Below are 57,671 nucleotides of genomic sequence, written 5' to 3'. Positions count from 1 at the left end.
GAACGAACTGCCAGAAGACCTGCAAACCCTGTTCCGGGTCTGCTGTGATCAATCGCATTACTATCGCCAGTGGTGGTACTGGGGCGGCGAGGCAAACCTGCGCGTCAATGGCACCAAGATGCAGCTGACCTCGATCCCCGACGAAGAATGGGCCCAGGTCGAAAATGCCGCGGTCGCTTTCTGGGACGAGATCGCCGCCGAGGGAGAGGTTCAGGCCAAGGTGGTCGAGATCTTCCGCAAGTATAACGCTGACATGGCCAAGGCCGGCCGGCCCTATCGCTACGGCTAAAGGACATGCAAACTGCGCGGGTGGGGAGACTCACCCGTGCAAACAAAGATCGGGATTGCCATGACATTCGAAGAGCTCAAGACACAAATCGCGGCAGGTGAAATTGATACCGTTCTGACCTGCATCATCGACATGCAGGGCCGTCTGATGGGCAAACGGTTCCATGCCGAGGCGTTCCTGGATATGGCCGAGGATGAAACGCATTGCTGCAATTACCTGCTGGCGACCGATCTGGAAATGGCGACACCCGATGGCTATGCCTCGACCAGTTGGTCGGCGGGCTATGGCGATTACGTGATGAAACCCGATCTCGGTACGATCCGCCCCGTTCCATGGCTGGAATGCACCGCTCTGGTCCTCTGTGACGTGCTTGACCACCAAAGTCATGCTCCGGTTGCCTTTTCCCCGCGCGAGGTGTTGAAACGTCAGATTGCCCGGGCCGAAACGCTGGGCCTGACCCCGATCATGGCGACGGAACTGGAGTTCTTCCTATTCCAGGGCACGCATGACGAGATTGCTGCGAACGGTTTCCGCGACATGCGTCCGATCTCGAATTACAACGAGGATTACCACATTCTCCAGACCTCGAAGGAAGAACCGGTCATGCGCCCGATCCGCAATCACCTGCGGGCGATGGGGATTCCGGTGGAAGGCTCCAAAGGCGAGGCAGAGGCCGGTCAGGAGGAGCTGAACGTCAAATATGCCGATGCGCTGGCCACCGCCGATCACCACACACTGGCCAAGCATGGGATCAAGGAGATTGCCCACCTGCAGGGCTATGCCGCGACCTTCCTGCCGAAATGGCATCACGACCGGGTTGGGTCTGCTGCTCATGTGCATCAATCGTTGTGGAAGGCCGGCGAAAACGCGTTTCACGATGCCGACGCGCCCTTGGGCAAGTCGGCGCTGATGGATCACTACATGGCGGGGCTACTGAAATACGCGGCGGACATCACCGTGTTCCTGGCCCCCTATATCAACAGCTATAAACGATTTGCCAAAGGCAGTTTTGCGCCCACCCAGGCCGTCTGGTCGGTGGACAACCGCACCGCCGCGTTTCGCCTCTGTGGTGATGGCACCAAAGCGGTGCGTATCGAATGTCGCACGCCCGGCTCGGACATGAACCCCTACCTCGCACAAGCCGCGATGCTCGCCGCGGGCCTGAAAGGGATCGAGGAAAAACTGGACCTGCCCCCGCCCTATACCGGCGACGCCTATGCGGATAATGAGAACAACCACATCCCCCGCACCCTACGTGACGCGCGCGAGGCATTGCTGTCCTCGGGCATGCTGAAAGAGGCCTTCGGCGAGGAAACCGTCACGCACTATGCCCGCGCGGCCGAGTGGGAAATCGAAGAATTCAACCGCGTCGTGACCGACTATGAAATCGCAAGGGGCTTTGAAAAGGCATGACCATGTTGACCTGTATCTCGCCGATCGACGGATCGGTTTTCGCCGAGCGCGAGGCGCTGACCATCGGAGATGCGCGCGCCACGGTGGACCGGTCGCGCGATGCTCAATCCGGCTGGGCCGGGCGCCCGCTGCAGGAACGGATTGATCTGGTAATGGCAGGCGTCGGCGCCGTGGGTGCGATGAACGACGAGATTGTACCGGAACTAGCCCGGATGATGGGCCGCCCGGTACGCTATGGCGGCGAGTTTGGCGGCTTCAATGAGCGCGCCAGCCACATGGCCGAGATCGCCCAAACCTCGCTTGCACCAATCAAGGTGGGCGAAGACGCCACTTTCAAACGGTACATCAAACGGGTGCCGCATGGGGTCGTCTTCGTGGTTGCGCCGTGGAATTACCCCTACATGACCGCCATCAACACCGTGGCCCCGGCCCTGATCGCGGGCAATACGGTGATCCTGAAACACGCCACCCAAACGCTTCTGGTGGGTGAGCGCTTGGCACAGGCTTTCCACAAGGCCGGCGTGCCCGAAGACGTGTTCCAGAACGTCTTTCTCGATCACGCGATTACTTCGGCCCTGATTGCCGAAAACGCGTTTGACTTCATCAACTTTACCGGCTCGGTCGGCGGCGGGGCCGAAATGGAGCGCGCCGCCGCAGGCACCTTCACCGGGGTTGGCACCGAACTGGGTGGAAAGGATCCGGGCTATGTCATGGAAGATGCCAACCTGGATGCGGCGGTCGAGACCCTGATCGACGGAGCGATGTTCAATTCCGGGCAATGCTGTTGCGGGATCGAGCGGATTTATGTCCATGAAAGCTTGTTTGATGACTTCCTGTCCAAGGCCATCGAGATTGTAAACGGCTACAGGTTGGGCAACCCACTGGCCCCCGAGACCACCCTCGGCCCGATGGCCAATAAACGCTTTGCAGACGAGGTCCGCGCCCAGATCAGCGAGGCCGTGGCGGCAGGCGCCTCCGCCCATATCCCGACCTTCGCCGAGGATGACGGCGGCACCTATTTGACCCCGCAGATTCTGACCGATGTCACCCACGACATGCGCGTCATGCGTGATGAAAGCTTTGGCCCTGTCGTTGGCATCATGCCGGTCAGCGGAGATGACGAGGCCATCGCCCTGATGAATGACAGCGAATTCGGCCTCACCGCCAGCCTCTGGACCCGCGATGTGGATCGCGCCGAACAGGTGGGCGACCGGATCGAAACCGGCACCGTATTCCTCAACCGCGCCGATTACCTTGACCCCAGCCTGTGCTGGACCGGCTGCAAAAACACCGGGCGGGGCGGAGGCCTGTCGGTGATCGGCTATCACAACCTGACCCGTCCCAAATCCTTCCACCTTAAGAAAGTCACGTCATGAACCTTGTTGGAAACTGGTCCTACCCCACGGCGATCAAATTCGGCGCAGGCCGGATCAAGGAACTGGCCGAAGCCTGCGCAAGCGCCGGTGTCACCAAGCCGCTGCTTGTGACCGACAGGGGGCTTGCCGAGCTGCCCGTGACAACCACGACGCTCGACACTATGGAGGCCGCCGGTCTTGGCCGGGCGATGTTCTCGGACGTTGATCCGAACCCGAACGAAAAGAACCTCTCCGCCGGGGTCGCCGCCTACAACGCTGGTGGGCATGACGGCGTGATCGCCTTTGGCGGTGGTTCCGGTCTCGACCTGGGTAAGATGGTCGCCTTTATGGCCGGTCAAACCCGCCCGGTCTGGGATTTCGAAGACATAGGCGATTGGTGGACCCGTGCGGATGCCGATGCCATCGCTCCGATCGTGGCGGTGCCGACCACCGCAGGCACCGGATCGGAGGTGGGCCGTGCCAGCGTGATTACCAATTCCACCACGCAAGAGAAAAAGATTATCTTCCACCCCAAGGTCCTGCCTTCGGTGGTGATCTGCGACCCGGAACTGACCGTGGGCATGCCGCCCGCTATCACCGCAGGTACAGGCCTCGATGCCTTTGCCCATTGCGTCGAGGCGTTTTCCAGCCCGCATTACCACCCGATGAGCCAGGGCATCGCCATAGAAGGCATGCGGCTGGTGATCGACAATCTGCCGCGTGCATATGCCGATGGGGCGGATATCGAGGCCCGCGCCAACATGATGTCGGCTGCTGCGATGGGGGCCACAGCATTCCAGAAAGGTCTTGGCGCCATTCATGCGCTCAGCCATCCGCTGGGCGCGATGTACCACACCCACCACGGCACGACGAACGCGGTCTGCATGCCCGCGGTGCTGCAACTCAACCGCCCCAAGATCGAAACGCGTTTTGACGAAGTTGTTGGCTATCTGGGCATCACCGGTGGGTTCGACGGTTTCTGTGCTTTTGTCGATGACTTCAACGCATCTCTGGGCATCCCGGGGCGCATGTCTGATCTGGGTGTGACGAACCCGGATATCGACCGCCTTGTCGCCGGGGCGTTGATCGACCCAAGCTGCGGCGGCAACCCGGTCGAGCTGAATGACGCGAACGTCCGGGCTCTGTTCAACGAGGTTCTGTAACAGGCGGGCCATCCGGGTGTCACCCGGTTGTTACGCGGCGGGTTTATGCCCGCGGAAGTGTTGAAAATTTGACCAGTTGGCAAAAACCAATCAAGCTGCTGCCAGTTGGCCTCACGTAAGACGGTTAACATCAGAGAGGGGTAAACCGATGAAGTACCAAACTGTGAAACTTGCCGCGATGGGCCTGGCCATGGCCGGGTTCTCGCATACGGCAAACGCCGATACACTGCGCCTGCTGACCTGGGGTGGCTATGCACCCGAGGATGTCATCGCGCTGTTCGAGGCTGAAACCGGCCACACGGTCGAGGTGACCAAGTCCAACAACGAGGAAATGATCGCCAAGCTGCGCGCCACCGGCGGCGGCGGATTCGACCTTGCCCAGCCCAGCCAGGACCGGATCACCGGCCCGCAACTGGAATTCGGCATCTACAAGCCGATCGACATGTCCAAGATCGACAAGGGACAATTCATCCAGTCGATGCTTGAGGCGACGATGGGCAACACCACCGTCGAAGGCGAAGTTTACGGCGTTCCGCATGTCTGGGGCACATCTGGCCTGGTGATGAACACCAAGATGGCCGGCGACACGGTTAAGGATTACACCGACCTGTGTGATCCGGCGGTTGCGGGCAAGGTCTCGTATCGCCTGAAACGTCCGACCCTGATCGGCTTTGCGTTCGCGATGGGGCTGGACCCCTTCGCCGCCTATAACGATGCCGATGCCTATGGCGAGGTCATGTCCAAGGTCGAGGCCAAGCTGATCGACTGCAAGGCCAACGTCAAAACCTACTGGGGCGGCGGTGACGAGTTGATGGGCCTTGTGCGCTCGGGCGAAGTTGTCGCTTCGATGGCCTGGGACACCGGCGGCTGGAAGCTCAATGCTGACAACCCGGATATCACCTTCGTGGCACCCGCCTCCGGCGCTCTGGGCTGGATCGACACCTTCGTGCTGCCCGCCAAAGGCCAGGCGGATGACGCAGCCTATGCCTGGATCAATTTCGTGATGAAGCCGGAAATCGCGGCAATGATCACCGCGGCCGCGGGCAACTTCACCGCTTCGCAAGGCGCTGATGCCCATGCCGAGGACGCGCTCAAGGCCCGTTACCAGGCGAGCTTCCCGCCCGAAGCCGTTGACAACATCAAGTGGTATCCGCCGGTTCCCGCCGGTCTGGAAGCCATCGAAGGCGGTGTTCTGGATCGTGTCAAGGCGGCCCAGTAAGCGACACCATCAACCAATGTCGGCACCCGCAACCCGCGGGTGCCACACCCATTTGAAGAACCGGAAATCCAATGACGCCCGATCTTGAATGCATCGACCTGACCAAGCGGTTCGGCGATTTCACCGCCGTGGACGATGTGTCCTTCTCGGTGCCTGCCGGGTCGTTCTTTTCGATCCTCGGCCCGTCGGGATGTGGCAAGACCACGATCATGCGGATGGTCGCCGGGTTTCTTGAACCGAGTTCGGGAGACATTGAAATCAAGGGCAAATCCGTCCTGGACGTGCCCCCGAACAAGCGCCCGGTGAACATGGTGTTCCAGCATCTGGCGCTATTCCCGATGATGAACATCGCCGACAATATCGGCTATGGCCTGCGCCGTCAGAAACTGCCGAAAGCGCAGATCGCCCGCAAGGTTGACGAGGCGCTGGACCGGATCGGCCTGCCAGGCATCGGCAATCGCAAGGTGGACGAACTTTCAGGCGGCCAGAAACAGCGTGTCGCCATTGCCCGCTGCATGGTGATGGAACCAGATGTGTTGTTGCTGGATGAACCGCTGGGCGCGCTGGATTTGAAACTGCGTGAACATATGAAGATCGAGCTGAAATCGCTTCAGGCGGCCTTTGATACCACTTTCATTTACATCACCCATGACCAGTCCGAAGCCCTCGTCATGTCCGATCAGATCGCGGTGATGAACGAAGGCCGATTTGAACAAACCGGCACCGGGCAGGACCTGTACTACCGCCCCGATACTGCCTTCGTGGCCGGGTTCATCGGGGAATCCAACCGTTGGCGGGGCAGGATCGAACGGGTACAGGGTGACGAAATGGAGATGCGCACCGACACCGGCATGCTGATGCGCGGGGCCACCCATGGTCGCGACCTGAACGCCGGTGACAGTGCCGACATTTTCGTCCGACCCGAGGCGATCCGCGTGGCCCGCGAAGCCAGTGAGCTGGACCAATTCGACAACCGTATCACCGGCACCGTGACCAGCCTGCTCTTCAATGGTGCGGCCAGCCGCATTCTTGTGCGCGACGCCGCTGCCGAGGAAGAGATCGAGGTCAACCTGCCGCAATCGGGCGAGTACGCCACTCTGGCGCGTGGCGACGAAGTGCATATCGGCTGGTCCGGAGCGCAGGGCAATTGCTTCCCCTCGGAGGCGGGCTGATGCGGTCGGGTGCGCGCCTTGGGTTCTTCCTTTTGCTGACACCGTTGGTGCTTTGGCTGGCGCTGCTCATTGTTATCCCGCATATCGACATGTTTCTGGTTTCGATGCGTGAGCGGGTTGGCGTGCGCCAATATGAAACCAGCTTTGCCAACTACCTGACCTTCTTTACCGAGCCGCTTTATATCTGGACCTTCGTGCGCACCGCGGTGATGTCAGTGCTGGCCACAATCATCACCCTGCTGATCGCCTTTCCGGTGTCGCTGTTCATAGCCAAGATCGCCCGGGGACGGTTGCAACAGGTGCTGTTCGTGCTCTGCCTCATTCCGTTCTATGTCTCGGAACTGGTGCGCACCTTCGGCTGGATGATCCTGTTGCGCGAAACCGGGTTGGTGTCGAACCTGCTACAATGGGTTGGGCTGGCCGACCAACCCGTCGAGATGCTCTATAACGACGCCGCCATCATGATCGGGCTGGTCTATACCTCGATGCTGTTCATGGTGGTGCCCCTGGTCACAACGCTGGAAAGTCTGGACGATAGCGTGATCGAGGCGGGCTATGACCTTGGCGGCAACGGTTTCTCCGTTCTTCGTGAAATCATCATACCCCACGCTGCCCCGGGCATCGTTTCGGGCTCGATCGTGGTCTTCATGCTGAGCCTTGGCAACTACCTGACCCCCACCATGCTGGGCGGCAAGGACAGCCTGTGGTTCACCGAGATGATCTATAATCAGTTCATCGTGCGGTTTAACTGGGAGTTGGGCGCCGCCTTTGGCTTCATGCTCCTGATCCTGTCGTCGGTGATTGTCTGGGGCATGCTGAAACTGACCCGGCAATCTCTTGAAGAGACGATGGGTTAGAGGGAGGCACCGCGATGATTCCAACCATCCCCCAGCCCCGCGCGCTTCGCATTGTCTATGGCACCTATATTGCGCTGTTCTTCCTCTACCTCGCGCTACCGCTCACGGTGGTGGCGGTGTTTGCCTTCAATGACAGCCAATTTCCCTCGCTGCCGTGGGAAGGGTTCACCTGGAACTGGTTCTTTGGCGATAGCCGTCCGATGATCGGCGTCTTCCACGAACGGCCCATCATCCGCGCCGTTGGTACATCGGCCTTCGTCGCCCTGTTCGTTTCGCTTTTGTCGGTGGCGGTAGGCACCTCGAATGCCTTCCTGTTCAACCGCTACAATTTCCGGGGCAAGGGGTTGCTTTACGTCCTGATGCTGTTGCCGCTGGTGATCCCGGGCATCGTTCTGGGCATTTCGATCCTGGTGTTTTCCTCGACCGTCGCCAACGGCATGTGGGACCTCGCCAAGATGGATATCCAAGCCCTGCGTCCGGGTCTGCTTCTGGTCATTCTCGGGCAGTTTTCCTTCATTGCCACCATCGCCACGCTGGTCATCTCGGCCCGGTTGCAGAAATTTGACCGCTCATTGGAAGAGGCGGCGCTGAACCTCGGGGCCAACAGGTTGACGGCAGTGCGCACCATCACCATCCCGTTTCTGATGCCTGCCATGATTGGTGCACTGGTGGTGGCCTTCCTCATGAGTTTCGAAAATTTCAACACCACCTTGATGCTGGTTGGCTCGGACGCGCCCTTAACCATCGCCATGTTCGATCGCCTCAAGGAAGGCTCGACGCCGCTTCTCAACGCGGTGTCGCTTCTTTTGATGCTGGGCTCATCGCTTCTGGCCCTGCTGCTGATCATGTTCCAGCGGCGCAGCTGAGCCAAAGCCAGGGTTCGCGCGCGGCATCGGCTTTGTCCAATGGCTGGTGTGACGGGCCACATTGCAACATTCAGATCAGGCATTGGACGGCGGCATTAGGCTACAATCAACGGCCGCTGGTTGTTCCCAAACAAGAGCTTCATTGCATTGTCACGTGACGGTTCCCTGCCCTAACCGCTCCAGTTTTACTGTTTCTCAATGCTGAAAAAAGAGAGATGTGTTTTTTCCAATTTCATGCTAAAGTTGTTTCCATAATACCTCATTTATTAAAACAACCTGCATATTCTTTGCACGCAAGTAATTGAAAGGAAGCATATATGCTTCGTCTTATTATTGTTCTCTCTGTCGCCTCATTTTTCACAATATCCGCACATGCCGAACCGCGGTACACGGATCAAGGCGAACTGATATTGCCCAGTGACTATGAGCACTGGGTTTTTGTCGGCTCGAATCTCGGGCTGGTCTATTCCGGTGAAGCCCAGGGGACCACGAAGCGCGAAACCGAACGCGCAGCCCACGAAAAATTCCACAATGTCTATATGGAGACCGAAGCCTACCTTTATTTCATGGAACATGGCGAATTCAGGAATCCGACAGAATTTCTGTTCGAGATCTGGGACGCGGGGGAAAAAATTCCCGATCCGATCCTGACGGAAGGCAAATTCAATCAAGCACCGATGACGGCCGTCGAGATGGCGGTCAAGGACTCGAAACGGCCTGATCTGGGCGGGTCGCGTGAAATCTGGGCGTATTACGCTTTCGACGGAATTCCCACCCCGAAGTCCACTCCGCCTATGCCGGACAATGTGTGCTGGGAGTGCCATTCCGTGCATCCCGATTTCGACAATGTCTGGGTCCAGTTCTACCCGCGCCTCAAGGCGCGTCTGACCCAGAACTAAAGCAATTTCAAACCAAGGAGCATTATCATGACACTTAATCTCACCCCAACCCGCCGGGGCGTGCTGAAAGGCGCCGCCGCCAGTGCTGCCATCCTCGCGACCCCCGGCCTATTGACCGCGCAGGGCAACGCAAAATTCCTGCGCAAGAGCATGACCGATCCGAACGCGGCCTCTGACATGGACAGTTACCGCAGGGCGGTTGCCGTGATGTGGACCCTGCCACCGGATCATCCGCATAACTGGTTCCGCATGGCCATGACCCATCTGCTGGACTGCCCGCACGGCAATTGGTGGTTCTTTGTCTGGCACCGCGGATACCTGGGCTATTTCGAACAGGTCATCCGCCTCTACAGCAAGGACGACGGTTTCGCCCTGCCCTATTGGGACTGGAGCGCTGACTCCTTCGTCGCGAACAGCATGTTCAGCGGTGGTCAGTTCCCCGACAACGCACTGGACCCGACCAGCCAGCATTTCCCGGCCGACTGGGCCACGTTCGATGCGGCCTATCAAAATGCGGTCTCCGACTATTGGAACACACTGAATGCGGCTCAACTGCATCAGGAGCAACTGCGCGGAAACCCGAATTTCAACGCATTCTACAGCGATCTGCAGAGCAACTTCACCACTCCCCGACAGGCCGGCCGGTCCAAGACGCCCACCGCACCAAACCTGACCGGAAACGCCGAACAAGCCGTGCAACCGCAAGTGATTATGGCCGGGCTGCAACCTGTGCCCTTCACCACGGTCAGTGGCAGCAACCCACAGACCGGGTTCAACAGCCCCGAAAGCGCCAATCACCACATGGGCGTCGGTTCGGCGATCATTGAAGGTTTCCCCCACAATCAGGTTCACAACAACCTTGGCGGACCTCAGGGCGGTTGGATGCCGTCGCTGCTGTCCTCGGTCGACCCGATCTTCTTCCTGCATCATTGCAACGTGGACCGGCTGTGGGATGTCTGGACCCGCAAGCAGATCGCCAATGGCGATTCCGCCGAACCCACACCCCAGGAACAGGTCAAATTCTACCCCGAAGAGTTCCTGTTCTTCCATGACGCGGATGGGAACCCGGTCCTGAGCACCACCACCGCCAAGGACTATATGGGCATGGCGCGCTGGGACTACGCCTATACCGACGGAGCCGGCTCGGGCATCGTTCCGAAATCTGCGGGCAACATGCTTGTGGCCTCGGCCAAGGCGGCAGGCGATGGTGTCTTTTCCGAAAACGCGGTCGCCAAGGCCGGGCTCGACGTGTCACCGGAATTCGTAAAGACCATCGAAGGGGATCGCGGCGCCGAACGGCATATCGCCCATATCTCGTTCCAACCGCCCGAGGACCTGACCAACGCCCGCTTTAACTTCTACCTGTCGCCCAAGGGCAAGGCGCCTGATACCTCGCCGCGCAGCCCGGAATTTGCAGGGTCGTTCGAGTTCTTCGGAATGGGCAAGGGTCACCCCCATCCGCATACGATCACGCTGGATATTTCCGACGTTTTGGACCGGATGGAGGCAGCGGACCTGCTGACTGCAGGGGCCGCCGTTGACGTCAGCGTTGTTGCGGTTCAGGGCGATGGCGTTCCCCGCAACAAGAGCGCGGCGGGAATTCAGGGCACCTTGAACTCCGTCTCGATCGAAACCATCTGATCTTGTGTGACACAGATTGGACTCAAACTTCTTGTCGCGGCCCTTTTGGGGGCCGCGCTTTCGGGGGCGAACCACGCCTCCGATCTTGCCGGAGGGCAAGATATGCCTGCCTATGTGTTGAATTTCCCCGATGCGTCCGGGGTCATGGTCGTACAGGTCACACTTGGCCGATTGCCCGATCGCGCAGAGTTGCATTTCGAACTGAAAGACGGAACCTTCGTCGGCGCCATCGCCCCGTTCGGGCAGACAGAGGCCGCGTCGGACGAACAATATCATTTAATGGCAATTCAACTGGATGCGCTGCCCTCGGGCCCGCAGGAGATTATTGCCCGGCTTGTGCATCCAGATGGTTCCAAGGTTTCGTTGACGGATGAGTTGCGCGGTTTGGAAATCATTGAAATCCAAGACTAATCCGGCATCTCTTTCCGAAGAAAGACCGGGCCATGCTGCCGTCGATGTCCGCGCCCCTAGCCCAGTTCCTCGCCGCTCGTTTGACACGAATCGGGCGAGGTGAAATCCTTTGTACCGTCCAAGGTTGATTTATTACGGGCCACTGGACGCATTTTTGGAGACAGTTATCATGAATGAAGAAGATATTAGGAAACGCTATTTCGACGACAAATCCTTAACCGACGGACAAGAGCCGCTGGTCAAAGCCGGGGACAAGGTCATAGCCGGTGAGGATGACCGCAAGGATGTGTATGAACTGGTGGGCGGCAACGCAGAGCAACAGCTGCATCTGGAACTCGTGCAATCGACGGTCATCCTGACGGACAAATCCGATCTGACGGACAATGGCAACGGCACTCTGACAATGGCCGTTGCCCCGTTTCGTCAGCGCAACCTGCCCCCCTGCAGCGACGAACGCTTTGCCAACCAGTTTGTCGGCGGCTGGTGTTCCGGTTTCCTGGTCGGGGATGACCTGATTGCCACGGCGGGTCATTGCGGGCGCTCGGAAAACGATATTCAGAACACTGCCTATGTCTTTGGGTTCTTTGCCTCGTCTCCCACCGATCCGGGGCGGATGGTCTTCAACGAAGATCAGGTCTATTTCGGCAGGGAATTGGTGGCATTCGACGAATCCGGCACCGGGGACTATGCGATAGTCCGGTTGGACCGGAAAGTCGACGCACCGGGAGCCAAACCCCTGAAGGTGCGCACGTCCGGCGAACCCAGCGATGGCGTCAATCTGGGTGTGATCGGGTATCCCAGCGGTCTGCCGGTCAAGGTTGCTTTCGGCGACGAGACCCGTCTGATGCGCAAGCAGGACCCTTGGCTGATCGCCAATCTGGACACCTATGGCGGCAATTCCGGATCGGCGGTTTTCAATAGCGATGGCGAAGTCGAAGGCATCCTTGTCAGGGGCGCGGTGGATTACCGGTTTACCGGTTTCTGCTTCCGCTCGAACCGGATCGAAAACTCGGACGGCAGCGAAGCCGTGACCAAGGCCGGGGTGTTCCAGGACAAGATCCCGACCTGATCCATGGCCGCCAAGAAGACGAGCAAACGAAGCAAGAGAGGTCCTGCCGCCAACCGTTTCGTTCTGAACTGCGTCAAATCGAAGGAGGCGGAGGACGACTGGACCTTTGGCGATGCCGTCACCGCCGAATTTCTGGAATGTACCCACGCACCGCCGGACAGCGTCGATTTACGCGAGGACTGGTGGCTCGTGCGCGACCAGAAATCCAGCGGCGCCTGCGTCGGCTTTGCCACTGCAGACGGGGTCTTGCGCTGGCACTATACGAAGGAACGCATGATCAACGAGGGCGAAGAGGTGTCCCCCCGCTTTATCTGGATGGCCAACAAGGAAACCGATGATTTCACGCGCTATCCCACCTCGTTTCTGGATTCCGCTGGGACGTCAACGAAACTGGCGCTGAAAGTCGCCAAGAAATACGGCTGCGTTCTGGAATCGATGCTGCCGATGGAAGGGCGGCTTTCGCGGATGCCGCCCCGTGCCTTCTTCTCGGTCGCCTCGCAATACCGGATCAACGCCTATTACAACCTGCTCAACGAACCGGGATGCCCGATTTTGCGTTTGAAGCACTGGATTGCGCATCACGGGCCCGTCCTGACGCGACTGGATGTGGACGAGGCCTTTCGATATGCGCAGCGCACCGATGGCCATTTGGAACACTATAACGCAAAAGAGGGCGCGCAGCTGGGCGGGCACGCAGTTTGCCTTGTCGGCTACACACCGGACTACCTGATCCTGCGCAATTCATGGGGGGATCGCTGGGGGGACAACGGGTTTGCCTACGTTCACTACGCCTATTTTGAGGCGGCCTTCGACGAAGCCTATGGCGCGATTTTGAACCGCCGAGACCTGATTGTTCCCGATCACTGAAACGAGCAAAGGCACCAGAGCGGTTCACGACATTAAACAGCTCCGTCCAGAGTTGACAGATGCTCATAGCGATGTGGGCAGCGGTCGCGGAATATGCCCCAATAGGCGCGGTTCTTGCGGATCTGATCCAAGTCGAATTCATGGAGCAGAATCGTTTCGCTGCTTCGGTCGGCCTCGGCCACTTTCTCGCCGAATTCATCGGCGATGAAAGACGAACCGTAGAAGGTCATTTCGGTGCCGCGCTGCCCGGCTTCGGTGCCGATGCGATTGGCCGCGATCAGGGGCACCAGATTGGCCCCGGCGTGACCCTGCTGAACACGTTGCCAATGCGGGGCGGAATCCCAATTGTCATTGCCGACCTCGGAGCCGATGGCCGTCGGGAAGAACAAAAGCTCAGCACCCATCAGCGCCATCGATCGGGCGGTTTCGGGAAACCATTGATCCCAGCAAATGCCGACGCCGATGCGACCGAAGGCCGTACCCCAGACGCGAAATCCGGTGTCGCCCGGTGAAAAATAGAATTTCTCCTGATAGCCTGAACCATGCGGGATGTGGGTCTTGCGATAAAGCCCCAGGTTCGTGCCATCGGCATCAAGGATGGCAATCGAATTGAACCGGGCCTGCCCGGCCAGCTCATAAAAGGAAATTGGCAGAACCACGCCCAGTTCGCGCGCCAACGCCGAAAAATGCGCAAGGCTCTCATGGCCTTCGGCCGGCTGGGCCAGATCCAGGAATTCAGGCAGTTCGTCCTGACAGAAATAGAGGTTTTCGAACAGTTCCTGCAACAGAATGATGTTGGCGCCCTGTCCCGCCGCCGCCCGCACCAGACGGGTCGCTTTGGCGATGTTGGCGGCCACGTCGGCGTCACAGGACATTTGTACAGAAGCGACGGTTACGTTTCTCATTGCGGTTTCCTTGAGATTAGACCTGATCCGGGGCAAGCGAGGCAAGTTTGGCCAACGTGCGGATTTCGAGACGGATTTCGAGACGGATTTCGTCCTTGCAAGACTCGATCGCCTCGCGGTGACGCGGCTTCTGCCTGCTTCGCAGGCCGGGAACTGTGTTTTCCAAAACTGCCATGAAACGACGATAGGAAAATCTGTTCGGATTGAAAAGTTTTATCGCGATAAAAAATTTCGGCGCACAGGTTTGAACGAATAGGCTGAACCAAAGACGACTCTCCCCCGGGCGCGTCAAAATGGAAGGCTGTGCCTGATCGAAATCGAAGGGGTCTCCATGGTTTTCGGGACAGGTTCACTCGCCTTTGCCGAACTGGATGATGTCAGTTTCATGATAGCCGAGAACGTGTGCTTCACCCTGCGCGGGCCATCAGCCTGTGGCAAGACCCCCCTGTTGCGCACCATTGCCGAATTCATCACGCCAACGACGGGCGCGGTGCAGCGGGACGAGCAGAACATCGTTCCCCTGCCACCGCAAATTCGCCCCAAGTCCGAAATCGCGGCTACTGTCGAAGAGATGTTGGAACCGGTGCAGATGACCGCAATAGCAGATCGACGCGCATCCGAGATTTCCGGCGGATAGAAGCAGCCTGTGGCACTGGCCCGGGCGCATGCTCCGCGCCCCAAAGCCCTTCTTCTGGACGAGCAGGACGACAAACTGCGCAATGGTATGCGGATTAAGCTCCGACCGCGCGAGATGCAATTTACGCGATGCTGCGGATTGAAGATATCCGGTTTTTCGGATCAGGTGAGTACATCTGCACGATTGTCCTGCAGCAAACCCGCTGGTGAAATGAAATGACGGAAACGAACGGTTCGACCTCCGAGGCTTTGCTGCGCGAAGGGAACGCGCTTTGGCATGATCGTAAACCCCAGCAAGCACTTGAGCGATACGCCAAGGCGATCGAAGCGCTGGCGCCGGATGCCCCGATCCCGCATCGCCTTGACGTCCAGAGCGCCCATGCTCTGTGCCTGTGCGAAGTCGGGCGAGTTGCCTCGGCACTTGCGATCTACCCGAGGCTCCATCGCATGTGTGTGGACAACGGCCTGGACGACGCGGTGGTCCTGCGTCAATGGGCCAAGGCCCATGAGCAGGCGGGAGATTTCGTCACCGCGCGCAAAACCTACGTGATGGCCACGCCAAACGACAAAAACGCAACCGATTGATAGGCTGAAATGGAACCACGCATTCGGGCTGCTGAACTGGCGTGACGGACGATTGACCGAGGCACGCGAAAACCTGACCACGGCGACCGGGCTGATGCCGGAAGATCGGGGGGAGGCCGCGAAACTGCTGGCGGTGCTCGGCAATGATGCATTGTTGTCACTGGAACTGGGCGATGACGCGCGCGCCATGCGGCTTGCGGATCAGATGCTGAACATACGCGAGGCGGCGGGCGCCACTACCCTTTCGAATGAGATCAATCTTGTCCGGGTGCGCGCCGCCCTCGAGAGACGGCGCGGAGATCGCACGCGTGAGGCCGCCATTTTTAAAACCGGTGTCACGCTTTTGGAAGAACAGGTGCCGGAAGACTGGATGCGCCGCCTTGATCTGGTGAGCGACTATGTCGACGCGTCGCTGGGAAACGCGCCGCAGGACTCGGCAATCGGGTATCTGTCGCGGTTGTGCGAGGCCGCGCCAGAAGACATGGCCTGGATCGGTCGTTTTATGCTTGCGCGGCTGCAGATTGGCGCTGGCAAGATCGACGCTGCACAGGACAACCTGACCCGTGTGATTGCTGCGTTTGTCGGTGGCGGTTCTCCTGCAGGCGAGGTCGAGATCATCCAGGAACTTGCCAGTCTCTGCGAACACAGTGGAAACCGCGCGGCTTCGGTTTTTCTTGGCAAACTGACACTGAAATACCTGTCCGAGATCGCCCACGCCTTCGAAGGTTCGACCCAGCGCAGAATTGTTGAAGCCGGTGGGCAGATCGCACGGCAGACCGCCGCCCACCTGCGCGCATCGGGTCGTTTCGAAGAAGCCCTCGCCTTGGAAGCATTGGTCGAGCGCATCCAGAGGCACGCCTATTTGCTGCGTGAAAAACCGATGGCGGCGTCACCCCCCGCTCCGGTACCACTTGATCAGGCGGAACGCCGCGCCGAAGCCAACTGGTTGAATGCCAGAGAGGCGCTTGGAAAAATGCGCAACGATGGCGACCGCGAGGGCGCGAAACAACTCGCCGAAGGCATGGTCGATGATCTGGTCGGGTTCGAGAACACTTCCGGTTTGAACCGCCAACCGGTCAATGCCGCACATCCCTCTGGGCGAAACCTGCGGTTAAGCCTGGTGCCTTCGGGGGATACATGCGTTGTGCATTACCGGTGGTCGGCAAGATCGAAAACCGTAAAGACCGACATTTCAGCGCAGGATCTGTTCAACCTTGTAGCGGATCTGAGAGATGCGGTCGCAGACCGTTCAGCGTGGCAACATCCGGCAGCTTTGCTGTATCGACATCTGATTGCTCCGATCCGGGACGAGCTGTCACAGATTGATTGCCTCGAAATCGATGCAGTCGGCATTCTGGGGCGCATCCCCTTTGGCCTGCTGAGTGAAGGCGGCCAGTGTCTCGTCCAGCAGGTGCCGATCAAGTACGTGATTGACGCCGCGCCGCCGACCACGGCGCCTCCGCCGCGGCTTGGGCTACTGCATTGTGCCGCTTTCGAGTCTGGACCTCTTGCGACTGCGCCTGATTTCATCACCACAGCACCGCCATCGCTACAGCCGTTGGCCGTCCTCGATGCTCATGCATTTACGCGCGAGGGTTTCCTGGAAGGACTACGGGCGCGACCGGCTTACCTCTCCGTCGCAACCCACCTCGAAAGCGAACCCACGCGCCCGAACCATTCAGCGCTTTGGCTGGGCTCCGAGGCACCTTTGTACCTGTCAGACTTCGGCGGTGAGCATTTTGACCTGCACGGTATCCGCGTCGCTTTGCTGGCAACCTGTTCTTCCGGTTTGGACGATGCAACCGAGCTCAGGAAAACATCTCTCGCGGCACTGTCCCTTGAAAAGGGCGTCTCCAGCTTTGTCGGTACGCTGTGGGACATTTCCGAATCCGCCGCGGCCCGTTTCGTCGACGAGTTCTGGGGCGCTTTCAACGCAAATTCTCTGCAAGACCCCGCAATCCTCCTTGCCAAGCTGCAATCTCGCTATGCGAAACGCGCGCAAACGGCCGAGGTTTCCTCTACGGCCTCCGGTGGAATCGGGGAGCGTTCGCACGACATAGCGCCGACAGATTGGGCCGCATTCGCCGTGTATGGAAATAGCAACGCAGTGCAACACGCCGGTGATCGCGGCACCGGACAGTTTGATAGGAACAAAGAACATCAACAGGAGGCTGACTGAATTGAGCAACGATTTTGAAAAGCGTTTTATAGCGGACCTTGGCCAGAAACTGGCGCATCTTGAAGGCGTTCTCGGTGCCTATCTGCCACGACGCGTCTTTGACAGCGAGGTGCAGCAGAAATCCATCGAGTGCAACAAGTTCTCCTTTTCACGCCTTCGCTCCGGTTTGCGCAAGGCGGCAAACTGGGAACTTACCCGGTTCATCGAGCTGTTCGATCTCGCCAAATTCGGGTTCGACTATCGCCTGTTCTTTGCGCCGCTCGATGACTTCACATCGACATTGGAACAGGCCGGCGTGGGCAGCTATGGCGCGACGGCAGGTCATCGCCTGCGCGAAGTCCTGCGTAAAGAAGTTGCACCGAGGGCCGAAATAAAAGTGCTTCGCGACCGACGAGACTGCCCTCCTCAGTTGTTCATTCTCCTTCTGGAGCCGCTTCAGTTCCTTCAATTGATCTACGCCCATTCCACCATATTGCTTGCGCCAGCGGTAATAGGTTTGTTCAACAACTCCGATCTGTCTGATCGCATCCAGACGGGACATACCTTGCCCCATCAACACCTCAACTTGCCGTAACTTCGATACTATCTCTTCCGGCTTCGGTCGCTTGTTCGCCATTCTCGGTCCTCCGTTTCCTAAACATAGCGGTGGACCAGTTCAGATGGGGAGGCTCAATTCAGAGTGTCAGGCTCTCCGGACCCGACAGCGGGCGAACATCTCCGCCAAATGCCGATTCCGTACTCTCTCCCAGTGGATCGAAGCTCCGCAGGTCTCCCCAGTTGAACCCGGACAACTCTTCCAGGCGGCGAATGCTGACCTGGTAGGTCTTGTATTTGCCCAGGACAAAGGCCGCCTCGGTTATGTCCCGGATCATCTCGCCCTGGGTCAGCAGATACCCTGTCGCGCTCAGTTTTCCGGTGCCGTCGTTGATCATGACCGCGATCTTCCAGAAGCTTTTCGGAATGGGCACATCGTCGCCCCCGGGCTGCGAGATCAGCGTTCGGTCGTTTTCATCGAACACTGGACCGGTCATCACCGACACTTTGAAGTCCCGGGTTTCCGCCGCTTCCAGAATGTAGTCTTCCAGCCCAACCCAGTCTCTCTGATTGAGGTCTTTGTGCTGCGGCGCGCAGTTGGTGTAGTGGAACGTGTCAACCTCGGCCTTCTGGGCCTCCTCTTTGCTGTTCCCCCAGCCCGGATCCTTGCGCCGCACCATGTGACCACGATCCAGCGGATTGTGGCGATAAAGCTCATTGCCGATCTGGTGCTCACCTTGCAGCCGACCGTCCAACCGCCAGCTCCCTCGCCGCTTCAAACGAAAGGCTTTTGCGCCGTCGATATTCACCGCCGTCAACATCGGCAGGCGACGCGACTTCGATTGCAGCACCGAGAAATGCGTATAGCGCAGGATCCCGGCCGGATTGTCGATGACCGGAGCAAGATCATCCGCGCGCTCGCCCAGATCCGGCAAGGCCACACTAAACTCGTCCGAGCCCAGGAAATCCGGGTCATAACCGTTACGACCGGTGAACTCGGCGGCGGCGGTTGCGGGCGGCACGGCGCCGGCCCCATCCGTCGGCACCACCGGTGCAGAAACGTCACGCAACGCGGCCGCCACAATGTCGGCGGCAACCGCATAGTTGGTGTCCTTGAAAACCCCGGCGAAATGCAGCCCGACCGCTTCGCCGCTTTCCAGGTCAAGCACCGCCGACCCCGAATTGCCGCCCAGCGAGCTATAGTCGCCCAGGATGACGATCCCCTCGTCATCGGTTCCGTGGATCAGGCCGGGGCTGAACCGCTTGACGCCGTAGATACCACCAAAGATGTCGTCCATCAGGTCGGCATCGTTGCGCCGCCCGTCCCATGCCGGGTACCCCACGGTCGCAACCGCCTGGCCCGGCTCGATCTTGCCCGGTTTAAGCTCCACCGGGGTGACATCGGGATTGCGCTCGACCCGCAGGAACGCCATGTCCGGCCCGCCCTGTGGCGCCACGAACAGCACGTCCTGCACCCGGGCCACGCGTGACACCCCACTGGCCTGCTCGTTCTGGCGCATAAAGTCGATTTCCACTCTGAGCGGGCGGCCAAAGGCACCATCGGCGAAATCCCATCCACCCTGCCAGCGCGGGCGCGAAAACACCTGCGCCACGTGACGGTTGGTGACCACCACATCCTCGGATACCTGCCACCCGGTCCCGACATATTCCATCGTCGCATGGTTCAGAAGGTCGACACGACCGATATTGCGGCTGACACCTTCCAGCATCGCCTTGTTGGCCGTGACCAGATCAATCCTGTCGAAATCGCCGTGAATGACGATTTCATCATTCTCAATGAAATAAGCGGGTCGCAAATCCTCAAGAATGATAGCCTCAAGTGCGCCGTGCATCTCCACCGCGCTGCCAGCGGGCAATTCGTTGGCCGTACCCATGCGTATGGCTTCGGCAGCAGCATCAACACTACTGCCCGCGGCTCCGGCCGACTCCAGCCCACCTCCGCTGCTGGTCTGCGCCGACATGCGTTCATGCGCCTTGGTCAATGCTCGGTCGAAATTCTCCGAGCGGTCCTTCAACAGATCCAGAATTGGCATCCTAATCCCTCCTCATAAATTAAACACTTAGATCAGTTACGCAGCGGGGCATTCAGTTTCCCTGCTCGACCACGCCGCTTCAGTCCAGCATTCCCCCCCAGATATCGCAGACTTCTTCCAGTGACGGCTTGAGAACATGCTTGATCAACAGTGCCGCCACCACCGTGGCGACTGCTGGCAGCAGGCCAAAACTGCCGACGAGGATCTGTACCAGAACACCCGCGATGGCGGTGTCGTCCAGCCCCAGAACGGATTTCAGCTTTTCCCGGTCGGCTGCGTTGTCCTCATCGTCACCGCACATCACGCCGTGCAGCTGCCGGTTGACGCGCTTGAAGATCGCCTTTCCGGTATCAAGGAAAATGTCCGTCATGCCTTCCAGCGCGGCACCGCGGAACTCTGCATCAACCGGAACGACACCCGAAGGATCGACACTGGCCAAAGTCGCCCGGCGTCCCAGTTCCGATAGCAGGTCATCATCATGGAGCGTTGCGGCAAGCTCGGTTGCCGCGGATGCCGCCCGGGTCATCCCCTCATTCGCCTCGGGCCCGGACATCGATTCCAGCCCTTCGGCCGAGATCCGGGCGGTAATGTGCTGATCGAATTTCTGCGCGACACGGGCATAGCCGCTGTTGCGCGGGTGCAGCTCGTCATACCATTCGCCCCGGATTAACCCGCGGCAATCGACCAGTTCGATCTGTCCACGCATCGAAGGCGCGCGCAGGATTTCGGCCAGGGCGGAGTAGAACCGATCGACGATATGGGCGACAAGCTGCTGACGCAGCGGGTCATCGACAATGCCCAGCCGCTCCATCGGCCGCCCCAGTCATTTGCCCCGCTCCGGGATCGCATGGTCGTAACCGTGAAGAAAGACCGGCAGCCCCGGAAAGGTCCGCACCACCCGCCGCAGAATGTCGCGATAGAGCCCGATCACTTCGTTCAGCATGGTCTCGAAGGCCGGGGTCATGTAGTCGGCGACCTCGCGGTCCGGGTCGAACGGATGCAGCGCCCGCGCAAGCCGGCCCTCTCCCAAAAGATCGTTGCCGCCGCCCGACAGCAAGACGGCATCGGGTCGCTCGGCGGCAATGGTCGCAATCAGTTCGTCCTGCGCCACCATGTCGGAGATCAGATCCCCCGCCGCCCCGAGGCTGCGGATGGCATAGCCGTGATCAAGCTGGTCGATCACGTCCTTCAGCAGGATCGGATACTGGAACCAGCTGTCACCCTCGGAAACCAGCTTGGGCCCGGTCCAGGTGCGGATTTTCTTCTTGTAGGCCTGCCTGCGACGCCAGCGGGCAATCCGGTTGACGCTGGACATCAGCACCGCCGCCTCTTCGGCCGACGGGGTCACAAGCGCCGGATTTGGCACCACAACGGGCTCAAAGCCCCGACCTTCACGGGTTGCAGTCATCAGGTAGGGCGCGATCTGCTCATCCGGCACGTCGGGGTCCATCAACCAGCTGCGCAGTTCGGATTCCGTGATCGGTTTTGGGGTGTCTGTCATGGTGAACCTCCGAAAGAAATTGTCCGGACAATGCCGGCACGACCTAAAAAGCAGGCACAACTATTGCGATGATTGTGCGATCAAAATTTCTCCCTATAATGTACACGAATTCTTTTGAGTTGTTAATAGCAGAGGGTCTGCCCGGTTGGCTGCAACACAGTTGACCATTCGCGAAAGCCGACTGACATGACGCTGACGTCCGAACAAAAAAGAAACCTATTCAATGCGTTGCTGGACGCATACCCAGATCGTGACGATTTGAAAATCACGCTGAGCATCTTTTGCGAACGCAATTACGCCGATTTGACGCCGGTCTCGACCCGGCGGTCTGAATACGCGACGATCATGCAAAAATCCGTCGCCCAGGGCTGGGCACACGAGCTGGTTCGCGTCGCGCATGAGGAAATTCCCGACAACCCGTTGCTGGCTGCGTTGGCTCAGGATCTTGCGATTGCGCGACCATCAAAAACGGCACGCCCCGCCGCCGCGGTTTCCCCCGAACACGAACAAACCGCCGATCACGCCGACAGCGCGGCGCATGACGCGTTGCAAAGACTGGTCAATCCGAGTGATCCATCCGTCGGCGCCGAAATCCTGCTCAAACGTCTCAGTGAACTCGGGGCCCGCACGGGCGCGCTCGAGATCGGCGGCATGCATCAGGGCACCTGCTTTCTTGTTGCGCCCGATATCGTGCTGACCAATCACCATGTGGTAAAACCGCTGTTCAACCTCGACCCGCACGGTGCAGACGTGCGGTTCGACTTCTTCACCGATGCAAACGCAGTCGTTCAAAACGGATGGACGGTGGAACTGGCAGAGGCCTGGCATATTCACAGCCGTCCGCATGGCGCGGCCGACACGTCACACAATCCGGATGACGTTCCGGCAGCAGACGAGCTTGACTATGCGCTGGTGCGACTGGCCGAACCGGTTGACGACCGCCCCTGCCCCACCCTACCGGCGCAGGCCGCACGTGGCTTCCAGCGCTTGCAGGATACCGGCCCCGCCGCCAAGGTTGGCAATCACATCACGATCACCCAGCACCCGGCAGGCGCACCGCGCCATCTCGCCTTTGGTGGCGTTCTCAGCCTTGGCGGTGAAAACAGGCGGGTGCGCTACTCGGCCAACACAAAAAAGGGCTCCTCCGGTTCTCCGGTCACCGACGGGCGCGGTAAACTGATCGCACTGCATCACGCCGGCGACCCGAACTTCAGCCACTTGGCCGAATACAACCAAGGCGTCCCGGTCAGCCTCATTCTGGATGACATCCAAGCTGCCGGTAAAATGGCGGAGTTGCCGGCATGAGCGTTTCAGGAACCCAGCTGCGCGAGATCGCCGAACAATTCAAGGCGGCCTACCCCGATATCACCGATTTCACCAATCTGCTGTTGATCGACCTTGACCAGAACCCCGACGACATCTCACCGCCAACCCGCACGCGCGAACAGCGCATTCTGCAAACCGTCGCTGTCGCGCGTCAGAAAGGCTGGATCAAAGAGTTGATGCTTGCCGCGCTGAACGATGCGGCACAGGCCGCCAACGCGGCCCTGCGCGCCGTGTTCGGCCCCATTCTGGCAATGCTGGATCCAGAACCGGGTGTCCCTGCGCATAATCACCTGACAACCGATGGGGTTGCCTTTGCCAACCGCTCTACACTGCGCATGACGGTCGGTGACATGTGCGAACCGGCCGGACCGCGTACGTTGGTGCTGCGCGGGGCATCGCTTTGCGGAACCAGCTACGCCTGGCGGCTGATCAACCATGTCGCACGCGACAAGGCGATAAAACGCCTGGTGGTCGACTTTTCTGAACCGGGCGATCACAGCCCGCTTGGCGTGGCGCATTCCCTGGCGGCCCAGATGGGCCTGACCACCATGCCGCAACGCCATGACAACCCGACGCAGGAACAGCTGGCCGCCTGGTTGATTCAGTGGCTCAGCGGACAGTGGCTCAATTCGCCCGAAACCTGGTGGATCGTCTTCGACAATGCTCAGCGCGAGACCGTCCCGCCGGTCACGCGGGAAATGATATCGGGTTTGGCCCACCACCTGTCGCGCGGCACGCTGGACAATGTGCGGCTGTTCGTTCTTGGGTTCTCTCGGGAAATCAGCGGCTTGACCCCGCCCTTCGGCATCGACATCTCGCTACAGCCCATCGGTCGAAGCGAAGTCAAAGACTTCCTGACCGAAGCGCATGACAGGTTTGGCACCCTGCCCGGCGATTTCCATTCGGTCGATGAGATGGTCAACGAAGTCTTGGCGGATTTCGATCCGCAGGCACCATCGCGCAAAAACATGGAAGCTGTTGCCGACCAACTCGGCCTGTTGGTGTCGGAGATGCGGCCATGAAATTCGACGGCGGGAAAAAACGCGACGGTGGAACGCTACGCTCCGATCTGGCCCAGATCAGGAAAAAAAGCCAACCCCGGCAGGAACATTCCGAGATCCTGCAAATGGCGAGCGTTCTCAGCCATTTCGATCTATTTGACCTGGCCCAGGTTCTGGAACGCCACGCCGGCCAGGCCGAAGCAGAAGAGGCAACGTGGCAGTTGATGGAGGAGGCCGATCATCTGACGTCTCCGGCCAATGCCTGGACATTACCGCTTTCGCTTCGCCAGACGGTTTTGGCCGGGTTCGATGATCGCGCGCAGGTTCTTGCCATTCTGGACCGGTTTGACGAACTCCCGGATACGCCGGTGCAACCGGTCTTTGTCGCGGCAATGACCGACCCGCTACAGCTTGCCGAAACCTATCGGTCGTTGGACCCGGCTGCCCTGTCAGGACTGTTGGAAGTTCTGTCCTGGCTTGATCGAGCCGAGCACCTGCGCTGCGATCTTCCTGACAGCGTCGAGGTTAGCAAATCGCTGGCCAACGCCCGGCGGTTAGAGCCGCTGAAACGGCTGGCCGGAACGCATTTCGAGGGCCGCAGGGCGGTACTGGATCAGATGCAGGATTACTTGATATCCGACGAGTCCCAGGACATGCTGTTCCTTTACGGCCCCGGCGGCATCGGGAAATCCACAGTTCTAGCCAAATTCGCATTGGACGCGGTCGAGAGCGGCGATGTCGAGGCCATCGTTTATCTCAATCTCGACCGCCCGCTCTTGCGCCCCGAGGAGCCATTGTCCCTGTTGGCCGATTTTCTGGGACAGCTGGGGCACCAGTTTCCGGACTTCCAGGGGCCGTTGGAAAAGACCGGCAGTCTTGTGAACGACCTGCAACGCCGTTTGTCCTACGCTGCACCGTCGAAAACCCTGTTGGAGAGTTCGGCGTCAACCTCGGAAGACTGGTACTGGGTGGTTGATGAGGTGGCCGGTGTCCTCGAGGGTCTGCCCGGCAGCGGGCGTATCCTGGTCATGATCGATACGTTCGAACAGGCGCAGCGCCGGGGCCGGCACGTGATCAGCGAGCTGTGGCGCATGGCCGTCCATCTGAGCGAACGGGTGCCGCGGCTTCGGATCATCGCCGCCGGGCGGTTGGAAGATGACGTCCATTCGCAAAACCAGATTGCCCTGCAGGCCTTTGAGTTGTCCGACGTGGAACGCGTATTTGCCCGCGCGGTGGGGGAAGACATCCCGCAAGCGCTGGTCGACGACATCTACGAGGTGACAGGCGGACACCCTCTTACCGTGCAACTTGCCGCGACCTATGTCGGTCGTGTGGGTGTGCAGACATTCGACAACCCCGAAACACGCAAACAAACCCTCGCCAAGCTGAGCGAGAAGAAACGCGATGCGATCCTCTACGGACGCATTCTTGAACAGATCGGGGATGAGCAGGTCCAAAAGCTCGCCATCCCGGGCCTGGTCATGCGCCGCATTACCACTGCGGTGATCGAACATGTGCTGGCCAAACCCTGCGGCCTGTCGCTCACAACCGAAGACGCGCAAACGCTGTTTGACAAGATGGCAATCGAAGTCGACCTTGTGAAAAAGGATTTCTCGGATCCGGATGCGTCGGCTTTGGTTCACCGGGCGGATGTGCGGGCCCTGATGCTGGCCGACTTGCGCAAAGATCGGGCACAGCAGGCACGTAAAATCGACAAGCGCGCAGTCAAGCACTTTGCCGACCAACCGGGCCCCTATGCCCGCGCCGAAGAAATCTATCACCGCATCTGGCTGGGACAGGACGACAAAACACTGGGCGCGCGGTGGATGGACGAGGCCGCACCGCTTTTGGTTTCGGCGCTCGACGATCTGCCGGATGATCGCAAGGCGTGGCTGGGTCGACGTCTTGGTGTCGGACTGGAAAGCGAAGTGACACAAATACTGCCCCAGGACGAATGGGAACGTGTCACCGCCGAAGAAGCCCGCCAGTTGTTGGCGCGCGGCGACGCGGACTCGGCGCTGGCACTGCTTGGCGAACGCACCGACCGAAACCCCGACAGCGAATTGCATTTGATAGAAGCCGAAGCGCTGCTGGTATCCGGTCGTCGACAGGAAGGCTATGAAATTCTGGATCGGGCCGTCGCTGGAAGCGAAGACTCGGGCCGTGAGGGTGTTCTTTTGGAACGGCTGCTGTTGCGCTCTCACAACCTGGAAAGCGAACGGCGGTTTGCCGAGGCCTCACGCGACGCGGCACGGGCCTTGAACATCGCCAAGGAATTGGAAAACGACGAATATCAGATGCGCGCCAGCGCGGGCCTTTTACGGTTGAACCGAAAGTCACGAAGTTCCGCTGGCCCGAACAAGGACGAGCTCATGTCCAGGCTGAACGGTCTGATTATCATGGATCCTGCAAAAAGCGGTACCCAGCCCCTGCCGGACGTTCTGTATGAAAACCCCCAACTCGCCCGCGAACTTGCTGCAGAAATAGGCGCGGACTACCCTGAGTTGCTGGAACTCTCCGCCCGTCAGACGGGCAGCGTGATCAAACCGCGCAAAGACGAGGTCGGCAGTGCCTTCGTGGCCGAAGTGGTGAACCAGATGGCCGAGCTCGACGACGCTGGTGTTGGCTCACTCATCGAAAAGATCGTAGGTGGCGAAGACGAAGATGTGGTTCAAAACCTGTCCGACCTTGTCTCGGTGGCGCGCGACCGCAAAGTTCTCGACAAGATGTCCAAGCCATTGTCGTGGCTTTTGTCGGCCGAAGTCGACCGGCAGATCGGTGCCTTTCCCAGCAAGTCGATGATCGCCCGGCACACGAACGTCAAAATCGCCGACGGCTGAACCTCACGGGTGGAAACGGCACACAAGCCCTCAGTCAAGCGGCGTTTTCGTTCGAAAACTTCTTCTTTGTAGATTGGCAGCACTCCATTAGGTTGAAAATTATTGCATCGAAAGGTTGATTAATGACGTTTGAAGGCAAGAGCCGCGAAGACAACAAAAGGCTGATGCGCTTGATTGGCAGCAAGCGCGCTCAGCCCGGCTTGATGACCACCAAAAGTCTCGATGCTCCGACACCTGGCCCGTCCACCGAGACACCTTCGTTTTCCCTTTCACAGGCGGATTTGCAGGAAAAGGTTGCCCGTCTGCGTGACCGCCTGGACCAGGAATCGAAAAACCGCCCTGACGCCTTCGACTCGTGGACAACCGTGTCACGGGCGATTGTGTCCCGGGCCGAGAACGGCTTGCAAAAGCTGAGCCAGGACGGTGACAAGGCCATTCTAACCGAAGACGAACTGACCGCTGCCGAAGCGATCGTGCATGCCGACGGCACCCGGCCGTCCTTCGCGTTTCAGGACGGCAGCCTGTTGACGGAAGGCGAGGACCCGGGCGACTGGTCCCTGGTTGTCGACAACTACCGGACACAGATCGAAAAGACCGCCGCGTCGGTTGGGCGGATCAATCTCAACGGCGCACAAAAGGGAAGCGGTTTTGCTTTTGGCGACAACCTGGTTCTGACAAACCGGCATGTACTGCAAGTGATTGCCGAACCGGATGGCAATGGCGGCTGGCAATTCAAGGGTGATGTGTCGATCGATTTCGGATCCGGGCAGGTACCGGACACGTCCCGGACCTTCGCGCTTCAGGAGAGTGAAATCGTCACGTCGGACCAGGTGATCGATCCCTACAAGATTGATTTTGACAAGCTCGACTACGCGGTGCTTCGCTGCAAGCCGGACCCCGGCAAAACCCTTCCGGACCCGCTTGTTCCCGAAACCGATGCTGGCTATCTGATCGAAACCCGTCCGGTCTACGCCATCGGGTTCCCGGCCAAGCCCAAGACCGGCACCTACCCATTCACGCTGCTCGTCAAACTGTTCAACTATGTTTTCGGGGTAAAGCGCTTCTCGCCCGGCGAGATCGACATCCTGCCCGGCGCGGACAGTCGCGACAACCGAGACACGGTTTTGGGCTACGATGCCACGACATTGCCGGGCAGTTCGGGATCACCCGTCATCGATGTGCACGAAAGCGGATCTTCGGTCGTCGGTCTGCATTTTGCCGGATGGACTGAGAAAGCCAACTATGCCCATGCCATGGCCGCCTCGCAGTTTCGCAATGAACTGGAAGACAAAGGCATCGACTACCCCACCGCACCGGGAAGCTGAACACGGAGTTGCCGATGGCAAACAAGGCCCTTCTTATCGGAGTACAGCGCTACAACAGCCAGTTGATCCACCCGCTGACCGCACCGGCATCGGACATCGAGAAATTTGCCGAAGTGCTGAAGAAGAGCGGCTATGAGGTGGAAGTATGCATGGACCCGGGGCTGCAGGAGGCGCAGGTCAGAATCCATGATCTTTATGACAATGCCGCAGAAGGGGATTCGCTGATCTTCTACTATGCCGGACACGGCATGCGCGAAGACAAGGAGCTGTATCTTTCGGTACGTTCGACAGATCCCGCACGGCTGAGCGCCACTTCGGTCAGGGGTGAATTGGTTCGGGACATGATTTCGGACTCGGCTTCCAAACGCAAGATCATCATTCTCGACTGCTGCCATGCCGGTGGGTTGACCGAAAACCTGATTGGCCGAGCGGTTGAATACAACGCCAACAAAGAGCTGGTAGAAGGCCGGTTTCAGCCCCAGGGACAAGGCACCTACGTCATGGCCGCGTCGCTGGCCGATCAAAGCGCCTTTGAACGTAAGGACCCGGAAACCGGCGAAAGCCATTCGATCTACACCCATCACCTGATCAACGGGATCGTCACCGGAGAGGCCGCCCCCGACAGCGAAACCATCACCACCGATCAGCTTCACAGCTATGTCTACCACAAGGTCAAGGCCGAAGGCGTCGACAGCGAACCGGTTTACAGCAGTTTCGGCAAGGGGCGGTCGCTGGAAATCTGCCTCAACCCGGTGCCGCCGGTCGACGCACAGATCGTTGCCGATCTTCACGATCGAAACGACATCATCCGCCGCGGAGCGATTGACCTTATTGCCCAGAAGATGGACCGGGACCTGACATCGCCCCAATCGAACCGCCTGGCCCAGCTCTTGCGGGACCGGCTGGGGGACACCTCCGATCACGAGCGCCATCTCGACCTGATTAACAAGATCAAAGCGATTTTGAAGCGATTTGATCGGGCCCAGAAACCGGAAAAGCCGCCAAGTGGAAGCGGCGACTCCCCCGATCCCGGCCCAGCGCGCACACCGCCACAACCGGATGGTCAAATAAAAAAAGATGGTGACAAAGAGAACGAGGAAACGGACGAACCGCGTGACAGCATTCTTCTCAAGATATGGCAGTTGATCAAACGGAACCGTGTTTTTCTTCTTGCGCCCCCGCTGGTGCTTTATGCGATCAGCGTAGCGTTTTTCGTGAGCGACCAGAACCAAAAGGGCCAGATCGAATGGGGCGCCTTCGCCGCGCTTGACGCGATGCTGTTCCGCGATCTGCACCCGACACACACGAAGAAGCCAGACAAGCCAACACCGGAAGACAACAACATCGGTCAATACACCGAGAAAGAATTTCTAAATTTACTATGCGACCTGCGCGGATCAAAGCGCGACGACATCCGCAAACGCCTCGGTGCCGACAGCGCCCATTTCTACGCCCTGCTCGACCGGCTGGGCGAAGGGAAAGCGCTTGGCTGCGACAAATACCGGACAACAGACGATTATCGCATCGACCTTGGAATCCTGATCGCGATGCAGACCATTCTCACCAGGCATCGCGATCAATTGGGAACGCTGGACCTCGACAGAACCGACGTGGCCAAGGTGTCGAAACTCACCAAACACTCGGACCGGACAATGGCAAGAACCGCTAATAGCGTACTGCGCCTCATGGGTACCAAAACCGATACGACCCGGGTCACGACCCCCACCTCCGCCAGCGAAGCCTACAAGGCCTATTACCTGACACCTCTGGAGCCAGCGAAATTCGACGCGATTTACTCAGGCATCAAAACCAAGCGCGACCTGAACAGCATCATTCTGGATCACACTTTCGCCCCGAACGCAGAGCAAACACTCAATGCAGGCGACGAAAAAACCGTCGAGGGCATTCGCCGTTTCCAGGTGGACCGGAACGGTTGGTCCGACGTGGGCACGCATTTCTTTGTCTCGCCCAGCGGCCACATCATCCCCGGCCGGTCACTGGACCAGAGACCAACCGTCCTGCGCGGCGCGCAGGGCGATGCCAAAAGCGGCCCGGTGGCGATCCAGCTTCTTCTCAACGGCGATAAGGAGAAACCGAACAGCAAACAGCAAAAGGCCCTGATCGCCGTTCTGGAGGTGTTTCAAAACCACCATGACGTCGATATCAAGCGCGACGTTTTTCTCGAGAAAGGGTTCCCCCGCTCCCACGGCAACAAGTCGGGACCGGGAAAACTGGTTACCGGCCGCGAAATTGCCAGCTGGTACGAGAAATACGCGACCTCCGCCACCAAACCCGACCGTTCGATCGCCCGTCCGACCCGATGTGACGCTACAGTCTTCAGGATGCCCGGCTCCGAAAAACCACTCAGCTCCATTGGCCTTCTGTCGTTCAGGAAGGACGTGATCGAACAGGGCGATCCGCTGCGGATTTTCTTTGAACCACGCGCCGGGTATTCGGCGGCACACCACTCTTGCCTGTCAATTCACCTGTGCGAACAAGTCAGTCTCAACACCTGCAAAACCGTCGAGATCGTCTACGCGCGCACCACTGACAAGGGTTTGGAACTGGACTTCAAACCCACGAAAGACGAGCTAAAGCCTGGCTCCTATCGCACCGTGTTTGACATCATCCAGGTCGATGATCCCAGCGCACTCACTCCGAACGCGGACGGGCTCGTGCGGCCCGAGAAATACCAACGCATCGGCGGCGCGTTGTCTTTCCAGGTGTTTGCCGAAAAACCGCTGTCGGGCTTCGTCATGCTCGGCCCCAACGACCTGAACCAAGTCTCGAAAAGGACCTTCGATGTTCTCAATCCAAAGGATGAAGACTACATCAGTGAATCGCTGCCGGTGGGCGCGCTTCTCAAGGCCCGCACAGACGTCAACCTGCGCACGAATACCCAACACACCGACTCCGGAAACAACCCGGCATTGACCGTTATCCCCCAAGGCGCATGCGTCACAATGACAGCGCGTCCCGAAGCGCATCGTTCCAACCTTTGGGCGGCCGCCACATTGACCGCGTGCCCATAAACCCTCGCGATGCGGTTGCGCCGGGCCGGTCGCCGTCCGGTGCCTTCGCTCAATCCACCGCCAGCTCGGTGATCTCGCGCCGGAACGGCAGCGCATCACCAATGTCTTCCCCGTCCAGTTCCCGGGCATAGCGATGTCCGGCATAGGTGGCCCAGGCAATCGGACCCGGCGCATTGGCGTCGCCAATGATCCTGACCGACTTGATCCCGGCATCGGCCCACTCTGCCTCGCGCGCTTTCAGATCCAGATAGATCGCATTGTTTTCCAGCTTCGACGACACCATCACCACCGCATCACAGCCAAATTCCATGGTCTGCCCGGTATAGGTACAGTTGGACACCACGTGACCTTTGGCAATCTCCTCGACCCCGCGATTGAGCACGATGTTCACGCCCATCTCGGCCAGCTTGCGGTGAATTTCATGCTGTTCCAGCGTGTTGACCGTCCAGTCCGACAGGTAGGCCGACGGCGTGATGATCGTGACCTCGCAGCCCTGTTTCGCCAGCAGCTCGGCAAGAACGCCCCCCATGTAATAATGATCGTCGTCGTAGATCACGACACGACCCTCGGGGAGCTGCCCGTCCATCAGATCGTCGGGCGTATAGATCGGCATCGACGGGTCGCTGGCAAAGGGCACCACATGCTGCCGGCTGACCCCATCACGGCGCCACTTGGCGCCAGTGGCGATACAGACGTTTTCGAAGCCAAACTCCAGGATGCTTTCGGCATCCAGCGGGCTGTCGAAATAGGTCTCCACATTCGGTTTCTGGCCGATCTGGTATTCACGGTAGTCAACCACCCTGCCCCAGGCCGACAGGCCCGGCAGATGCCGTTCACGCGCCACGCGTCCGCCCAGCGTCGTTGTCGCCTCGGCCAGCGCCACGTCGTAACCACGCTCCGACAACGCCCGCGTCGCCTCCAACCCAGCGGGACCGGACCCCACCACAAGCACATTGGAACTGACGCCCTGGGCGTTCATCCGCTCGGGATGCCAGCCCTTGCGCCATTCTTCCATGAAGGTCGGGTTCTGGGTGCAGCGGCTGATTGACATGGTCATGTCGCCGGTGATGCAGATGTTGCAGCCGATACATTCGCGAATGTCCTCGATCCGGCCTTCCTCAACCTTTTTGGGCAGGAACGGATCGGCGATCGACGGCCGCGCGCAGCCGATGAAATCCAGCACGCCGGACTTGATCTGCTTGACCATCACGTCGGGCGAGGTGAACCGCCCCACCCCGACAATCGGCTTGTCGGTGAATTCATGAATGCCCTTGACCAGCTCGTGCTGCGCCGCCTCTTCCTTGAAGCGGCTGGGACCCGAGCAATCCTCCCACGTGCCCTGGGCCAGGTCCCACAGATCCGGCAGGTCCTTGTTCATCTCGACAAACTCGCGCACCTCGGCATTGGAAAATCCCAGATCGCCGATGGTCTCATCCAGGCTGACCCGCAATGTAATCGCCATCCTGTCGCCCACCGCGTCGCGGATATCGCCGATCACCTCGTTGACGAATCGCGAACGGTTTTCCAGTGAGCCGCCATACTCATCCGTACGGTGATTGGTGGCGCGGCTGAGGAAGTGCTGAAAGATGCCGAACCCGTGGGCGCCGTAAAGACAGATCAGGTCGAACCCGGCCATTTGCGAGCGTTTGGCTGCATTGACAAACCAGCGGCGCAGATCACGGATGTCGGACTTGTCCAGCGCCCGCGCCTGAAGCGGATCGTTGGTAAAGGTGCGGATCGGGGCGGCACTGACCGCGAGCGGCACCTCCTTTGTATAAAGGTTCGGCCCGTTGATCCCGGAATAGGCAAGCTGGATCCCCGCCAGCGCGCCATGTTCCTTCATCTTCTCCGACATCTTGCGCAATTGCGGGATGTCCTTGTCCTCCCACAGGCGCAACTCGATAAATGGCGTGATTTCCGACGTGTGATGCATCTCGCATTGCTCGGTAAAGATCACGCCCCAGCCGCCTTCGGACTTGATCCCGCGCATCGCCGCCGCGGCCGACGGGTCGCGATAGCCGCCACCATTGCAATGCGGCACCTGGTAGAACCGGTTCTTGGCGGTGTGCGGGCCGATTTTCATCGGTTCGAACAGGATGTCGTAACGGGGATCGCGCATGAAAATACCTTTCCGGATCGGGCGGGCAACAGACCCGCGACTTGCAAAGTCCCGCCCCACTGCATACCACTGGTTTCAGCCCTAAATGCTATAGGTGCCCAATCAAGGGGTATATACCCCCGAGGAGGTATGGCGTCGCGATGACGAAAACCACCAACCAATGGCTGGGCGAGGCCATCGCCGCGCTTGGCACAACAGAGTTCGAACCGGCACTCTACGCCTGGCTGGGTCAAGTCTGTGACATCGACAACGTCACCATGCTGGCTTATTTCGAGGATCGCGGCCCAAAGGTGTTTTTTTCTCATGCCAACGAGCCGCGTGTCTTCGAACGGTTGAACAGCGACTATGTGCGCGGCATCTACCTGCTCGACCCGATTTATGCGCTGCACACGAAGCGGGCTGAGGAAGGGTTCTATAGGCTGCGAGACGTCGCTCCGGACCAGTTCCGGCGCAACGAATACTTTGCCACCTACTATCGCCGCACGACGCTGACGGACGAGGTCGACTTCCTCGCCCATCCGGCCCCGGGCGTGTCTGTCACCATCTGCGTCGGGCGCGATGCTTCATCTGCACGTCAATTCTCAGCCCGCGACCTGTCCCGACTGCGCGAGGTGTCACCCATTGTCATTCCCCTGGCCAGCCGGCATTGGTCTCGGTTGCGCTCCGAGGCCGGGCAGGATGATCGCGCCATCGTCCAGGCGCTGCGCGACCGGCTCAAGGAGGAACGCGGCATCCCTCTCAGCCCGCGTCAGGGGGAAATCGCCTTTCTGATCCTGCGCGGTCATTCCTCGGCGTCCATCGGGTTGCTGCTCGGGATCAGCCCACAGACCGTCAAGGTGATCCGCAAACAGCTTTACCGCAAATGCGCCATCACCTCGCAGGCCGAGCTGTTTTCGTTGCTCACGCCCTACCTGCTGGGGCTTTGAGCGTGCCGGCCACGCATTCGAGCGGCCCGAACCCCTATGCTTTGGGAAAGCCAAAGCAAGGATGAGAAAGACGGTAATTTAACCTGTGAAGGTTTTGTGAAAACGTCGCCGGAAGACGTGACCACGGTGCCACTCGGCACCTGACCGACTTTGACAACCGTAATGACAAACGCCGGGGCAGGCCCCGATCCGGGAAAGGACGCAGAACGGATGACGATCGAGAAAATTGACACTTTGATAGTGGGCGGCGGACAGGCAGGCATCGCCATGAGCGAGCATCTGGGCAATAACGGGGTCGAGCATCTCGTGCTGGAAAAAAACCGGATCGCCGAGGCCTGGCGCTCGGGGCGGTGGGATTCGCTTGTCGCCAACGGTCCGGCCTGGCATGACCGCTTTCCGAACCTGAAATTCGAGGATTGTGACCCGGACGAATTCCCAGGCAAGGAACGGATCGCCGACTACCTGGTCGACTATGCAAAACAGGTCGACGCCCCGATCCGCACCGGGGTCGAAGTGACCACGGCGCGCCGTACCGAAGATGGCAGCGCCTTTCTGGTCGACACCAGCGCCGGTCAGATCAAGGCCCGCAACATCGTTGCCGCCACCGGCGCTTTCCAATGCCCGGTCATCCCTCCGATCGTGCCGCAAGCGGCAGACCTCGAGCAGGTGCATTCCTTCCACTACCGCAACCCTGAGCAGCTTCCTGACGGGGCGGTGATGGTGGTCGGTGGCGGCTCATCCGGGGCGCAAATCGCAGACGAGCTCAACCGCGCGGGCCGCAAGGTCTTCTTGTCGGTTGGCCCGCATGACCGCCCGCCGCGCGCCTATCGCGAGCGTGATTTCGTCTGGTGGCTGGGGGTGCTGGGCCTGTGGGACATGGCGGCCCAGAAACCGGGCACGGAACACGTGACAATCTCTGTCAGCGGCGCCTATGGCGGTCAAACCATGGATTTCCGCCGCCTCGCCGGAGAAGGCGTCACCCTGGTCGGCCGGACCGACAGTTTCAAAGATGGCGTGTTGAAGTTCGGCGGCGATCTTCAGGACAATATTGCCAAGGGCGACGCCAACTATAACGAGATGCTGGATATGGCCGATGCCTATGTCGAACGTACCGGCATCGACCTTCCCGAAGAGCCCGGCGCGCGTGACGTCTTCCCCGATCCCGACTGCCTGACCAACCCAATCCGCGAGCTGGACCTTGCCGCCGAAGGCATCACCTCGATCATCTGGGCCACCGGGTTCCGGCAGGATTTCAGCTGGATGGAAGTCGATACATTCGACGAGAAAGGCGCGCCGCTGCATCAGCGCGGGGTGTCGAACGAACCGGGCATCTATTTCCTCGGCCTGCCCTGGCAGTCGCGCCGCGGCTCGACCTTCCTCTGGGGGGTGTGGCACGACGCCAAACACATCGCTGATCAGATCGGCATCAAACAGGCCTATCTGACCTATCAGGGCCCGTCAGAAAGGTGAGCCCCCAAAGCCCGGCCAAGTTGGACCTTGCTGGCTTTTTCGAATTGAATGAATGAGTGGTGGGGCAAAACCCCACTCTACGAGGAGACATGCCATGGCGCATGAACGCATACGAAAGTTCAACACCGCTGACACCTATCCAGAGCAGGCGCTCGACAACGATCTGTGCCAGGCGGTGGTGACACGGGGCGGCAAGACGGTCTACCTGCGCGGCCAGTGTCCGCAGAACCTGGATGACGCGGTCAATATCGACAGCCATGACCCGGCCGAGCAGACCCACAAGGTGATGCAGAATATCCGCCAGCTGATCGAAGAGGCAGGCGGCTCGATGGAACACCTGGTGAAGGTGGTGGTCTACATCACCGACGTGCGCCACCGCGAGGCGGTCTACCGGACCATGGGCGAATACATCAAGGGCGTGCATCCGGTCTCGACCGGGCTGGTGGTGCAGGCGCTGGCACGCCCGGAATGGCTGGTCGAGATCGACGGCACGGCGGTGATCCCGGATTAACCTTGGCGTTGGCTGCCTGACACCGGTGCGTCGGGCGCTCGCTTCGGCGTGTCGCGACCATTGCCCGAAAAACATACCGCGCACACGACAACTTGGATAATGTGCAAGCCATAAGCGGACAAACCCACGGGGGAAGGCACCTTGCCGTTCAGATTCACCCTTCGCCAACTTGAATACTTCGTCGCGGTTGGCAAAACCGGCAGCATCGCCGCGGCCAGTGAACGGCTGAACGTCTCGTCGCCGACAATTTCGGCGTCGATTGCGCAGCTCGAAACCGAGTTCGGGCTGACGCTATTCATCCGCGAACATGCCAAGGGTCTGACCCTGACCAAGGGGGGCGAGCGGTTCCTGCAACGCACCGAAGTGATCCTGAAGGACGCCGAGAACCTCTCGGACCTGGCGGGCGAGATCACCGGCAACATTCAGGGCACCCTGTCGGTAGGCTGTCTCGTTACCTTCGCGCAGATTGTACTGCCTTCTCTGCGCCGCAAGTTCGAAGATGCCCAGCCCAACGCGCGCATCGAACAACACGAGCTGAACCAGGCCGAGATCTTCAGCCAACTGCGAAGGGGAGAGCTGGACATCGCCCTGACCTATGACCTCGATATCCCACCCGAGCTGGAATTCAGCCCGCTGGTGAGCCTGCCACCCTACGTCGTGGTCAGCGAAGACCACCCACTGGCCAAGTTCGAGGAAATCACGGTCGATGCCCTGCGCGGTGAACCGATGGTGCTGCTCGATCTGCCCCACAGCAGCGAGTATTTCCTGTCCTTTTTCCACGACTCGGGCTTCAAGCCGAACGTCACCGAACGCACCCGCGACATGTCGATCATGCGCAGCCTTGTCGCCAACGGGTTCGGGTTTTCGATCGCGAACATCCTGCCATTGAACAACCAGTCCCCGGACGGCAAGGTGCTCAGGTTCATTCCGCTGCCGGGCACCGCCCGGCCGATGCAGATCGGCCTGCTGCGCGTCAGGAACGAGATACCGACGAAAACGATGACCGCCTTCATCGACCATTGCCGCGAGGTGATCGATCATGACAAGGATGCGGTCGAAAAAATCCCAGGCCTGACCGGATAGCAGCCCGATGACGCGAACGCTTGAAATCCTGGACCGGCTGATTGCCTTTGACACCGTCAGCCGCAATTCGAACCTCGAACTGGCGGGTTATGCCGCTGACATCCTTGAACGCCACGGCTTTGCCGTGACCCGCATTCCCAGCGCGGATGGGGGAAAAACCGGCCTTTACGCCGAAATCGGCCCCACGGGCGACGGTATCATGCTGTCGGCGCATACCGACGTCGTTCCGGTCGACGGACAGGACTGGACCCGTGATCCGTTCCGCCTGACCCGCGAGGGGGATCGGCTGTTTGGCCGGGGCACCACCGACATGAAAGGCTATCTCGCCTCGATACTGTCGCTAGCCGAGCGGGCGGCGCGGGCCGACCTGCGCGAGCCGCTGAAAATGGTCCTGTCCTATGATGAGGAAATCGGCTGTGTCGGCATTCAGGAAATGCTTGATCGTGTCGCTCCGTTGATTGGACAGCCCCGCGCCTGTTTCGTGGGTGAACCGACCGAGATGCAGGTCGCAGTGGGCCACAAGGGCAAGGCCGCGCTGCGCGCCACCTGTTTCGGGCAAAGCGGCCATTCGGCGCTGGCTCCGAATTTCGTCAACGCGCTGCACCTGGCCACGGATTTCGTGACCGAACTGCGCGGACTGCAGCGGCGCTTTGCCGAACAAGGCCACCGCGACCCGGCCTATTCAGTGCCCTACACCACCCTGCATGTCGGCCTATTGACCGGTGGCACCGCGCTCAACATCGTGCCCGACCGGGCAGAGATCACCTTTGAATACCGCCATCTCGCCGCTGATCCAGCCGCGGATATCCTGCGCGCCATCCACGCCGCCGCCGAACGCGTCAGCGAAACCTATCGCCGCGATTGGAACGGCGCACGGATCGAGATCGAACAGTACAACGCCTATCCCGGTCTCGACGTGCCCGACAGCGATTGCGTGATCGGTCTGGCCCAGAAACTGGCCCGGACCAACGACACCACCAAGGTGGCCTTCGGTACCGAGGCTGGGTTTTTCAGCGAGCTGGGCATTCCCACCGTGGTCTGCGGCCCGGGTTCAATGGAAGGGCAAGGTCACAAGCCGGACGAATACCTGACGCTGAGCCAACTGAGGGCCTGTGACGAGATGATGGACCGCATCCTGGAGGATCTGAGCCACTGAGCCGGTCATCCGCCGTTTGCGACGCGAGCGGCCCGGAACCGTCCGGCCCGCCCACTGCTTCAACCGCCGTTTAGCCGTCCCATTTGGGCAGCCGCACAGGTTTGCCCTCCAGCGTCATGCAGATGACGGTGACCATGGCCCGAAACAGCACCTCGTCACCGCGCTTGACCTCCTGGCCCATGACCATGCGCACCGGCTTCAGGCTCTCAACCCAGGTCTCGACGACCAGCTCGTCATCCAGCCGCGCCGGTGCCAGGTAATCGGCCTCGACCCGCCGAACAGCAAAGACAATCCCGTCCTCGTCCTTCATCTTGTTCTGATCAAGGCCGACCTCGCGCACCCATTCGCTGCGCCCGCGCTCGATATAGCGCAGGTAATTGGCGTAATAGACGATCCCGGCCATGTCGGTGTCTTCATAGTAAACGCGGATGGGGAGCTTGTAGATCATGGCCGCACCCTAGGACCGGCCCGCACCGGCATCAAGCGGGGATTTGCGCTGTGCTGACGGCGTCGGTCGATTTGGGTTGCGCCGCCTGACGGCGTCGCCAAGGGGGGCCTCGCTGAGGCTCGGCGCGGGAATTGATCGGGCTCACCTGTCGGAAAACGCAGCATCTGGATCAACTGGCGGGGTTTGAGTATTTACCCAAAGAAAGAGAGCCGGCATCAGTTCTCTTCCTTGGCTGAAAAACTCATTCCCGCCTCCACCCCATCGCTTCGGTTGAAAAACGGACGCCACTCCCCTCGGCCACGCGGGGTGGGTGGGCGGGAGCGTGGCGGGAAGGCGTTTTCTCAGGCAAACGTCACGAATTTCGAAAACGGCATTTCGCGCAGGCGCTGCCCCGTGGCGGCAAAGATCGCGTTGGCCAGGGCCGGTGCAGCGGGTGGCACCGGCGGCTCACCGATGCCACGGATTTTCGGGCCATTCTCCAACCCGCGCACGAAGATTTCGGGACATTGCGCCATCCGCATCCCTTCGGCATCCGGATAGTTTGCCTGTTCCGCCATCCCGTCGGCATAGGTGATCTCGCAATTCATCGCGTGGCCCAGGCCAAAGATCACCCCGCCCTGCACCAGGTTCTCGAAATTCACCGGGTCGATCACCGTGCCGACATCCGCCGCAACCCAGACCTTGTCGATCCTGATCCCGTCCTCGGTGGCGGTGACTTCGACCACTTCCGCCGTCGGCACGCCGAAGCTTTCGACAAAGGCGACGCCGCGCCCTTTGCCATCGCCCAAGGGCCCGCTCCACGACGACATCTCCGCCACCGCTTCCAGTACCTTGCGGCTGACGTCATGGCCCATCAGGCGGATACGTTCCTCCATCGGGTCGGCACCGGCCTCGTGGATCAACTCGTCGAGAAAGCTGTCGAAGAAGAAACCGTTGGCCGAGGCCCCGACCGAGCGCCAGCTCGATACCGGCGCCAGTTCCGGTGCGCGATAGGCCCGCATCCGGTAATTGGGCAGGCTGTAGGGATTGTTCCACGACCCGGCGGCGATCTGGCTGTCCGGCCCGGGAACGGACATGCCCAACCGCCCCATCTGTGATCCGACGACCGAGGGCATGGCCACCTGAAGGTCGATCGTCGTCACCTTGCCATCGGCCACAGCACCGCGACCCCGGGCGATGCCCGGATGGCGCGGGAAGTCATGGGCAAAATCCTCTTCCCGGGAATAGGTCATCTTGACCGGCGTGCCGCGCATCTGGTTGGCCACTTCCGCTGCCTGCTTGACATAGTCCAGCTCAAGCCGGTGGCCGAAACTGCCGCCCATGAAATGGTTATGGAAGACCACCTGTTCGGCATCATGACCGGTGACCGCCGCCACCTGCTGTTGCAGGAACCGCGGCATCTGATGGCCGGTCCAGACCTCGACCGCCGCATCCGTGACCAGAACCGTGGCGTTCAGCGGCTCAAGCGGCGCATGGGCCACATAGGGCGCACGGTACTCCGCTTCGAACCCGCCTTCGGCTGTGGCTCCGGCATCGCCGTCATCGCGCCATGTGCTGTCGAGGTGATCCTCGGTGAAGGAGGCCCCGATTGCTGCCCAATGGTCCTCCATCTCGGCCGGGTACGGTGCCGGGCCCCAATCGTATTCAATGGCTTCAGCCGCCTGGAAAGCGCGCCAGGTATTGTCGGCCACAACCGCCACACCGCCGGTGATCTCGATCACGTCCTTCACGCCACGCAATTTGCGCGCCTCGGTTGCGTCGAACCCATTCAAGATCCCGCCCTGACGCGGGTTCATCTTGACCGTGGCATAGACCATGCCATCCAGTTCCACGTCGATGCCATAGCTCTGCGTGCCCGTCGATTTGGCAAGGGTATCGAGCCGCTGCATCGGCTTGCCGACAAGGCGCCACTCTTTCGGGTCGCGCAGCGCAATATCGCGCACCGGGTCGATCCCGGCGGCAATGCCCGCCAGTTCGGTGTATTTCAGCGACGATCCATCCGGCAGGTGCACCGCACCGCCCCTGGTGGTCAGCTTGCCCACCGGCACGCCCGACTTTTGCGAGGCCGCCAGCTTCAGCGTCTCGCGCGCCATCGCACCGGCCTCGCGCAGCTTGACGAAACTGTCCGGCGCGCTGGTCGACCCGCCGGTCCCCTGCATTCCCAGAAGCTTGATCGCGCCCCCGGCAATTCCGCGCATCGTCTCGGCCATGCGGCCATCGTCGCTCGACATGAACGGCACCGCCTCATCACCCATGGCGCGGTTCCAGTAGGCCTTGTCGGGCTGACCGAAATCGATTTCGAACTCGCCCCAGTCCAAATCCATTTCCTCGGCGATCAGCGCCGCCTGCATCGACGCCACCCCCTGCCCCTTGTCGCCATGCGGCGTGATCAGCGTGACCTTTTCACTGTCGATCAGAACCCAGGGGTTGAACGTCGCCTCACCCTCGGCCAGCGTGTCTTCAAGCGGGTTGGCATAGGGTGTTTTCACCCGGTAGACCCCGAAAGCCACACCGCCCAGAACGGCAACCGAGCCGATCAGAAATGTCCGTCGTGCAATCGTCTTTACGCGTCCCATGGCTCAGGCCCCCTGCAGTGTCTTGGCGGCGGTTTTCACCGCGGCGCGAATACGCGGATAGGTACCGCAACGGCACAGGTTGCCCTGCATCGCCTCGTCGATTTCCTCATCGGTCGGGTTCGGACTGTTCGACAGCAGGTCGGTGGCCTGCATGATCTGCCCGCTCTGGCAATAGCCGCATTGCGCCACTTGATGCTCCACCCAGGCGGCCTGAACCGCATGCATCGCATCCGGCGTGCCCAGCCCCTCGATGGTGGTTATCTCGCCCTCGACATCACCAACCGGCACCTGGCACGAGCGTTCCGCAACGCCGTCAATATGCACCGTGCAGGCGCCACAGGCCGCGACACCGCAGCCGTATTTGACCCCCTTGATCCCCAACTCGTCCCTCAGAACCCACAGCAGCGGCATGTCGCCTTCGACATCCACCTCGTGGGCCTTGCCATTCACCTTGATCTGCATGTCGCGCGTTTCCCTCGCCTCATTCGGTTCCCCTCAATCTAGGGCATCCCTCGCCATTTGAAACTTGCAATTCGCGCCAAAACTCTTTCATTTGGTGCCATCCGTTGCCGCCCAACTGGCCATGCCACCCCGGTTTGGCCTAGGCATGCCGGGCAAAAGGAGGCCGTAATGGCGAAACAGGAAACCTATTCCATTGGCGCCCAGATGATCCAGATGGCCCAGGCCATGGGGCTGGATCACACCCGCATCATGCGCCGGGCCGGCCTTGCCCCGGATCACTTCCTCTCCGAGGATGGAGGCGTCACCGCCGAGCAGTTCTTTGCCCTCTGGCAGGCGACCGAGGACGAGGCCAGCGGGCCCGGCCTGGCCCTGCAAATCGCCAAGACCGCTGCCTGCGGCCCGATGATTCCGGCGATCTATGGCTTTGCCTCCAGCCCCGACATCAAGACCGGCTTCGACCGCCTGGCCGTGTTCAAACCGCTGGTGGTGCCGATCACGATGACGGCCGAACGGGACGAGCGTGGCCTGACGCTACGCTGGGCCCCGCCGCCGGACATCCGGGCACCTGCCCTCTTTTCACTGTTCGAATTGGTCTATTTCGTCGAGATCTGCCGCAGCTTCACCGGCCACGCCATCGTGCCCCTGGCCCTGGGTGGGCCACTCAATCCATCCATCCCGCCCGAGGTGATCGAGTTTTTCGGGGTCACGCCCCATCTCGCCCCGGTCCCCGAAATGCGCCTGTCGCACGAGGATGCCGACCGCCGAATGATATTCGCCAATGAAGAGCAATACCGCGTGATCGAGGCCGATCTGCGTCAGCAAATGCACGACCGCAACAAACGGCTCGCGGTCTCGATCCGGGTGCGCCGGGCGCTGGTTGATATCCTGCCCGCGGGCGAAGCCACCATCGATGCCGTCTGCGACCGCCTCGCCATGTCGCGCCGCTCGCTTCAGCGCAAATTGAAGGAGGAAGGCGAAAGCTTCCAATCTGTGCTTGAATCCACCCGCGCGGAACTGTCGATGCACTACCTCAAACGCGACGACATGAGTGTGCATGAAATCTCGTATCTTCTGGCCTATCGCGACCCGAATTCGTTTTATCGCGCCTTCCAGGGCTGGACCGGCATGACCCCGGGCGAAGCGCGGGCATCGCTGTCATGAAGGGCTTGCTGCGACAACACCAGGCAGGCCTTGTCGCTCTTGCCGTTTTGAGCGCACTGACGGTGTTGTGGTCCACGCCGTTCCTGTTGCCGCTCAAAATCCTGGCGGTGTTCTTTCACGAGCTGGCGCATCTGCTGACAGTGCTTCTCACCGGGGGCAGCCCGGAATCGCTTTCCCTGACACCGCATCAGGGCGGCCTCGTTCAGGCCCGCGGCGGCAACCGCTTCCTGATCCTCAGCTCGGGTTATCTCGGGTCTCTGCTGATCGGGCTGGCGCTGTTCATGGCTGCACTCAAGGGCAATATCGACCGCTGGGTCACCGCCCTTCTTGGCGCGACGCTGTTGATCGTCGCGACGCTCTACGTGCGTGAAGGTTTTGCCTTTATCTTTTGTGCCGGTACTGGCGCGGTGATGCTGGCGATTGCCCGGTTTACCGGCCACCTCGTCAACGATGCGGTGCTGCGGGTGATCGGACTCAGCTCGATGATTTATGTCCCGCTCGACATTTTCTCTGACACGCTGGCCCGCTCCGAGCTGCGTTCGGACGCGCGCATGCTGGCCGAGGAGTTCGGCGGCCCGACGATGTTCTGGGGCGGGCTGTGGCTGGTGCTGAGCGTGACTACCCTGTTGCTGGCGCTGCGGATGACGATACGGCATTCCGAGGCATGAGACGACGCCGCGAGATCACCAGCCCAGGGGGCGGTCTGGTGATCTCGCGGCGGCGCAAGCGCCTTGATTCCGCTCGGGCTCTGTTTGGCGAACTCCGTCAATCAGGAAACCTACTACCCGCCATCCAACCGCACGTTGCGTTAAGCCATTTCCTGCCCAATCCCTGCCCGACCGAACGCCCGACGGATACCCGACAGATAGCAGACAGATTCCAGCCCTTAAAATTCCGGTCAAATCGCGGCGTTAACCCGACCGTACGCTACCCCGCAATCTCCTGCATCACGCCCAGGAACCGTGCCACTTCAGTCTCGGAATTATAGTGGCATAGCGACACCCGAATGCAGGACGGCCAGCCCAGCGGATCCAGCACATTGCCCGAGTAATGATCGGCCTTGCGGATATGCGTCCGCACCCCCTCGGCATTCAGCCGCGCCACCACGTCGCCGCTCTCAACCCCTTGAACCGCAAAGGAAACCAACCCCTCGCGCGCCGGGTTATCCGCGCCGCCGACGATCATGACCCTCTCCATCGCCGCCAGCCCTTTCAGGTTGCCGGTGCCATGGATCATCGCTTCGGTCAGCCGCGCCTCATGCTGATGAATCGCCTCGCCCGCCGCCTTGATCCGCTCGCGTCGGTCGGTCTCGTCCGAGACCTCGCCACCCAGCCAGTCAAGGTAGTTGACCACGTCCGAAAACGTCGCATAAGACCCGGTATCCCGTGTTCCCATTTCCCAGTTTTGTTCCGGCCCTTTCAAAAGGTTATTGTGCGGCACCGAGCCCAGACGATCCGACACCCAGGCCAGCCCGTAGCCATGGCGCGAGAACATCTTGTAGGGTGAAATCACGTAACCATCGACGCCCATTTCCGCCAGATCAATCCGCCCATGCGCTGCGTGCTGAATGCCATCGACAATGATGAAACACTCGGGCGCGACCTTGCGGATCGCCGCCGAAATCGCCGCCACATCCACGCCCATCCCCGTGACGGGCGAGGTATGCAGGATCGTCGTGACCCGGGTATCTTCGGTGATTTCAGGCAGATAGGCCTCGACCCCGACGGTACCTGTGGCATCATCATGATCGACCAATACATGCTTCTGCCCGGCAATCCCGGCCCAGCGCGCCGCCGCACTCCGGCTTGCCGGATGTTCCAGCGTCGAGCCCAGAACCCGGCCCTTGCCGCCACTCAGACAGGCGACCGAGATCAGCCGGAACAACAGCTCGGTGCCGCTTTCGCCTACGAAAAACTGCCCGCCCGGAGCATTCATCATCAGCGCCATATCCTCACGCGCCGTGGTGATCGCCTTGACCAGCGCATGGCTGGCCACATTATCCCGCCCCTGGTTATCGGGAATGGCCGCATAGAACGCCGAGGTCTCGACAACCGATTTCAGCGTCAGCGCCCCGCCAGCGTTTTCGAAAAACACCCGCTCACCCTGGAACGGATCGCTGTCGACATGGGCGAACCGCGCCCGAATCTCTTGCAAAAGATCGTCTGAAATCAACGCCATGGCCTGTCCCCTTCTATCGGCTGGAAAACGCTACGCCCGGCAAACAAAAAAGGCCACCGCGTTTTGCGATGGCCTTTCCAAATTCGTAGGGTGCGTGATTTCACGCACCATTCACATCCCCGGATACAGCGGGAACTTGGCGCACATCTCGGCCACTTCGGCCTTGACCTTGGCCTCGACCTCACCGTTGCCCTCTTCGCCATTCGCGGCCAGCCCGTCGACAACCTCGATGATCCAGTCGGCGATCTGGCGGAACTCACCCTCGCCAAACCCGCGCGTAGTGCCCGCGGGCGAACCCAGACGCACGCCGCTGGTGATGGTGGGTTTTTCCGGGTCAAACGGCACGCCGTTCTTGTTGCAAGTGATATAGGCCCGGCCCAGCGCCTTTTCGGTCGCGTTGCCCTTTACGCCCTTGGGCCGCAGATCGACCAGCAGAACATGCGTGTCGGTGCCACCGGTCACAAGGTCCAGGCCACCCTTCATCAACTGGTCCCCCATCGCTTGCGCGTTGGCAACCACGGCCTTGGCATAGTCCTTGAAATCGGGGCGCAGCGCCTCGCCAAAGGCCACGGCCTTACCTGCGATGACATGCATCAGCGGACCGCCCTGGATGCCCGGGAAGATGGCAGAGTTCACCTTCTTAGCAATTGCTTCATCATTTGTGAGGATCATACCCCCACGCGGCCCACGCAGGGTCTTGTGTGTCGTGGTGGTCGCCACATCCGCATAAGGGAACGGCGACGGATGCTCACCCGCAGCCACCAGACCGGCAAAGTGCGCCATGTCCACGTGCAAGAGCGCGCCAACCATGTCGGCAATCTCGCGCATGCGGGCGAAATCGATCTGACGCGGGATGGCGCTGCCGCCAGCGATGATCAGCTTGGGTTGATGCTCCTTGGCCAGCGCCTCAACCTGGTCATAGTCCAGCATCTGGTCCTGCGGGCGCACACCGTATTGCACGGCGTTGAACCACTTGCCCGACTGGTTCGGCTTGGCGCCGTGGGTCAAATGGCCACCGGCATCCAGGCTCATGCCCAGGATGGTATCACCGGGCTGCAACAGCGCCTGGTAAACACCCTGGTTGGCTTGGCTGCCAGAGTTGGGCTGGACGTTGGCAAACTCGCAGCCGAACAGTTCCTTGGCGCGGTCAATCGCCAGATTCTCGGCGATGTCGACAAACTGACACCCGCCATAGTACCGACGCCCCGGATAGCCCTCGGCATATTTGTTGGTCATCACCGACCCCTGCGCTTCCATTACGGCGCGGCTGACGATGTTTTCAGATGCAATCAGCTCGATTTCATCGCGCTGACGGCCAAGTTCCTTTTCGATGGCCCCAAAGATTTCGGGGTCACGGCTGGAAAGCTCTTCGGTAAAAAAGCCGGGGTTCGACATGTGGCAGGTCTCCGTCGCTGTCGTTTCGCGCGTGGGTTTCGCGGATCGGTGTTAGCGCAAAGCCTACGCCGCGGAAAGACCCGATTCCGACACTTCCGCTTGCCAGCGCGGCGTTCATCGTGCAGGTGAGGGATACCGCACCACTATCGGAAACATCAGCGATGAGCCTGAAAATCGCATTCACCGCTTCTGACGCGCCCGTGGCCCAGACCGCACGCGCCGCGCTGATCGCGCGCTATGGCGATACACCCGAGACCAAGGCCGACGTCATCGTGGCTCTCGGTGGGGATGGTTTCATGCTGCACACGCTGCACCGGACGCAAGAGATGGACGCCCCAGTCTATGGCATGAACCGCGGCACCGTAGGGTTCCTGATGAATGAATACTCCGAAAGCGACCTGCCTGAACGGCTGGCCGCTGCCGAAGAGACGGTCATCAATCCACTTTCGATGAAGGCCACCCGCGGCGATGGCTCAGTCCACGAGGCACTGGCGATCAACGAGGTCTCGCTTTTGCGGATGGGCCCACAGGCGGCAAAGCTCAAGATCACCGTCGACGGGCGGTTGCGGATGGAGCAGCTGGTCTGCGATGGGGCTCTTGTTGCGACGCCCGCCGGATCAACCGCCTATAACTACTCGGCCCACGGCCCGATTCTGCCGATCGGCTCGGACGTGCTGGCGTTGACAGCAATTGCTCCCTTCCGCCCGAGGCGCTGGCGCGGTGCGCTTCTGCCGAAATCCGCCCATGTGCGCATTGACGTGCAGGAACCCAAGAAACGCCCGGTCATGGCGGATGCCGATTCACGCTCGGTGCTCTATGTCGAAACCGTCGAAATCCGCTCGGAGCCGTCGGTCGAACACCACCTGCTGTTCGATCCCGAACATGGGCTCGAAGAGCGTCTGATCCGCGAACAGTTCGTCTGAGAACACCGCTCTTTGGCGACTAGGCCATTGAATCATTGCAAGCCGCTCACGCCCGCTCGTAGGCTTTTGGCATAGCCACAGCGGAGATTTTGCCATGAGCCCGACACCTGCTTGCGTCGTGATCGGCGCCGGAGACGACACCGGCGGCGCGATCGCCCGAGCCTTTGCCGCCGAAGGCATGACCGCCTGCCTGGTACGCCGCCCGCGCCACGCCGAGAAGCTCGAAGCCCTTGCCGATAGCATCCGCGCCAACGGCGGTCAGGCCCGCGCCTTTCCCGCCGATGCCCGCGACGAAGACGACATGCAACGGGTCTTTTCAGAGATCGAAGCCGAGGTCGGCCCGATCGAAGTAGCCATTTTCAACATCGGAGCGAATGTCCGCTTTGGCATCTCCGAGACCACTGCACGGGTCTATCGCAAGGTCTGGGAAATGGGCGCTTTTGCCGGGTTCCTGATGGGTCGCGAAGCCGCCCGGGTGATGCAGCCCCGTGGCCGGGGAACAATCATCTTCACCGGCGCCACCGCCTCGATACGCGGGGGGGCCGGGTTCTCGGCCTTCTCCGGCGCAAAACACGCGCTGCGCGCGCTCGCACAATCCATGGCGCGAGAGCTGGGGCCGCAGAATATTCATGTTGCCCATGTCGTGATCGACGGGGCCATCGACAGCAATTTCATCCGAGAAAACGTGCCCGGAGTCGACGACATGCGCAAAGGCGATACCATCCTCAACCCCGATGCCATCGCCGCCAACTATGTCATGCTGCACAATCAACCGCGCTGCGCCTGGACGCACGAACTCGACCTGCGCCCGTGGAAAGAAAAGTGGTAAGGCCCCGGCCGTCCTCCGACAAGACGCTGCGCTATTGGTCAAGCAACGCTCGCGCCACATCCTCACGCACTTCACCACTTGCGATCATATCAGCCGCAACCCGGTCGATCTCATCCCCCACGGCCCCTGCTGCGATTGCCACATTGCGCGCATGCAATCCCATGTGCCCGCGCTGAATGCCTTCTGTCGCCAAGGCCCGCAAAGCCGAAAAATTCTGCACCAGCCCCACCGCCGCCATCACCCGGCCCAGCCGGTCAGCATTGCCTGCCCCCATGATCCTGAGCGCCGCCTGTGCCGTGGGATGCGCCCTTGTCGCCCCGCCGACAACGCCGACCGGCATCGGCATCTCGATCTCGCCCACAAGGTCGCCGTCTTCGACCCAATAGCGCGTCAAAGGTCCGTATCCATCTTTGGCTGCAAAGGCATGCGCCCCGGCCTCGAGCGCGCGCGTATCGTTGCCGGTGGCCAGGCCCACCGCACCGACCCCGTTCATGATCCCCTTGTTATGGGTCGCTGCGCGATAGGGGTCATGGGCGGCAAACGCGTAAGCCTGCACGATCCCGTCAACCGTCGCCGCCCCGATCACATCTGCCGGCCAGGTGGCCCGCGCCCTCACCAGCCGTCGATCCGCCAGATTCGACAGGATCCGCAGACCCACCTTGCCCCCGGTCCACTCCTCAAGCTTCGGCGCAAGCCGCTCCGCCATGGTGTTGACCGCGTTGGCCCCCATCGCATCGCGCACATCAACGATCAGATGCACCACCAGGAACGGCCCGGCGACCCGCACCTCCAAGTCGCGAAATCCGCCACCCAGCTTGACCAGCATCGGATCGCATGCATCACATATCCCGGCGATGGCCTGCTTCTTGTTGTGCACCATCGCCTGTGCCCTAAGCAGATCATCCAGCCCCGTCACCTGCACCTGCGCAATCATGCATGGTTCGTCTGCGTGCGTGACAACGCCCCCGGCATCTCGACAGGCCAGCGCCCCGTTGCACACCGCCGCCACCACGCTGCTTTCTTCGGTTGCCATCGGTACCAGCACGTCCCGCCCATCAACAACCAGGTTCGTCGCCACGCCCAATGGCACCGACATGACCGAAATCACGTTTTCGCTCAGATGATCGGCCAAGTCTCCATCATGCGCCGCCGCCGCCATCAGATGGGCGGCCTGTGCGTCCTCCAAACCGGCCAGCTCCGCCACTTTCGCCAGCCGCTCTTCACGGGTGAGGTTGTGAAATCCGGGGATGCGGGATGTGGTCATTTCGGGGTCCTCCTTGGTGCTCAAGAGGGCCCGCAAATGCCACGCCGGTCAAGCGCGACGCCACGAAAGAAAAAGGCCCGGAGCTTATGTCCGGGCCTCTCGTTTTCCGTGTGGCGCTTACTTGGCATAGCCGATGGTCTGCAGCGCCTCGGCGATCTCTTCAAGGATCGCCGGATCATCAATCGTCGCGGGCATCTTCCATTCGGTGCCATCCGCAATCGACACCATGGTGCCACGCAGGATCTTGCCGGACCGGGTCTTGGGCAGGCGATCCACTACAATGGCCAGCTTGAACGCTGCGACGGGTCCGATCTTCTCGCGCACCATCTTGACCACCTCGGCCACGACTTCCTCGTGCGGGCGGTTGCACCCGGCGTTCAGGCACAGGAACCCGACAGGCAATTGCCCTTTCAGCTGATCCGTCACCCCGATCACGGCGCATTCGGCCACGTCCGGGTGATGCGCCAGAACCTCTTCCATACCGCCGGTGGACAGGCGGTGCCCCGCCACGTTGATCACGTCATCGGTCCGCGCCATGATGTAAAGGTAGCCATCTTCGTCGATCATCCCCGCATCGCCGGTCTCGTAATAACCGGGGAAGGTGTTGAGATAACTTTTTTGGAACCGGTCCTCGGCCTGCCACAGGTTCGGCAGCGTGCCCGGCGGCAGTGGCAGCTTGATCGCAATCGCGCCCAGCTCACCGGCAGGCAAAGGATGGCCGTCATCGCCCAAAACCTGCACGTCATAGCCCGGCATCGGCACCGACGGGCTACCCAGTTTCACGTCGAGCATCTCAATCCCCACCGGGTTGGCGGCAATCGACCAGCCGGTTTCGGTCTGCCACCAGTGGTCGATCACCGGCACGCCCAGCTGGTCCTGCGCCCAGACGATCGTGTCAGGGTCGGCCCGCTCGCCCGCCAGGTACACGACCCGCAAACCGGAAAGGTCATACTTCTTGACGAACTCGCCCTTTGGGTCCTCGCGTTTCACCGCCCGGAAGGCGGTCGGCGCGGTGAAGAAGCTCTTCACGTCATATTCGGAAATCACCCGCCAGAAGGTGCCCGCATCCGGCGTACCCACCGGCTTGCCCTCGAACACGATGGTGGTGTTGCCGTGAATCAGCGGCGCATAGGCGATATAGCTGTGCCCCACGACCCAGCCCACGTCGGATGCGGCCCAGAACACCTCACCAGGGTTCATGTTGTAGATGTTTTTCATGGTCCAGTTCAGCGCGACAAGCTGACCGGCCGTGTGACGGATCACACCCTTGGGCGCGCCCGTGGTGCCGCTGGTGTAAAGGATATACGAGGGGTGATTGCCCTCAACCGGCACACAATCCGCCGGATCGGCCGCCGCAGCCGCCTCGACCCAGTCGAAATCACGGCCGTCGATTAGCTCCGCCACTTCTTCCTCGCGTTGCAGGATCAGGGTGAACTCGGGCTTGTGCTTGGCAATCTCAATCGCGCCGTCCAGAAGTGGTTTGTATTTCACCACACGGCCCGGCTCCAACCCACAGCTTGCCGCGATGATCGCCTTTGGCTTGGCGTCGTCGATCCGAACGGCCAACTCGTTGGCGGCAAACCCGCCGAACACCACCGAATGCACCGCGCCCAGACGCCCGCACGCCAGCATCGCCTCGATCGCCTGCGGCACCATCGGCATGTAGATGACCACGCGGTCGCCCTTTTCCACGCCCTTGGCCTTCAGCGCGCCCGCCAGATGCGCCACCCGATCCTTCAATTCGGCATAGGTGAATTGCTGCTTCCGGCCGGTGATCGGGCTGTCGTAAATGACAGCCACCTGATCCGCACGACCGCCCTCGACATGACGGTCCACCGCGTTCCAGCAGGTGTTGCATTTGGCGTCGGCAAACCATTCGTAAAGATTGTTGCCTTTGTCAAACAGAGCCTTCGACGGGGCTTGATCCCAGTCGATCGCCTGTGCGGCCTCCATCCAGAACGCTTCGGGGTCGGCCTTCCAGGCATCATAAACTTCGCGGTATCCCATGGTATACTCCTCCTGTGCTTACCCCCTGATAGGCGGGCAACCCCTCATCTCGCAAGCGCCAGAGAGACACAGGTGACAGATTACCGCAAGAAGTTTGCAAGTTCCCGCCCAATCGCCCTGCAAATTTTTGCAAACCCCCTAAAAATATGCAGGGCGGCTGCATAGGTTCTGACGTTTGCAAATTTGCAAACTCATATGTGCAAATCCGAACCGGGAATCACCTCACCCGTAATGCTCCACCGGCGTCCCCGCCACGGCAGCCATGTTCAACAGCCCGCGCGGCGTGATCGACGGGCTGACGATATGGGCACGATTGCCCATCCCCATCAGGATCGGACCAACCTCCAGCCCCCCGCCCTTCATCTTCAAAATGTTGCGCGTGGCAGACGCCGCATCGGCATGACCGAAGATCAGCACATTCGCCGCCCCCTCGATCCGCCCCCCGGGCAACAGTCGTTCGCGCAACTCCTCATCCAGTGCCGCATCGACGTTCATCTCCCCCTCATAGGTAAAATCGCGCGCGGCTGTATCGAGGAGTGCCATCGCCTCGCGCAGCCGTTTGCCTGACCCCTCGGCCTGGTTGCCAAATTGCGATTGCGAGCAGAAGGCAATCTTCGGCTCCAGACCGAAACGCCGCACATGCCGCGCCGCACCAATTGCCACCTCGGCCAATTGTTCCGGGGTGGGCCGTGACCAGACATGGGTATCAGCAATGAACAGCGGCCCATCCTCCAGGATCATCAGGCTCAAAGCCCCATGTGGGCGCAAACCACCCTGCGCCAGCAACTGGCTGACATAGTTCAGATGCCAACGATACTCGCCAAACGTGCCGCAAATCAGTGAATCCGCCTCTCCGCGATGCACCATCACCGCACCAATCGCCGTGGTGTTGGTCCGCATCACCGCCCGGGCAATATCTGGTGTCACCCCGCGCCGCGCCATGATCGCGTGATAGCTCTGCCAATAGTCCCGATATCGCGGGTCGTTCTCTGGGTTCACGATGGGAAAGTCCGCACCCGGGCGAATATCCAATCCAGCCCGCGCACACCGCGCCTCGATCACCTCGGGCCGACCAATCAAGATCGGCGTTTCGGTCGTCTCTTCCAATATCGCCTGCGCCGCGCGCAACACCCGTTCATCTTCGCCCTCGGCAAAAACGATCTTGCGGCTGGCTGTGCGTGCCGCGTCGAACACTGGCCGCATCAACAGCGCCGATTTGAACACCGTCTGGTTCAGCCGTGCACGGTACTCGTCCAGATCGGCAATCGGCCGTGTCGCCACACCGGTCTCCATTGCCGCTTGGGCCACCGCCGACGACACCACGCCCACAAGCCGTGGGTCAAACGGCTTCGGAATAAGGTAATCCGCTCCGAAGCTCAGCTGCTCACCCTTATAGGCCGCTGCCGCCTCGGCGCTTGTCGTCGCCCGTGCCAGTGCTGCAATCCCGTCGATACACGCGATCTGCATCTTGTCATTAATCTCGGTCGCCCCCACATCAAGCGCCCCGCGAAAGATGAACGGAAAACACAGCACGTTGTTGACCTGGTTGGGAAAATCGCTGCGCCCGGTAGCGATGATCGCATCCTTAGCGACCGACTTCACCTCATCTGGCAGGATTTCCGGCGTCGGGTTCGCCAGTGCAAAGACAATCGGTTGCGCCGTCATCTTCGCCACCATCTCGGGGATTAAAACCCCCGGCCCGGACAGCCCCAGGAACATATCCGCCCCGTCAACCACCTGATCCAGCGTCCGCAGGTCACTGTTTTGCGCATAGGCGGCTTTTTGGGGGTTCATATCCTCTTCACGCCCCTCATAGACCAGCCCGTGAATGTCACACAGCCAAACATTTTCGCGCTTCACGCCCAGCTTGAGCAGCATGTTCAGACAGGCAATCCCAGCCGCCCCACCGCCGGTGCTGACAATCTTGATATCCTCGAATTTCTTTCCAGCGACATGCAGCGCATTGGTCGCCGCCGCGCCGACAACAATTGCCGTACCGTGCTGATCGTCGTGAAACACGGGAATGTTCATCCGCTCACGGCACAGCTTCTCGACGATAAAGCAATCCGGCGCCTTGATGTCTTCCAGGTTGATCGCACCGAAGGTCGGCTCCAGCGCGCAGACAATATCGGCGAGGCGCTCTGGATCCGCCTCGTTCACCTCGATGTCAAAGCAATCGATTCCGGCAAAATTCTTGAACAGAACCGCCTTGCCTTCCATCACCGGCTTGGAGGCCAGCGCCCCGATATTGCCCAGCCCCAGCACCGCCGACCCGTTCGACACCACCGCAACAAGGTTCCCCCGCGCTGTGTAACGGGCCGCATTGGCCGGATCATTCTTGATCTCGATACTCGCCTCGGCCACCCCCGGCGAATAGGCCCGCGCCAGATCGCGCCCGTTCGCCAATGGCTTGGTCGCCCGGATCTCCAGCTTCCCCGGCTTCGGGGTCTCGTGATAGACAAGCGCCGCCTGGCGCAGGGTTTCCTTGTGGTCCGACGACATATCCAGCCTCTCAGGATTCGATTTAGTTTAGCATTAAACTAGTTTTGATCCGGATAAAACCCGGCTTTCGAGACACCGCCTCGCGACCCCGTCTTGCATTCAGGTGAATCCCCGCGCAGACTTGGCCTTCTCAGGGGAGCTTAGCATGAGTGAAACAAGGGCCGAAATCCGCCTGCCAACGCAGGAATTACGCGACGACATCCCGTTTTTCACCCAAACATTGGGCATGCGGATGGACATGATCTATCCCGCCGATTCCCCGCGTATCGCTGTATTTTCCGGCCATGGGTTGCGCATCCGCGTTGAAAAGGACGCCCTGGAGGCCCCCGGCACCATCCGCATCTTGTCGGACAACCCCGATCATTTCGCCGATGGTCAGCGGCGTCTGACAGCGCCCAACGGCACCTGCGTCGAGATCGAGGAACTGAACCCACCTCTCGTCGTCCCGGCCACGCAGCATTCCTTTGTAACCCGCCGCCTCGCCGATGGGGCGCCGTGGATCGTGGGGCGCGCGGGCATGCAATATCGTGACCTGATCCCGGACCGCCTAGGTGGATCGATAATCGCCAGCCACATTCGCATTCGCGATGCCGGCCCGGTTCCCGATATGGTGCATTACCACAAGGTCGGCTTTCAGCTGATTTTCTGCGTCTCAGGCTGGGTCGATGTGCTTTACGAAGACCAGGGCGGATTGCGCCGCATCCATGCCGGCGACTGCTTTATCCAGCCCCCCGAAATCCGCCACCGCGTGGTCGAGGCCTCCGATAATCTGCAGGTGATCGAGATCGGCGTCCCGGCCGAACACGTGACCGAGGTTGATCACGACATGGACCTGCCCACCACGCATGAAAGGCCTGATCGCGAATGGCATGGCCAGAGGTTCGTCCACAATATCGGCAAGGACGCCCCCTGGGCCCCGCACCGCCTGCCCGGCTACATCGCCCGCGACACGACCATTGCCATCAACACGCAAAACGTCGCCGGAGTCTGGGTTGCCCGCCCCGGTGATGGTGCCCCGCAATGGACCGCCCATGACGCGGACATCCACTTCACCTATGTCATGTCCGGCACCGTGACGCTGCAAGGCGAGGGGCGCGATCCGCAGCCGCTTGAACGAGGCGACGCTTTCGTCATACCGCCCTTTATGAAAACCCGCCTGTCTGATCCATCGGCGGGCCTCGAACTGCTTGAGGTCGCCCTGCCCGGTGATTTCAAAACGGAGACCGCCTGATGCCCCTTCTCGACGCTGCCCGCGCCGTGCGCGAAAACGCCTATGCCCCCTATTCACATTTCAAGGTTGGCGCCGCCATCCGGGGCAAATCCGGCACGATCTATTCCGGCTGCAATGTCGAAAATGCGGCCTACCCCGAAGGCACCTGCGCCGAGGCCGGGGCCATCGCCGCCATGATCGCCGCCGGTGAGACCGAGTTTACCGAGGCCGCCGTCATCGCCGACAGTCCCAATCCGGTGCCGCCCTGTGGCGGTTGCCGCCAGAAGCTGGCCGAATTCGCAACAGGCCACGTGGAAATCACCCTCGCGACCACCGCAGGTAGCACCCGGACCACCACGATTGCTGAATTGCTGCCCGGTGCCTTTTCCCAATCAGACTTGGAGCGCTAATGGACGCCCGCCGCATCATCGCCCATCTGCGCGACGGTCAGACACCCACGCAGGATGAGCTGAGCTGGTTCGCCAAGGGTCTTGCCGATCAATCGGTCAGCGATGCCCAAGCCGGGGCCTTTGCCATGGCGGCGCTGTTGAACGGTCTCGGAGAGGAAGGCCGCGTGGCGCTAACCCTCGCCATGCGCGACAGCGGCGACGTGCTGCAATGGACCCTCGACAAGCCGGTGCTCGACAAACACTCCACCGGCGGGGTCGGCGATTGCGTCAGCCTCGTGCTTGCCCCTGCACTTGCGGTCTGTGGTGCCTATGTCCCGATGATCTCGGGCCGCGGCTTGGGCCATACCGGCGGCACACTCGACAAGATCGAATCTATCCCCGGCCTGCGCACCGATCTGGGCGAATCTGGCCTGCGCCACGTGGTTAAGGACGCCGGCGCCGCCATCGTCTCGGCCTCGTCCCAAATCGCCCCTGCCGACAAGCGACTCTACGCGATCCGCGATGTCACCGCGACAGTGGAAAGCCTCGATCTGATCACGGCCTCTATCCTGTCAAAGAAACTCGCCGCCGGGCTCGAAGGGCTGGTGCTCGATGTAAAAGTCGGCTCCGGCGCCTTCATGAAAACCGCCGACGATGCCCGGGCGCTCGCCACCAGCCTCGTCAATACTGCCAATGCCGCCGGTTGCCCAACCACGGCGATCATCTCGGACATGAACCAGCCCTTGGTGCCGTCCCTTGGCAACGCACTGGAAGTCGCCGAAGTCATGCGCACCCTGACCGAACAACGCGGCGGCCCAATGGCCGAGCTTTGCGCCGCATTGGGCGGCGTGGTTCTCGCCAATGCGGGTCTTTGCCCGGACGTTCAGGACGGCGCCAATGCCATCGCCGCCTGCATCCGCGACGGGCGCGCCGCCGAAGCCTTTGGCCGGATGATCGCGGCCCAGGGCGGCCCGGTGCAATTTGTCGACAACTGGCAACGCTTCCTGCCCGAAGCCACGGTCATCCGCGAGGTCACGGCACGGGAAAGCGGCATTATCGCGGCGTATCAGGGTGAATCCCTTGGCCTGACCGTGGTCGGTCTTGGCGGCGGACGGCAAGTGGAAACCGACATGATCGACCACTCGGTTGGCCTCTCCGATCTCCTGCCGCTTGGCTCCAAGGTCACCAAGGGCCAACCCATCGCCCGCATCCACGCCTCACGCGAGGACAGCGCCAACCGCGCCGAGGCGGAATTGCGTGCCGCCATGACCATCGCCCCGAAACCGGCAGACATCCCGCCGCTTATCCATGAAAGGATAGGCTGATGCCTCGCGCCTTTCTTGTGGTGATGGACTCGGTCGGCATCGGTGGCGCGCCGGATGCGGATCAGTTCTTCAACGGCGACACGCCCGACACCGGTGCCAACACTGCCGGTCACATCGCGCGGGCTTGCTCACAAGGAAAAGCCGAAGAAGGCCGTACCGGCCCACTCAACGTCCCCAACCTTGCCGCGCTCGGCCTCGGGGACGCCACCACCCTCGCCAGCGGCCTGCAAACCGATCTGCCCCCGGCCACCACCGGCCTCTGGGGCGCGGCGACAGAGATCTCCAAGGGCAAGGACACCCCCTCGGGCCACTGGGAAATCGCCGGGGTTCCTGTGCCGTGGGACTGGCACTATTTCCCCAACACCAACCCCGCCATCCCCGACGACCTTCTGGCTCTCATCCGCCAAACCGCGGGCGTGGACGGCACCCTTGCCAACACCCATTACTCGGGCACGAAAGTCATCGACGATTTTGGACAACGCCATATCGAAACCGGCTGGCCTATCGTCTACACCTCGGTCGACAGCGTGATCCAGATCGCCGCGCACGAGGAACATTTCGGTCTCGACCGCCTGCTGCAACTCTGCAAGGACATCGC

Annotated in this window: 48 protein-coding genes and 1 pseudogene (2 of these 49 cut by a window edge); 34 read left to right on the top strand and 15 right to left on the bottom strand. The window is 60.6% G+C overall.

The genetic code is table 11. The features are described from left to right. The 13 genes from RXV86_RS21360 to RXV86_RS21300 all read left to right on the top strand — a co-directional run. Positions 1-289: the 3' end of a TRAP transporter substrate-binding protein gene (locus RXV86_RS21360; RefSeq protein WP_316302573.1), read on the top strand. It extends 752 nt beyond the left edge of the window; 289 of the gene's 1,041 nt are visible here — the last part of the coding sequence; its start codon lies beyond the left edge, outside the window; it ends in the stop codon at positions 287-289. Between the two features lie 60 nt (positions 290-349). Next, positions 350-1,702: a glutamine synthetase family protein gene (locus tag RXV86_RS21355; RefSeq protein WP_316302599.1), complete on the top strand. Its 1,353-nt coding sequence runs from the start codon at positions 350-352 to the stop codon at positions 1,700-1,702. Further along, on the top strand, positions 1,699-3,078 hold the full coding sequence (locus tag RXV86_RS21350; RefSeq protein WP_316302572.1) for an aldehyde dehydrogenase family protein: 1,380 nt from the start codon (positions 1,699-1,701) through the stop codon (positions 3,076-3,078). The genes RXV86_RS21355 and RXV86_RS21350 overlap by 4 nt, the downstream gene beginning before the upstream one ends. Beyond that, positions 3,075-4,220: an iron-containing alcohol dehydrogenase gene (locus RXV86_RS21345; protein ID WP_316302571.1), complete on the top strand. Its 1,146-nt coding sequence runs from the start codon at positions 3,075-3,077 to the stop codon at positions 4,218-4,220. Before RXV86_RS21350 ends, RXV86_RS21345 begins: the two co-directional genes overlap by 4 nt. Positions 4,221-4,398: 178 nt before the next feature. Continuing rightward, positions 4,399-5,439, top strand: coding sequence for an extracellular solute-binding protein (locus RXV86_RS21340; protein WP_316302598.1), 1,041 nt, complete (start codon positions 4,399-4,401; stop codon positions 5,437-5,439). Between the two features lie 71 nt (positions 5,440-5,510). Beyond that, positions 5,511-6,611, top strand: coding sequence for an ABC transporter ATP-binding protein (locus RXV86_RS21335; RefSeq protein ID WP_316302570.1), 1,101 nt, complete (start codon positions 5,511-5,513; stop codon positions 6,609-6,611). Further along, positions 6,611-7,468 carry an ABC transporter permease gene (locus tag RXV86_RS21330; RefSeq protein WP_316302569.1) on the top strand — a complete coding sequence of 286 codons (858 nt, stop codon included), beginning with the start codon at positions 6,611-6,613 and terminating at the stop codon, positions 7,466-7,468. Before RXV86_RS21335 ends, RXV86_RS21330 begins: the two co-directional genes overlap by 1 nt. 14 nt (positions 7,469-7,482) lie before the next feature. Beyond that, positions 7,483-8,334 (top strand): ABC transporter permease subunit, encoded by an 852-nt coding sequence (locus RXV86_RS21325; RefSeq protein WP_316302568.1) that lies wholly within the window; start codon positions 7,483-7,485, stop codon positions 8,332-8,334. 410 nt (positions 8,335-8,744) lie between these two features. Next, entirely contained in the window at positions 8,745-9,233 is a 489-nt protein-coding gene (locus RXV86_RS21320; protein WP_316302567.1) for a cytochrome P460 family protein, read from the top strand. 27 nt (positions 9,234-9,260) lie between these two features. Further along, a complete protein-coding gene (locus tag RXV86_RS21315; protein WP_316302566.1) occupies positions 9,261-10,874 on the top strand; it encodes a tyrosinase family protein in 1,614 nt (537 codons plus the stop codon). A 6-nt stretch (positions 10,875-10,880) separates the two neighbouring features. Beyond that, the gene (locus RXV86_RS21310; RefSeq protein WP_316302565.1) at positions 10,881-11,285 is read left to right on the top strand and encodes a hypothetical protein; all 405 of its coding nucleotides are present in this window, start codon (positions 10,881-10,883) and stop codon (positions 11,283-11,285) included. Positions 11,286-11,454: 169 nt separating this feature from the next. Beyond that, complete coding sequence (locus RXV86_RS21305) at positions 11,455-12,354, top strand: serine protease (RefSeq protein ID WP_316302564.1); 900 nt, start codon at positions 11,455-11,457, stop codon at positions 12,352-12,354. A gap of 3 nt (positions 12,355-12,357) precedes the next feature. Continuing rightward, positions 12,358-13,221 (top strand): C1 family peptidase, encoded by an 864-nt coding sequence (locus RXV86_RS21300; protein WP_316302563.1) that lies wholly within the window; start codon positions 12,358-12,360, stop codon positions 13,219-13,221. Between the two features lie 32 nt (positions 13,222-13,253). Here the strand turns inward: RXV86_RS21300 and aguB are convergent, their stop codons facing one another. After that, positions 13,254-14,126: an N-carbamoylputrescine amidase gene (aguB, locus tag RXV86_RS21295; RefSeq protein WP_316302562.1), complete on the bottom strand. Its 873-nt coding sequence runs from the start codon at positions 14,124-14,126 to the stop codon at positions 13,254-13,256. Positions 14,127-14,142: 16 nt separating this feature from the next. Beyond that, on the bottom strand, positions 14,143-14,301 hold the full coding sequence (locus RXV86_RS21290; RefSeq protein ID WP_316302561.1) for a hypothetical protein: 159 nt from the start codon (positions 14,299-14,301) through the stop codon (positions 14,143-14,145). Between the two features lie 156 nt (positions 14,302-14,457). Between RXV86_RS21290 and RXV86_RS21285 the strand changes: the two genes are divergently transcribed. The 3 genes from RXV86_RS21285 to RXV86_RS21275 all read left to right on the top strand — a co-directional run bounded on the left by RXV86_RS21285 (position 14,458) and on the right by RXV86_RS21275 (position 17,526). Further along, positions 14,458-14,763 carry an ATP-binding cassette domain-containing protein gene (locus tag RXV86_RS21285; protein WP_316302560.1) on the top strand — a complete coding sequence of 102 codons (306 nt, stop codon included), beginning with the start codon at positions 14,458-14,460 and terminating at the stop codon, positions 14,761-14,763. Positions 14,764-14,978: 215 nt separating this feature from the next. Continuing rightward, positions 14,979-15,347, top strand: coding sequence for a hypothetical protein (locus RXV86_RS21280; RefSeq protein WP_316302559.1), 369 nt, complete (start codon positions 14,979-14,981; stop codon positions 15,345-15,347). 52 nt (positions 15,348-15,399) lie between these two features. Then, entirely contained in the window at positions 15,400-17,526 is a 2,127-nt protein-coding gene (locus RXV86_RS21275; RefSeq protein WP_316302558.1) for a CHAT domain-containing protein, read from the top strand. 391 nt (positions 17,527-17,917) lie between these two features. On the opposite strand, the pseudogene RXV86_RS21270 reads toward RXV86_RS21275, so the two are convergent. The 4 genes and pseudogenes from RXV86_RS21270 to RXV86_RS21255 all read right to left on the bottom strand — a co-directional run. Then, positions 17,918-18,142, bottom strand: a pseudogene (locus tag RXV86_RS21270) (transposase); the annotation flags it as partial. Between the two features lie 58 nt (positions 18,143-18,200). After that, a complete protein-coding gene (locus RXV86_RS21265) occupies positions 18,201-20,114 on the bottom strand; it encodes a DNA/RNA non-specific endonuclease (protein ID WP_316302557.1) in 1,914 nt (637 codons plus the stop codon). A 79-nt stretch (positions 20,115-20,193) separates the two neighbouring features. Beyond that, positions 20,194-20,925 carry a hypothetical protein gene (locus RXV86_RS21260; protein ID WP_316302556.1) on the bottom strand — a complete coding sequence of 244 codons (732 nt, stop codon included), beginning with the start codon at positions 20,923-20,925 and terminating at the stop codon, positions 20,194-20,196. A 12-nt stretch (positions 20,926-20,937) separates the two neighbouring features. Further along, positions 20,938-21,615: an SGNH/GDSL hydrolase family protein gene (locus RXV86_RS21255; RefSeq protein ID WP_316302554.1), complete on the bottom strand. Its 678-nt coding sequence runs from the start codon at positions 21,613-21,615 to the stop codon at positions 20,938-20,940. Positions 21,616-21,801: 186 nt separating this feature from the next. Between RXV86_RS21255 and RXV86_RS21250 the strand changes: the two genes are divergently transcribed. From RXV86_RS21250 to RXV86_RS21230, 5 genes are all read left to right on the top strand, one after another. Then, entirely contained in the window at positions 21,802-22,920 is a 1,119-nt protein-coding gene (locus RXV86_RS21250) for a trypsin-like peptidase domain-containing protein (RefSeq protein ID WP_316302553.1), read from the top strand. Beyond that, positions 22,917-23,963: an effector-associated domain EAD1-containing protein gene (locus RXV86_RS21245; protein WP_316302552.1), complete on the top strand. Its 1,047-nt coding sequence runs from the start codon at positions 22,917-22,919 to the stop codon at positions 23,961-23,963. Before RXV86_RS21250 ends, RXV86_RS21245 begins: the two co-directional genes overlap by 4 nt. Further along, complete coding sequence (locus tag RXV86_RS21240; RefSeq protein WP_316302551.1) at positions 23,960-26,782, top strand: ATP-binding protein; 2,823 nt, start codon at positions 23,960-23,962, stop codon at positions 26,780-26,782. Before RXV86_RS21245 ends, RXV86_RS21240 begins: the two co-directional genes overlap by 4 nt. A gap of 203 nt (positions 26,783-26,985) precedes the next feature. Beyond that, positions 26,986-28,107 (top strand): serine protease, encoded by a 1,122-nt coding sequence (locus tag RXV86_RS21235; RefSeq protein ID WP_316302550.1) that lies wholly within the window; start codon positions 26,986-26,988, stop codon positions 28,105-28,107. A 14-nt stretch (positions 28,108-28,121) separates the two neighbouring features. Then, positions 28,122-31,139 (top strand): caspase family protein, encoded by a 3,018-nt coding sequence (locus RXV86_RS21230; protein WP_316302549.1) that lies wholly within the window; start codon positions 28,122-28,124, stop codon positions 31,137-31,139. Between the two features lie 49 nt (positions 31,140-31,188). Here RXV86_RS21230 and RXV86_RS21225 read toward each other — a convergent pair whose 3' ends face one another. Further along, the gene (locus RXV86_RS21225) at positions 31,189-33,258 is read right to left on the bottom strand and encodes an NAD(P)-binding protein (protein ID WP_316302548.1); all 2,070 of its coding nucleotides are present in this window, start codon (positions 33,256-33,258) and stop codon (positions 31,189-31,191) included. A 140-nt stretch (positions 33,259-33,398) separates the two neighbouring features. On the opposite strand from RXV86_RS21225, the gene RXV86_RS21220 reads away from it, so the two are divergent. The 5 genes from RXV86_RS21220 (at position 33,399) to argE (ending at position 38,404) form a co-directional block, all read left to right on the top strand. Continuing rightward, positions 33,399-34,184, top strand: coding sequence for a helix-turn-helix transcriptional regulator (locus RXV86_RS21220; RefSeq protein WP_316302547.1), 786 nt, complete (start codon positions 33,399-33,401; stop codon positions 34,182-34,184). Positions 34,185-34,394: 210 nt separating this feature from the next. Then, positions 34,395-35,654 carry an NAD(P)/FAD-dependent oxidoreductase gene (locus RXV86_RS21215; protein ID WP_316302546.1) on the top strand — a complete coding sequence of 420 codons (1,260 nt, stop codon included), beginning with the start codon at positions 34,395-34,397 and terminating at the stop codon, positions 35,652-35,654. Between the two features lie 94 nt (positions 35,655-35,748). Next, complete coding sequence (locus RXV86_RS21210) at positions 35,749-36,165, top strand: RidA family protein (RefSeq protein ID WP_316302545.1); 417 nt, start codon at positions 35,749-35,751, stop codon at positions 36,163-36,165. Positions 36,166-36,306: 141 nt separating this feature from the next. Continuing rightward, positions 36,307-37,248 carry a LysR substrate-binding domain-containing protein gene (locus RXV86_RS21205; RefSeq protein WP_316302544.1) on the top strand — a complete coding sequence of 314 codons (942 nt, stop codon included), beginning with the start codon at positions 36,307-36,309 and terminating at the stop codon, positions 37,246-37,248. Positions 37,249-37,255: 7 nt separating this feature from the next. After that, positions 37,256-38,404, top strand: a complete 1,149-nt coding sequence (gene argE, locus RXV86_RS21200) for an acetylornithine deacetylase (protein WP_316302541.1) — start codon at positions 37,256-37,258, stop codon at positions 38,402-38,404. Between the two features lie 70 nt (positions 38,405-38,474). On the opposite strand, the gene ybgC is transcribed toward argE, so the two are convergent. The 3 genes from ybgC to RXV86_RS21185 all read right to left on the bottom strand — a co-directional run bounded on the left by ybgC (position 38,475) and on the right by RXV86_RS21185 (position 41,890). Next, positions 38,475-38,852, bottom strand: a complete 378-nt coding sequence (gene ybgC / locus RXV86_RS21195; RefSeq protein ID WP_316302540.1) for a tol-pal system-associated acyl-CoA thioesterase — start codon at positions 38,850-38,852, stop codon at positions 38,475-38,477. A 341-nt stretch (positions 38,853-39,193) separates the two neighbouring features. Continuing rightward, on the bottom strand, positions 39,194-41,428 hold the full coding sequence (locus RXV86_RS21190) for a molybdopterin cofactor-binding domain-containing protein (protein WP_316302538.1): 2,235 nt from the start codon (positions 41,426-41,428) through the stop codon (positions 39,194-39,196). Positions 41,429-41,431: 3 nt separating this feature from the next. Then, positions 41,432-41,890 (bottom strand): 2Fe-2S iron-sulfur cluster-binding protein, encoded by a 459-nt coding sequence (locus tag RXV86_RS21185; protein WP_316302537.1) that lies wholly within the window; start codon positions 41,888-41,890, stop codon positions 41,432-41,434. 168 nt (positions 41,891-42,058) lie between these two features. Here RXV86_RS21185 and RXV86_RS21180 point away from each other — a divergent pair, with 168 nt between their 5' ends. Together RXV86_RS21180 and RXV86_RS21175 are read left to right on the top strand one after the other, a co-directional pair. Beyond that, the gene (locus RXV86_RS21180) at positions 42,059-43,051 is read left to right on the top strand and encodes an AraC family transcriptional regulator ligand-binding domain-containing protein (RefSeq protein WP_316302536.1); all 993 of its coding nucleotides are present in this window, start codon (positions 42,059-42,061) and stop codon (positions 43,049-43,051) included. Continuing rightward, positions 43,048-43,719 (top strand): M50 family metallopeptidase, encoded by a 672-nt coding sequence (locus RXV86_RS21175; protein ID WP_316302535.1) that lies wholly within the window; start codon positions 43,048-43,050, stop codon positions 43,717-43,719. The genes RXV86_RS21180 and RXV86_RS21175 overlap by 4 nt, the downstream gene beginning before the upstream one ends. A 259-nt stretch (positions 43,720-43,978) precedes the next feature. Here RXV86_RS21175 and RXV86_RS21170 read toward each other — a convergent pair whose 3' ends face one another. Both RXV86_RS21170 and glyA read right to left on the bottom strand, forming a co-directional pair. Continuing rightward, positions 43,979-45,229, bottom strand: a complete 1,251-nt coding sequence (locus RXV86_RS21170; protein WP_316302534.1) for an aminotransferase class V-fold PLP-dependent enzyme — start codon at positions 45,227-45,229, stop codon at positions 43,979-43,981. Positions 45,230-45,340: 111 nt separating this feature from the next. Further along, positions 45,341-46,624, bottom strand: coding sequence for a serine hydroxymethyltransferase (gene glyA, locus RXV86_RS21165; RefSeq protein WP_316302533.1), 1,284 nt, complete (start codon positions 46,622-46,624; stop codon positions 45,341-45,343). 161 nt (positions 46,625-46,785) lie between these two features. Here glyA and RXV86_RS21160 point away from each other — a divergent pair, with 161 nt between their 5' ends. Both RXV86_RS21160 and RXV86_RS21155 read left to right on the top strand, forming a co-directional pair. Next, complete coding sequence (locus RXV86_RS21160; protein ID WP_316302532.1) at positions 46,786-47,547, top strand: NAD kinase; 762 nt, start codon at positions 46,786-46,788, stop codon at positions 47,545-47,547. Positions 47,548-47,641: 94 nt separating this feature from the next. Continuing rightward, positions 47,642-48,376, top strand: coding sequence for an SDR family oxidoreductase (locus RXV86_RS21155; protein ID WP_316302531.1), 735 nt, complete (start codon positions 47,642-47,644; stop codon positions 48,374-48,376). 31 nt (positions 48,377-48,407) lie between these two features. On the opposite strand, the gene RXV86_RS21150 is transcribed toward RXV86_RS21155, so the two are convergent. The 3 genes from RXV86_RS21150 to RXV86_RS21140 all read right to left on the bottom strand — a co-directional run bounded on the left by RXV86_RS21150 (position 48,408) and on the right by RXV86_RS21140 (position 54,149). Then, a complete protein-coding gene (locus tag RXV86_RS21150) occupies positions 48,408-49,640 on the bottom strand; it encodes a hydroxymethylglutaryl-CoA reductase, degradative (RefSeq protein WP_316302530.1) in 1,233 nt (410 codons plus the stop codon). Positions 49,641-49,757: 117 nt separating this feature from the next. Continuing rightward, positions 49,758-51,647 carry a propionyl-CoA synthetase gene (locus tag RXV86_RS21145; RefSeq protein ID WP_316302529.1) on the bottom strand — a complete coding sequence of 630 codons (1,890 nt, stop codon included), beginning with the start codon at positions 51,645-51,647 and terminating at the stop codon, positions 49,758-49,760. Between the two features lie 222 nt (positions 51,648-51,869). After that, the gene (locus tag RXV86_RS21140; RefSeq protein WP_316302528.1) at positions 51,870-54,149 is read right to left on the bottom strand and encodes an NADP-dependent malic enzyme; all 2,280 of its coding nucleotides are present in this window, start codon (positions 54,147-54,149) and stop codon (positions 51,870-51,872) included. A gap of 145 nt (positions 54,150-54,294) precedes the next feature. Between RXV86_RS21140 and RXV86_RS21135 the strand changes: the two genes are divergently transcribed. The 4 genes in view from RXV86_RS21135 to RXV86_RS21120 are tightly spaced (each overlapping or abutting the next) and all read left to right on the top strand, a layout consistent with a single transcriptional unit that may run on beyond the window. Beyond that, on the top strand, positions 54,295-55,380 hold the full coding sequence (locus tag RXV86_RS21135; protein ID WP_316302527.1) for a cupin domain-containing protein: 1,086 nt from the start codon (positions 54,295-54,297) through the stop codon (positions 55,378-55,380). Then, positions 55,380-55,769: a cytidine deaminase gene (locus RXV86_RS21130; protein ID WP_316302526.1), complete on the top strand. Its 390-nt coding sequence runs from the start codon at positions 55,380-55,382 to the stop codon at positions 55,767-55,769. Before RXV86_RS21135 ends, RXV86_RS21130 begins: the two co-directional genes overlap by 1 nt. After that, positions 55,769-57,073, top strand: coding sequence for a thymidine phosphorylase (locus RXV86_RS21125; protein ID WP_316302525.1), 1,305 nt, complete (start codon positions 55,769-55,771; stop codon positions 57,071-57,073). Before RXV86_RS21130 ends, RXV86_RS21125 begins: the two co-directional genes overlap by 1 nt. Then, positions 57,073-57,671 carry the 5' portion of a phosphopentomutase gene (locus RXV86_RS21120; RefSeq protein WP_316302524.1) on the top strand. 607 nt of this gene lie beyond the right edge of the window, so only the first 599 of its 1,206 coding nucleotides appear in the window; the start codon lies at positions 57,073-57,075; its stop codon lies off the right edge, out of view. Before RXV86_RS21125 ends, RXV86_RS21120 begins: the two co-directional genes overlap by 1 nt.

The organism is Aliisedimentitalea sp. MJ-SS2, assembly GCF_032586155.1.
In the GTDB taxonomy this organism is placed as follows: domain Bacteria; phylum Pseudomonadota; class Alphaproteobacteria; order Rhodobacterales; family Rhodobacteraceae; genus JAWHTC01.
Note: the sequence above shows the minus strand (reverse complement) of the source record. Positions and strands in the feature narration are given on the sequence as shown.

Coding starts and splice junctions, on each gene's coding strand:
- RXV86_RS21300 (WP_316302563.1), top strand. CDS start 12,358: ATGGCCGCCAAGAAGACGAGCAAACGAAGCAAGAGAGGTCCTGCCGCC.
- ybgC (WP_316302540.1), bottom strand. CDS start 38,852: ATGATCTACAAGCTCCCCATCCGCGTTTACTATGAAGACACCGACATG.
- aguB (WP_316302562.1), bottom strand. CDS start 14,126: ATGAGAAACGTAACCGTCGCTTCTGTACAAATGTCCTGTGACGCCGAC.
- RXV86_RS21315 (WP_316302566.1), top strand. CDS start 9,261: ATGACACTTAATCTCACCCCAACCCGCCGGGGCGTGCTGAAAGGCGCC.
- RXV86_RS21330 (WP_316302569.1), top strand. CDS start 6,611: ATGCGGTCGGGTGCGCGCCTTGGGTTCTTCCTTTTGCTGACACCGTTG.
- RXV86_RS21185 (WP_316302537.1), bottom strand. CDS start 41,890: ATGCAGATCAAGGTGAATGGCAAGGCCCACGAGGTGGATGTCGAAGGC.
- RXV86_RS21175 (WP_316302535.1), top strand. CDS start 43,048: ATGAAGGGCTTGCTGCGACAACACCAGGCAGGCCTTGTCGCTCTTGCC.
- RXV86_RS21180 (WP_316302536.1), top strand. CDS start 42,059: ATGGCGAAACAGGAAACCTATTCCATTGGCGCCCAGATGATCCAGATG.
- RXV86_RS21135 (WP_316302527.1), top strand. CDS start 54,295: ATGAGTGAAACAAGGGCCGAAATCCGCCTGCCAACGCAGGAATTACGC.
- RXV86_RS21225 (WP_316302548.1), bottom strand. CDS start 33,258: ATGCGCGATCCCCGTTACGACATCCTGTTCGAACCGATGAAAATCGGC.
- RXV86_RS21290 (WP_316302561.1), bottom strand. CDS start 14,301: ATGGCAGTTTTGGAAAACACAGTTCCCGGCCTGCGAAGCAGGCAGAAG.
- RXV86_RS21170 (WP_316302534.1), bottom strand. CDS start 45,229: ATGGCGTTGATTTCAGACGATCTTTTGCAAGAGATTCGGGCGCGGTTC.
- RXV86_RS21215 (WP_316302546.1), top strand. CDS start 34,395: ATGACGATCGAGAAAATTGACACTTTGATAGTGGGCGGCGGACAGGCA.
- RXV86_RS21280 (WP_316302559.1), top strand. CDS start 14,979: ATGACGGAAACGAACGGTTCGACCTCCGAGGCTTTGCTGCGCGAAGGG.
- RXV86_RS21160 (WP_316302532.1), top strand. CDS start 46,786: ATGAGCCTGAAAATCGCATTCACCGCTTCTGACGCGCCCGTGGCCCAG.
- RXV86_RS21145 (WP_316302529.1), bottom strand. CDS start 51,647: ATGGGATACCGCGAAGTTTATGATGCCTGGAAGGCCGACCCCGAAGCG.
- RXV86_RS21350 (WP_316302572.1), top strand. CDS start 1,699: ATGACCATGTTGACCTGTATCTCGCCGATCGACGGATCGGTTTTCGCC.
- RXV86_RS21335 (WP_316302570.1), top strand. CDS start 5,511: ATGACGCCCGATCTTGAATGCATCGACCTGACCAAGCGGTTCGGCGAT.
- RXV86_RS21345 (WP_316302571.1), top strand. CDS start 3,075: ATGAACCTTGTTGGAAACTGGTCCTACCCCACGGCGATCAAATTCGGC.
- RXV86_RS21140 (WP_316302528.1), bottom strand. CDS start 54,149: ATGTCGTCGGACCACAAGGAAACCCTGCGCCAGGCGGCGCTTGTCTAT.
- RXV86_RS21155 (WP_316302531.1), top strand. CDS start 47,642: ATGAGCCCGACACCTGCTTGCGTCGTGATCGGCGCCGGAGACGACACC.
- RXV86_RS21240 (WP_316302551.1), top strand. CDS start 23,960: ATGAAATTCGACGGCGGGAAAAAACGCGACGGTGGAACGCTACGCTCC.
- RXV86_RS21255 (WP_316302554.1), bottom strand. CDS start 21,615: ATGACAGACACCCCAAAACCGATCACGGAATCCGAACTGCGCAGCTGG.
- RXV86_RS21265 (WP_316302557.1), bottom strand. CDS start 20,114: ATGCCAATTCTGGATCTGTTGAAGGACCGCTCGGAGAATTTCGACCGA.
- RXV86_RS21190 (WP_316302538.1), bottom strand. CDS start 41,428: ATGGGACGCGTAAAGACGATTGCACGACGGACATTTCTGATCGGCTCG.
- RXV86_RS21150 (WP_316302530.1), bottom strand. CDS start 49,640: ATGACCACATCCCGCATCCCCGGATTTCACAACCTCACCCGTGAAGAG.
- RXV86_RS21210 (WP_316302545.1), top strand. CDS start 35,749: ATGGCGCATGAACGCATACGAAAGTTCAACACCGCTGACACCTATCCA.
- RXV86_RS21285 (WP_316302560.1), top strand. CDS start 14,458: ATGGTTTTCGGGACAGGTTCACTCGCCTTTGCCGAACTGGATGATGTC.
- RXV86_RS21355 (WP_316302599.1), top strand. CDS start 350: ATGACATTCGAAGAGCTCAAGACACAAATCGCGGCAGGTGAAATTGAT.
- glyA (WP_316302533.1), bottom strand. CDS start 46,624: ATGTCGAACCCCGGCTTTTTTACCGAAGAGCTTTCCAGCCGTGACCCC.
- RXV86_RS21260 (WP_316302556.1), bottom strand. CDS start 20,925: ATGGAGCGGCTGGGCATTGTCGATGACCCGCTGCGTCAGCAGCTTGTC.
- RXV86_RS21230 (WP_316302549.1), top strand. CDS start 28,122: ATGGCAAACAAGGCCCTTCTTATCGGAGTACAGCGCTACAACAGCCAG.
- RXV86_RS21220 (WP_316302547.1), top strand. CDS start 33,399: ATGACGAAAACCACCAACCAATGGCTGGGCGAGGCCATCGCCGCGCTT.
- argE (WP_316302541.1), top strand. CDS start 37,256: ATGACGCGAACGCTTGAAATCCTGGACCGGCTGATTGCCTTTGACACC.
- RXV86_RS21325 (WP_316302568.1), top strand. CDS start 7,483: ATGATTCCAACCATCCCCCAGCCCCGCGCGCTTCGCATTGTCTATGGC.
- RXV86_RS21245 (WP_316302552.1), top strand. CDS start 22,917: ATGAGCGTTTCAGGAACCCAGCTGCGCGAGATCGCCGAACAATTCAAG.
- RXV86_RS21125 (WP_316302525.1), top strand. CDS start 55,769: ATGGACGCCCGCCGCATCATCGCCCATCTGCGCGACGGTCAGACACCC.
- RXV86_RS21250 (WP_316302553.1), top strand. CDS start 21,802: ATGACGCTGACGTCCGAACAAAAAAGAAACCTATTCAATGCGTTGCTG.
- RXV86_RS21235 (WP_316302550.1), top strand. CDS start 26,986: ATGACCACCAAAAGTCTCGATGCTCCGACACCTGGCCCGTCCACCGAG.
- RXV86_RS21130 (WP_316302526.1), top strand. CDS start 55,380: ATGCCCCTTCTCGACGCTGCCCGCGCCGTGCGCGAAAACGCCTATGCC.
- RXV86_RS21340 (WP_316302598.1), top strand. CDS start 4,399: ATGGGCCTGGCCATGGCCGGGTTCTCGCATACGGCAAACGCCGATACA.
- RXV86_RS21305 (WP_316302564.1), top strand. CDS start 11,455: ATGAATGAAGAAGATATTAGGAAACGCTATTTCGACGACAAATCCTTA.